Consider the following 54,711-nt stretch of genomic DNA (forward strand, 5'->3'; position numbering starts at 1 on the left):
AGGCCGCCATGGAGGAGACGTTCGCAGCGTTCGACACCACGCCGGACAACCGGTGGAAGTCGCAGACCCTGAAGCTGTCCCGTGCCCACGACGCCGCCTGGGAAGCGGCGGTGAACTGGGACAACCACGCCGAGCGCATGGCCGCACTGGCCGATGAGCACCTCGCCGGCGTCTGCGTCACCTCCGCCCTCATCCAGGAGGCCGCCGCCGAAGCCGGCGTCGACTCCACGAACTGGGTGATCGAGTACTCCGCCGAGGTGTACCGCAGCAGTTCCATGGCCGGCGTCCACGACGGCGTGCGCCGCCTGATCGACCGCCACAAGAAGGAGCTGAAGGCCGGCGGGATGCTCCGCACGGACTGACCCGGCCCACGCTTGCAGCCGACCGACCCCATCGCAAAGAGATAGAGAGGACGACCAGATGACGCACGAGGGCATGAAGGTGCCGGAGGTCACGGTGGCCCGCTACGCGGCACCGCGAGTCCACGCCTTACCGGTGACCGAAGTGATCACGGCCCAGCCGCTCGACGGCCGGCGCCCGGGGCACTACCAGCAGGTGCTGCTGGACACCCACACCGGTGAGCTGCGCTTCCACGAGATCCCGGAGCAGTGGGAGCCGTGGAACCCGGCCTGGAAGACGATCAGCGACGTACCGCGCGAGACGTACAAGCGGTGGCACCCCGGAACGTTCTTCTCCGGCGTCGGACCGCACCAGTGGTTCGAGCCGGTGCCCGAGACGCTGTCCTGGACCATCGACTCCGGGGTGGCGGAGCTCCCGTACCTCGACGTCGACGCCGCCAACGCGCTGCTTCAGGAGCTGACGCCGACCGCGCAGGCCCTGCTGGACGGCCTGTTCGACGCCGGCGGCGACCTCGACTGGTCCGCCGACTCCGGCCACGCCGGCCGCAACATCACGCGCCTGTGCAAGCGGCACCGGAAGGCCGCCGGGCCCGAGGCGGACGCCGACCTGGTCGACTACGACACGATCGTGGCCCGCTTCCCGCAGGTCTACCGGCCGAACCTGCTGCGCCGGCCGCTGGACGAACTCGCCAAGGACTGCGAGTCGATCACCCGGTACCTCGGGAGCAACGAGCACTGGCACCCGGAGGTCAACGAGGCCTTCGGCGTCCCGTACCGCGACGGGAGCGGCAAGGGCCACGACGTCCTGGGCGTCCGAGCCTGGTATCGGAGCGTCCTCATGGCCGGTGACCCCCGCCCGCTCAAGGAGTTCCCGGACTGGGACGCCGAGCACGGCCGCCTGGCTGCCGGTGACATCACGTCCACCTCCACCGACGCCGAACTCGACCGCTGGGCCGACCGCGAGGAGGAGAACGCCGCACGACAGGGGTGGCGCCTGCTGGGAGTACGGGAGGCCGCCGCCGCTCACCGGGAGCAGCTGCGCAACCGAGGCTGGGACCGGCTGGCGGTCGTAGGCGCCGACATCGCCGAGTTGGAGAACTCGACGGACGCCGTGGACAAGAAGCTGGAGACGACCCGCCAGGAGCGCCTGCATCTGGTCACGGCCGCGATCGGCTGGGGCCGCAGTGACAGCGAGATCGCCACCCGCGCCAGGGTGCCCCGTCGGGCGGTGCACGAACTCCGCGACACCGAGGCCGCAGCCCAGCAGAAGTAGAGCGTGCCCGGGACTGCCGTTAACAGCCCCGGACACTGGATCATCGTCCCATCCGGAGCCCCGCCTCGTGCGGGGCTCCGGCCGTTGACCGGTTTGTTCTCGCGAGCCGGGAACAACGCGGCAGTTGCCGAAGGCTCGTCGCAGCGTGCCGTCCTCAAGTACTCGGCAGGGTGCGGTTCAGTCGCTTCCCGAGTCGTACGACTCGGGCACGTAGTCGTCGAACGACGGCTCGTCGGGCGCATCAAGCTGGGCGTACCGTCGCGCTCGCGTCGTCACGTCCCGCAGGTTGACCAGGCCGAACGCGGCCTCGGTAAAGCCGGCATCGAACCCGAGGAAGAGTTCCTTGCCGGGCAGCTCGTCGATGGACCACTTCTTCCTCTTGTTCTTCGGATCGAGCGGGCCCCTCTGTGCGACGAGGTCAGTGAAGGATGCCTCGTCGAGGTGCTCGATGGTGTTGCGCAGCATCCTCAGTTGATCGTCCGATTGCTCGCTGCCGCCGGTGATCTGCTGGTGGGCCCGCGACCAGCGCTCCATCTGGTAGGCCGACATGACGAGCCGGTAGCCCCGGACCCAGACGTCCTCGAGCACCCGCGCGAGATCATCCTCAGTGGGTGACCATTCCTCGCCGTAGTCGATCGCCCGGTCCGTCCAAACGGCTTTGCTCGCGGCCTGGTAGTAGCTGTGCGCGTCACGCTGGACGGATCGCGCCCACAGGGCCAGCATCCGTACCACGACGCAGTCGCGTGCATCCGCGACGTCGGCCGGTGGTTCGAGCGAGGAGGGCCCCTCAGCGTCGGGCGGCCCGGGCAGCAGCACACCGTGTCCGTCAGGCGGAATACGGACGGGTCGGCGCGCGTCCGGCCTCCAACCCGTCGGCGGTGTCCAGTCGTCGGACGGTGGCGGCCACCCATCCGGTGGCGGCCACGAGGGGGGAGCTATGTAGGCCATCCGTACATCATCGGCTCACCTTCGCCCGAGGAGACCGTGTGTGCCAGACGTCGCGCCGGCCGGAATCTGCAAGGCCTGCGGGACGTGTCGGGTCAGGCGTTCGCCGCGGCGACAGCCGCGCGGAACTCCTGCGTCATCAGGGCGACCGAGCCGCGCTGGACCGGCGCCTCGCCCGGCTCACCCCACACCCTGGCCAGCGCGGCACTCATACGCTTCTCCATCGCCGCGTCGACTATCGGCCGGTACTCCTCGGGAACGTCCCGGGTGTCCTGGACGGCGACAGTCGTGCCGAAGCGAGTCCCGATCATCCCGACCGTGGTGACCTTCCAGCCGAGCTGACGGGCTGCCTTGCGCATCGCGGCCCTGATCAGTTCCACCCCGCCCAGACCGACGGCCTCCTCATCGTCCAGATTCACCTGGTACGAGCCTCCGTAGCCGCCGGCGCCCTCGGGACAGGCACGGCGCAGCAACGGGACGAGGGCCTCGGCCATGGCGGTGCAGCGAGGGTCCTTCGCGTAGGAAGCCATCTCGGCATCGTAGAACCGCGTCGGCGTCCCAGGCAGTCGTACGAGGGGACGGCTCGCTCCAAGAGGTGACTCGCCGAGCAGCGGCTCAGGCGCTGCCGTCAGGCGGGTTCCAGGAGGTCGACCACGGAGAGCCCGGTTTCCCCGTTGACGAGCCGCAGGGCTACTTCGGCCCGCGCCGCGAGGTCGAGCGGGACGAGGTCTTCGGCATAAGCGGCGTGCACGATGCGGTCCAGGCCCGCACCGACCAGCGGTGCAGCGGTACGCAGCGAGGCCTCCAGAGCAACGCCCTGGGTGGCACCGCCGTGCAAGATGATGTTCCTGGTGCGGTACAGCCTGCGCAGCGCGATACGGAAGGCGCCAGTGACGTCGCCCAGCACCGGGCGGGGGTCGTGGACCAGGTCGGCCATGCGCTGGGCCGCGGGCCGGTCGCTGTACTTCGTGGCAGCCCGAGTGAAGTCCAGAGCGGAGGCGCCGCCCGCGAGCAACGCGTCCGCGACAAGACGGGCACGCTCCTGGTTCGTGCTGCAAGCCGCGATACTCCGGCCGAGATCGTCCTGGGAGCGGGGCTTGTGCCGGTGCGCGAGGGCAGTGAGCTCGGCCCGGGGCCACGAGCAGGCGATGATGGCCGCCATGCGGTCAGCCGCCACGGCTTTCCCGGACCGCTCGTTCTCCCCCTTGGGGTCGTCCGGGTGCGTCAGCAGAGACTCGACGGCAGCCCAGGCACCGGCGACGGCCGGGGCCATCGGGCCGCGGTTGACCGCGGCCGCGAGCTCCAGGGCGTCGTCGATCCGGCTGCGGGTTCCGGCGACCTGGTAGAGGTGCCCCTCGTTGACCAGCGTCAGGACGTCAGCGCCCCGCGCCGGGGGATCGAGCGGGATAGCCCGCGGGTGCCCGGCGACCCAGATATAGGGGAGGGGCTCCACCCCTCCACGGTCCTTGCGCAAGAAGAGAGAGCGAGCGGTCATCCGCTCCACCATCTGCCGGGCCTGCTCGGCCGCGCTGAAGGCGTCCAGCGCCGTGAACCGGTAGACGAAGCCGCCTCCGGGCCGGACGCCCGCGGTGTCATGGCCATGCTCGCGCAGCCAGGCGACGACCTTGCCCTTGTCGTACCAATGCTCCAGCGGCTCGGCGAGATCCCGCCGCGGCACCTTCTCCAGCGCCACCAGCACCTCGTACGCGCGGGCCGGCGTCCGCGCGAGCGCGGCGGCACTGTCCGCTATATCCGCCGTCGTGGCGCGCGCATCGTAGAGATCTTTCGCCCAGGTCTTGAGGTGACTGGCGCTGTAGCCCAGGTCGAGAAGGTGAGAGGCCACCGTGCGGGAGAACCTCTCCGGTTTGACACGATCCTCAACCGGGACGTTGACCGCCGCCGCCCACCGCTCCAGATATCCGCCCCGGACCCGCCCGATGATCTCCTTGAGGCGGCGGCGCTCAGGACTGGGATCCGGCAGCGCGTTCTTCAGCAGACCGGTGAGCTCCCTTCGCAGGTCCCGGTCTCCGAGGCCCCGATCGGGGCCGATCAGAGCGTTGAGCTGGATGCGCTGCCAGTCGCACGCGGCCTGCGAGAGCACCCCGTGGGCCTGCCAGTAGCCGGCCTCCAACAGTTCCTCAAGGGCCAGCACCGAACCTATGTCCCACAGGCGGCGCGCCCACGGCGTGCCTTCGTCGGTGAAGAAATCCGACATGCGAGCCAGGACGTGCCGGGCGTAGGGATCAGACGCGGGAGCGGAGGCCATCGCAGCACCTTAGCCGAGGGGATCTTGTACCACGCGCGAGGCGACGATCACGTGGTACGATCCTTGCAGACTTAAAGGGGCACCCGCCGTCTAACGGCCGCTGCCCCTTTCTTCTTGCCCGAACGCGGCCGGCAGGGGCGGGGCCCGCTGTATCGTCCCTCGCGTGGATCAGACCGGACCCCAGGTGCCGCCCTTCGAGCCGGGCGAGGATGCCCGCGCCGAGGCGGCCGCCGGTAAGCCATTCCTCAAGGCCCTCAGTGAAGCCCGCGACCGCATCCCGCTGCTCACCGAGGTCTTTGCCACCCAGGACACTTCCGCAGCCGACGCCAGCCGGGGATCGTGGCCTGACCCTGCACCCATGAGCAGCCGGGACCTACACGAGTTCCAGCAGCGCGGTCAACCGCGTGACTAGGTACCTCACCCCTGATCGCTGAGCGGCCCCTCAGCCTCATCCGAGGGGCGACGTACGGAGCGGACTTGCGGAGCGACTGATGTGAGTGGCCGCTTCTCCCGTTCTCAACGGTGATCGCGCGGAAGTCTTGAGCCGAGTCGTGAAGTCGGCGGGGTACGGACACGGCATCCAGACGTCCCAGATCTCCTTCGGCGTGACCGATACGGCGCCGGCGAACGTCGAAGTAATCGCGGACGTACTTACTCGAGACGGATCTCAGGGCAAGGAACACCCTCGACGACAAGATCGGCGGATACCGGAGAACACCCAACGGCTCACAGAGATGGTTTCCACGCGAAGCCAGAGTGTTGCGAGACTGCGGTGAGAACGTACGGAGGACGTAGCGAGAAGGTACTCCGACAACGATCGCGGATGTTGGCATCGAATCCGATGACGTGAGAGATTGTCGTACGAGCTAAGTCGAGCAGACTAGAAGTAACTAGAGCTCGATGAAGTCTCGCCCCGGAAGGGGTGTAAGCACGAAGGGCCTAGCTCCGGCGGGAACCAGAACTAGGCCTTCACGCAGTTGACGAGCCCGGTCGAGTAGATGCCGACCGGGCTCGCTGCATGCAGCTGCCGGTCCGACCGGGTCCTCGGGTGGGCACTCAGAAGTACTGAGCGAACTGTCCCACCAGGGCGATGGCCGCCACCCCGAAGCTCAGCGCGGACAGGATGACCTGCCACTTCTCAGGGCCGGTCCACTTCTTCCTGCCGTGCTTGTCCAGGTCGGACATCGCACCACCACCTCACCTTTCCCTCCGTCCGGCACCCGCGGTCCGGGTCCCGGTGGTCTGTGAACTCGCTTCCCCCAACGCGGAGTTCAAGGGAGGGTCTGGTGAGGCGGGATTCATACTACTGGGGCTGCCGACAGTAGACGTCACCTCAAGTGCAAGTCGCTCGCCTTGCGTTGACGGCTGAGTGAGGGGCGGAAAGCCGTAGCACGACTGTCCGCCGGCTTATAGCACACCCGCCCGCTGCGGTGGGATCGGGCTGTACTTCCCGCATCCGACCGCGGTCGGCAGACGAGACGGTTGCCGGGACCGCCGCGGCCGCCGTCGCGGACTCATTCGTCATGGGAGAGCACTCCGCTCATCCCTCCCCGTCAGCGACCGGGTCCGGCTACCGTGGGGGCATGGCCAGGGAAATCCGCATCGAGATTGATGACGAGCAGTACGAGCAGCTGAAGCGCGAGGCGCACCAGCGGCACGAGGATCCGGATGTGTACGCCAGCCGCGTCCTGGCCGACGGCCTGAACAAGGCGCGGTTCCTTCAGGGCTGCGCCGAGTTCCTGGCCACGCCGGGAATGCGCGAGGAGTTCGCCAGCCGGTTCGGCCCGCAGCCCGGGCCCAGCGCTACCGCTGCGTGAGGGCGGACCTGCCGCAGTGGACCTGACCATTGATCTTCCGTGGCTGCTGGAGCTTGCCCGCACCCAGCTCGGCGACCCGGACGTGACGGACTGGGGAGCCCTGGAGGCCGCCCGCGCCCGGCACTGCTTCCGCGTGATGGACGACCTCATCTACGACCAGCCCCACCACCGCGCCGCCGCGCTGTTCCACTCGCTGTGCCGCGTCCCGGCGCTGGAGCACAGCAACGCCCTGTTCGGCATCACCGTCGCGGCCGGCTACCTGCACGCCAGCGGCAGGACGGTACGGTTCACCGCCAAGGAGGCGGCTGACCTAGCCGAGCAGGTGACGGCCGGGGACGTGGACATACGGGCCCTCGCCGACACGCTCAAAGAGTGGACCGAGCGAGCCTGAACCCAGGCTCGGTCCAGGAGAGACGTTGAGATCTCCGCCCGGGGGCAGGAGTCATGCCGCCGCCGGTTCGGGCAGCTGACCTGGCTCGGTCTCGACGATCTGTATGTCGCTGCAGCCAGCGTCTTCGAGTTCCTGCTTGCGTCTGCCGGCGCTCGGCTTGTCGTAGGCGACGGCGGAGGAGCGCGGGATGCCGTCCGGGTCGGTCCAGGTGAGCGCGAAGTTCTGCATCGTGATCGTCATGCGCCCCATCATCATCGTCGGCACTGACAATGCCTCCGCTCTCGTCCCCATTACGGGCCGCTGACCGAGGCCGCGACCCTGAGCCTCAGGGGATCACCTCCACAGGGCTCGGGAGTGGTCAGTCGAGCAGCCGTAGCAGCGCGGCCGCCATGGCGATCATCGTCTCCGCCTGGGTGCGGCTGTAGGTGAACGTCTTGGTGACGGCGTCCTTGTGCAGTGCGCCGCTCGCTTGGTCCTCGAGGGCGGCCCGGATCCACGCCCAGCGTTCTTCCGGGGTGCGTTCACGGGCCGGCTTGTTCCCGGGCCAGGACCAGCCGCTGTTGCCCTTGATGTACTCCAGCGCGCGACGCGCTTCGAGCATGGCGCCGTCGATGTCGTCGTCCCGCAGTCGGCGCTGTGCCTCCCGCAGGTAGCCGACGGCTTCCTGGCGCTGTTCATCGTCCGCGGGGAAGGGCACGGACATCTCGACGGCGAGGGACGGACCGAGGCCCTCGATCTGCTGGCGCCAGCGGCTCTCGGCGACGGAGATGTGCAGCGTCGCCGAGGCACCCGGGTAGGAGCTCGCCTGGGGCAGGGTGGCTCGGACCTCGATCTCCAGGCGGAGGTCGCCGGAGCGGTGTTCGTCCAGGGCCCGTACCTGTGTGCTGGTGAGCATGTAGCGCAGCTCCGGGCGCTCGACGGAGTCGGGGCGGAATGCGACGGTGGCCGTGGCGGTGCCGAGCATGCCCCGCTGCCCGTTGTCGAACGGCGCCCACAAGACGGTGTCCAGTATCAGCACGCGCCCGGCCTCGGCGGCCGCCGGGGTTTTCACCTCCAGTTGCAGGCGCAGGCTGTGCGCGCCGAGCTCCTTGAGGAGCATCAGGCTGTTGTCCCGGTGACCGATGGCCACGGTCCCGACGGGCGCGTCGAAACGCAGTTCGTCCATCGTGCGGCGCCTTCCTGGTGGTTCGCGTGCTGCGCCGATTGTGGGGCCTGGACTCGGCACAGTGCCCGGCATTTACGTATCGGGCTCCACGCTCTGTCCCATGCGAGGCCGGCCGGACCCACGCGCACACGAAGCGGAGCTTAGGCTCCGTCCGGTGGAGACGTTCTGGATCATCGTCATGGCCGTCCTGTGGGGTGCGGGCGCAGGCCTGCTCATACCGCGCGTCGCGTACCGGCTCTCCGTGCCGCCCGAGGAGCCGTGGCGGACAACGTGTCCTGCCGGACATCCCCTTGCCGGGATCGCCGGCGGTTGGCTGGGGCGGGCCCAGTGCACCGATGGCGACTCCTACGGTCCCAGCGCTCCCCTCATCGCCGCCGTCTCAGCCGTGGCCTGCGCTGTACTGGCGGCCGCGACCGGGGCCCGCCCTGAGTTGGTGGTCTGGCTGCTGCTCGCCCCGGTGGGCGTATTGCTCGCCGTCGTCGACTTGGCGGCGCACCGGCTGCCCGACGTGCTCACTCTGCCACTTGCCGCGGCGGCGCTCGTGCTGCTCGGTGTCGCCGCGTTGCTGTCCGGTGCCGGCGGCAGCTGGACGTCCGCGCTGCTCGGCTCCCTGATTCTGGGGGCCTGCTACTTCGTGCTCTTCCTCATCAGCAGGGGCTTCGGGTTCGGCGATGTGAAACTTGCCCTCGTCCTGGGCGCGGTCCTGGGCTGGTACGGCTGGGCCATCGTCCTGGTCGGGACGTTCGCCGGGTACCTGCTCGGCGCGCTGTACGGCATCGCCCTCATGCTCGCAGGCCGGGCAGGCCGGGACAGCAGGATCCCGTTCGGTCCCTTTCTTCTCGCCGGGGCGTTCGCCGGCGTGCTCCTGGGCTCCTACGCCCCTTGAACCCGGCCGCCGGGTCGGAGAGGACGCTGGGCCGGTGGCTGTGCTGATGACGCACCTGGCCAGCTTCGTGCTGGCTAGCCTGGGATTGGTGCGCCCGTCATGGGCGGCTGCACGGCGAGAGGGAGTCGATGACCGACCAGGCAACCAGGCCGCAGGCCAAGGCCGATCCCAGCACACTGTCGGTGGAGTTCCGGCATGTCCACCGTCTTATCGATCCCGCCGCCGAGGGCGTCCAGACCTGGCAGATCTCGCTTCTCGCGGACGACGAGACGGTAGGCACTCTGCGCGCCACGCGCGGCCTGTACTGGAAGGCCCACAACCTGCGCCAGCGCATGGCCGACGAGCAGTCCTTCCCCGCGGTGGTGTCGGAGCAGCTCCTCGACTCCGCTGGCCAATTCCGCCCGGAGTTCGAAGAGTTCGTCGACCTGCCGGGCAGTGTCCTCGTGGTCGACGACCTCCACATCGCCGCGCCCTGGGACGATCCCTGGGTTGTCGCCGACCTGACGTCCAGCGTCATCGACCGGCTGACGGACAACCAGTTCGCCGTGGTCCTCCCTCGTGTGTCCGGTGACACGGAGGCGGCTCTCCTCACGGAGGCGGGCGTCCTGCTGAGCGCCGAGCCGTTCTCCGACGAGTTGCTGATCATCGACACGTCGCTGGCCGCCCCCGAGGAAGCCGCGCACCGTGTGCGCGAGCACCTGCGCTCCCGCGCCCGCTATGGCGGAGCCGACCCCTGGTGCGACGACTGGGACGAGGAATACGAAGAAGAGGTCGAGGTGCTCACCGCGCGTACGCGAGCAGTGCTGCACCTGGCCCTTCGAGAGCTGTCGGACGAGGCGTGGCAGGAGGTGCCGGCGCTGGGTGACCAGCCGCTGCAGCGGGAGGCCGGCGGGGTCTTCGGCTCACTGCCGCGGGGGACGTGGCGACAAGACGGCCACTGGCGACGGCAGATGGCCCGGGCCTTCGACGATCTGGCCGGCGACTGTGCGTCCACCGTCGACGTCGAACCACGCTGCACCGGCGAGGAGATGGCCCTGCACCTCGGCATCGCCCGCGCCCAGGACCTGACGCGCAACCGGCCGCGGCTCGTGTCCGAAGCCGTGGCGGCCCTGCCCGAAGACCGCCGGGATTTCGACTGGGATGCCTGCTCCGATGACCTTTTCCAGGATCACGACGTGCTGATGCTGTTCGACAACACCCTCGACGGGATCGAGGACCCGAGCAACGGCATCCATCAGGCCATGGGCATGGTCAACCTCGCCCCGAACGAGTGGTTCGCCCCGTTCGACCCCGACCAGGGTCGCGGCCCCGATCGCGGCTTCCGGAACCCGTGACCGCAGCCCGCTGCCGAGTGGGCCGTACGTCGTGCCGTCGGCCGGGACCGGAACCAGGGGTGGCCGCAGGTCACTCCGTGGAATGCCACCAGTTGCGCAGGGGCGCGGCACCCGCGCCTTTGGCGAGGGAACCGTCTGGATTGCGGTCGGGCATGCCGACGAGCTGCCGCTCGATCGGGCTGAGGGTGGGATCGGCGAACAGGTCGGTGGCTGGGTCGTCGACCGGGTGGAGCCACCGGTAGCCGTACTGGAGCATCAGGGCGATGCGGGGACGGCCCGAGAGGTTGATGCCGCTGGCGTGCCAGGTGCGGTTCTCGAACAGCACGGCGTCGCCGTCCTTGAGGTCGGGCGTGAGCGCCCCGACGGGATCGGCCGCGCCGTCGGGGATGCCGGGTTCCTCGGTGAGGAGGTGGCTGCCCGGCAGGAACATGGTGAGCCCGCAGTCGCCGGTGATGGGGGTGAGGTAGTGGGCGACCTTGATGGCCATGCGTGGCGTGTGGGCGAAGCCGAGGTCTGCGGTCACGCCGTACATGTCGCGGTGCCATCCGGGTCGTTCGGGGGTGCGGATGGTGCGCGGAGGGCCGGAGGGCAGGGCGATCAGGTGGGCGGAGAGCAGGTGCAGGTTGGGGCTCAGCAGGCCGACGACGGTCGGGAGGGTGCGGGGGTTGGCCAGCAGGGGCAGGAAGGCGCGATCGAGGTTGAGACAGCCGCGGAAGCCGTCTTTGCCGTCGCCTCCTCGGTCGCGGCCGCGGGTGATGTCGCCGGCGAGGAGCCGTTCGGCGGCGGTCAGCAGACTGGCGCGCAGGGCAGGGTCGATGGCCTGGCGGATGACGGCGTAGCCGTCGCGGTCGAAGGCGTTGAGGATGGCCGGGTCGGGCTGGCGGGGCGGGGTGAGGGCGGTGGTCATGATGCGGTGGCCTCCGTCGGAAGCTGGGCGGTGTGGGTGGCGAGCCGCCACAGGCTGTCGTCGTCGAGGCGGCAGTGGGCCAGGAGTTGTGCCTGGGTGAGTGGGCGGCCGGGGTCTCGGTAGCCGAGCACGGTGAGGCGGGCGCCGGGATGGCGGGCGCCGAGCAGGGCGTGGACGTCGGCCGGGTAGCCGGTGGTGGCGAGGATGACGGGCGCGCGGGCGCCGAAGTGTTCGGTGAAGGCCTTCTCGGTCAGGGCGAGGGGGCGGGTGCCCGGTTCGGCCAGAACGGTGAGGTCGTGCACGTGGACGTAGCGCAGCCGCAGGTGCGGGTGTTCGGTACGCAGGCGGCGGGCCAGGGTGGTGAGCCGTTCGGCGGGCAGGTCGCCGGCGGATGCCAGGACGAGGTCGGGCTCGCCGGGGTCGGGGTGGCTCAGGTGCGGCCAGCGGGCGATGCCGTGGCGCAGTTCCTCATCCAGGGTTTCCAAGGGGTGCTGGGGTGTGGGGTGTTTGCCGGCGATGACGACGGTGCAGCGCTCCAGCTTGCGCAGGGCGAAGGTGAGGGCCGCGGCCGTGCGGGCGGGGTCGGCGGGGGTGAGGACGTGGACGGTGGGGTCGCCAGTGGCCAGCAGGGCGGAGGTGAGGGCGGGGTTTTGGTGGGTGTAGGTGTTGTGCCAGCCGAGGCTGGTGAGAAGGTGCACGATGCTGGGCAGGGGGCCGAGCTGGGCGTGGCGGCGCAGGGCCCGGTGCTTGAGCTGCTGCTGGATGAGGCTCGCCGTGATGGGTGCGAACGCCTCGTAGCCGACGATGAGGGCGTGGCGGCCGGTCTCGGTGTAGCCCTGAGCCCAGGCGTGGCAGATCTCCTCGCTGAGGATCTCGACCATCCACGGCAGGGGGCGACCGTGTTCGTCGGTCAGGTCGATCCGGTTGGAGGCGAGCTCGTCGGGGCTGAACACGCGGAACGGGCCCTGGCCGGCGCGGGCGCGAAGCACCGCCGGGATGGCCTGCGGGAACGTTGCGCCCGTCGCGGCTTCGGCGACGTGGGTGCTGGCGGCGATGCAGCCGCGCGGCGGTTCGAGCGCCGTCTGGGGGCGGGGGGCGGTCGGCAGGGCGGGCAGCAGCATGGGGCGCGGGCGGCCGTCGCGGGTCAGCAGGCGCGCAGGCTGATAGGAGGTGAGCCACCGCTCCAGAGCGGTGAACTCCTCCTGGCATTGCGCCGGTCGCGGCAGCGGCGTCTTGTGAACGGCCGGGGTCCCGGCGATCGGGCGGCCCGCGACGCGGCCGGGAGCGCCATGGCCCTTGTCGAGAGTCAGGACGAGAACGCTGCCCGGGCCGGGCATGCCGAGCGGGCGGGCGGCCTCGAGGGCGTCGGCGAGGGCACGGCGCAGGTCGGCGATGCTGTGGCCGTCGCTGTAGACGGGCCGGTGGCCCAAGCCGGTGAAGTGCGCGTCGAGTTCGGGGCGGGTGAGCGTGGACAGCAGGCTCGGGCCGCCCATCTTCTGGCCGTTGAGGAGGACGACGGGCAGGACCGTGCCGTGGCGGCCGGTGCCGGCCAGGGCCCGGGTGGCGAGCCAGGCGGCGGCGGTCGTGCCGGTCTCGCATTCACCGTCGCCGATCAACGCCACGGCCAGGCGGTGGGGGGCGTCCAGGACGCTGCCCTGGGCGATAGCGAGAGCGGGGCCGAGCTGCCCGCCGGTGTGCGGTTGGCCGGGGATGAGCGGGGTGATCTCCCCGCCGAAGTGATGGGGGAAGCCGGTCACGAGCGTGTGCAGGCCTGCGGCGCTGTGGGTGAGATCGGGGTGAGCGTCCCCGAGGCGGCCGGTGAGATAGGCGTGGGCCAGGGCGGACGGTCCGGCGTGGCCGGCGCCGTGCAGGACCAGGACGTCGTGGGTGTCGGGCACCGTCTTCTGCAGGGGGCCCAGGGCAGCGAGGACGCGGTTGACGGGCGGGCACACGCCCCAGTGCCCGGCCGGGCGGGGCTTGATGTCGGCCGGGGTCAGGGGACGCTCGAGGAGCGGGTTGTTCCGCAGGTAGAGCTGGGCGAGGCACAGATAGTCCAGGGCGTCGGCGACAGCGGCCACCGCAGAATCGGGCACGGACTGTGCCGTGGCACGGGCCAGGTCAGCCCACATCGGATGCTCCCTCGGTCAGGGCCGCGGCGACGGCCCGGGGATGAACGGTTCCTTCGCGGTGCAGGCGGGCGGGCTGGCTGTGGGGGCAGTCGACGACCGTCATGTGCCGGCCCTGCGGGCAGATCCCTCCGTCGACGACGGCGGCGATCCGCGCCCCGGTCTGTGCGTTGAACGCGGCGACGTGGCCGGCGGTGAGCGCGGGGTGGTCCTCAGCCGTCGCGGCCGGGGTGGAGATGCTGCACGCGGCCGCGGACAGCGGCTCGCCGGTCAGGCGGAGCAGCTGTCCGAGGATGCCGTCGGGGCAGCCGACGAGTGCGGGGTCGCCGATGGCGGGCAGCCGGGCCGCGTCCGCCCGCCACGGCAGGCGCAGTGCCACCTCTCCCGGCCACAGGTGCTGGGAGAGGGCGCACGCATCGGTGCTGAGCTTGAAGTGCGCCTGGGCGGTGGGCAGGGCATCGATGAGGAGCAGCAGCGGCTTGCGCTCGGGGCGCTGCTTGATGCGCAGGATGGTCGCAGCCGCTGCCGGATCGGTGGCGCGGGCGGCCAGCATGTACCAGCGCGGTGTGGGCACGGCCACCACGGCGCCGCCGGTGAGGAGTTCGGCTGCCCTGTCGAGCTGGGTGGTGGTCAGGATGTCCATCAGGGCTCCCGCTCGGCTCTCGGCGTCAGGAGCCGGAGTGGGCTTCGGCTGCCGGGCCGGCGAGGCCGGGATACTCCAGCCATGGATCGGTGAGCGCGGCCTCGGCGAGGCGGGCGTGGTCGGCGTGCCGGATGCGGAAGTAGGCCATCACCCGGGGCACCGGGCTGGTGTTGATGCCGACGCGGTGCGGCACGAGGTGGTGCATCACGATGACGTCGCCGGGGCGGGCGGTCAGCGCGGTGCCGTCCTGGTGGGCGATGTCGTCAGGGGTCTGTGCTGCCTGCCCGCGTGTCCATTCCTCGGCGAAGTAGCGGGCCATGCGCTGGTGGCCGCCGGGCAGATAGTGCAGGGCGCCGGCGTCGCCGGTGGCGCTGCCGGACAGGACGACGCCGGCGATGAGGGTGAAGGTGTTGAGGTCTTCGGGGTGCAGGTGGGGGCAGGACACTCCGTCGACGTGCATCGCTTTGACCGGCTGCTCGGCGCCGTCCGGTAACCGGATCTGGATCTGGGCCGTGGTGACGGGGGCGGTGGGTGCGGGGTGCAGGAGCTGGGTGACGAGCTCGTGCAGCCCGCTGTCGTGAAACAGGCCGAGCAGGTCCGGATGGCTGGCAAGGTCGGGGGCGAAGGTCTGGTTGGTGTACGCGGTCAGCCGGGCGGGGTCGTAGTGCTCGCGCATCCAGGCGTCGACGAGCTGGGCGGCGGGCTGCAGGAGCCGGTCGGGGATCATGCCGCGGCGTATCAGGACGCCGTCGGCGACGAATGCGTGCAGGTCGTTCATGGTGAGCGGGCCGGGAATCGGCATGGCGAACCTCCAGGATCCGAGTCGAGGCGGGCGGGGACACGGTGGGGTCCCCGCCCGCAGGGCGTCGTGAGGGGTCAGGGGCGGCGGGCGATCAGGACGTCGAAGCGCGCGTGCTCGATCAGGCCGTCCGCGTCGGCGTGTTCGGTCAGCAGGGTGTGAGCCCGCTCCTCGAACTCCTGCAGCCGGTCCCCGAACAGGGGACGGGAGGCGAAGGACGTCGAGTACAGGTAGCCGATGACCGTCTGCGGGGTCCAGGGCCGCTCGACGTCGATGGTGTGTTCCTCGACGTCGGCGAAGGGGGACTCGGCGAGGATCTCGCGGTAGGGGCGGTCGTGCGCCGCGTAGGTCTTATCCTTGCCCGCCCGGCGTTCGCTGCCGGTGTATTCCTGGATCAGGGACCGCAGGGCGTCCGTCCATGCCGAGCGGGCCGTCCAGAGGCTGCCGTCTCCCATGACGACGACGGCGGCGTCCTTGGCCGTGCAGCCGTCGAGGAGTGACAGTACGGCCGGCTGGTCCATCCAGTGGAACGCGCGGCAGACGGTGACCATGTCGGCCGCCCAGTCGGCGTGGGGCGGGACGAACTGCTCGGCCGGTTTGTTGTGCAGACGGATCGTCGTGTCGGGCAGGCCGGCCAGCGCTTTGTCGGCTTCCGCGAGCATGCCGGGGTCCCGTTCGACGACGTCGATCTCGGCGAAGGCCTCGTGCAGGGCAGCGGGTACTTGCCCCGTTCCCGATCCGAGGTCGAGGAGGACCGGGTGCTGCTTGCCGGCGACTGTCTGGCTGAGGAGGCGGACGGCAGCCTCGGGGATGCCGGGCCGGTAGGTGGCGTAGTAGGGGGCGGTGTCAGCGAACTCGCTCATGATGTTCCCTCTCTGGTGGTGGGCGAGGCCTTGGTGGCCTGCTCGATGTGGGTAACCGCGGTGTCCAGGTCGGGCACGGTGTGCACCCGTCCGGGGTGGGAGGCCAGCAGCCGCCGGGCCTCGGGGCCCGGGGCGGCTGAGGTGATCCACAGCGCTTGTGCGCCGGCGGCGAGAGCGCCGTGCACGTCGCAGGCGAAGTTGTCGCCTACGTGCAGGACCTCGGTTGCCGGCACGCCGTGGAGGGCGGCCACCGTTAGTACAGCCTGCGGATCGGGTTTGGCGAACCCGAGTCGCCAGGACGGGTAGTGGCCGGCGAGATGCGGCGCCAGCAGCGCCGCCAGGTCGCAATCGTGTTCGTCCCAGTACGTGACGTTCGACAGGGTGACCACGGGCACGTGGCGAGCGATCCGGGCGACTGCATCGCGGGCGCCGGGCCACAGGGTGAAGGGCTCAGGCCGGTGCTCGTATGGGAACGCGGCCGGATCCACCTGCAGGGCCCGGCAGAGCGTCCGGATCGCGGCGGTGTCCTCGGGCGGGACGTGGTGCAGGTGCTGCTGGACCAGCTGTTTCGCCTGCGCTTGGGGCAGTGGGGAGAGCGCGGCCAGTCGCTGGGTGATCGTTGTCCCGGTGGGTTCGCCGAGGGTGTAGCCGACGTCCAGGCTCACCAGCCGCACGCGGTTCGTGTTCACCGCGCCTCCGCCAGGGCTGTGATGATCGCCTTGATCCGCTGCGCTCGCACCGGGCTGCCCTCTCGGGCCTCCCCGAGAAAGGTCAGCAGCTGGCGTGCCTCCGGCTCGCTCCACGCGCCGGTGTCGATGCCCGCCGCCGCGGCTGCCCGGGCGAAGTCCTCGGGGACCAGCGGCGGCCGCCATCCGTGCGGCAGCATCAGCGTGCCGGTGAAGGCCTGCCCGTCGTGGGCTGCAGGCAGGTCCTGGCCGGGCAGCGGGGACAGGACGGTGACGTCGTCGAAGGTGAGGATCCGTACCTGCAGTCGGCACGGCGCCGGGGCGTCGCCGAGGACAAGCGTCGCGGTGAGGAAAGTGGCGTGGCCCGTCAGCCGCTCATCGAGGACGAACAGATGCGTGCGGCCCCGGCGTTCTTGCTGCGTGCCGTGGACCGGCAGGTCGCCGGTGCTGGCCGGTGCCATCAGCAGCGCACCTCCAACCCCAGCCCCGGCCGGTCGGGCAGGGCAGCCCGGCCGTCTTCCGGGACGACCGTGCCCGACAGGGCTCGCTGCCGCTTCGGCTCCCACACCACCTGGTACTCGACGGGCCCGGCCACGTGCAGGAAGGCCGCGGCCACGTGCAGGGCGGGCAGGAACGCCCGGCCGTGCAGGAGGACCGGCACGCCGGCCTGCTCAGCCAGCGCCATCCAGGTGCAGGCCTCCGTGATCCCGCCGCACCACGCCACATCGAACGTGAACGCGACTGGCCCCAGCTCCAGTAGTTCCCGGGCGCTGCTCGCGTCGCTGAGGCGTTCACCGAAGGCGACCGGAAGCGAGCACTGTGCGCGCAGTTCGCGGTAGGCGGTTCGCTCGGTCCGCGGCAGCGGATCCTCGACCCACCGCACGGCGCCAGGCGGCAGCAGAGACGCCAGGCCGGCCGCGGTCTCCGTGTCCCAGGTGCCCAGCGCGTCCAGCGCGACAGGGGCCTTCGCCCAGGAGGCGGCGCGCCCGGCCAGCGCGGCCATCTGCTGCACGTTCTGGCTGCGGCGCATCGACCATTTAGTGAACGCGAATCCCTGGGTGGCGGTGTTGCGTACGGCATCGGCGGCGCCGTCCTGCTCGAGGTCCAGGGAGAGCCATGATCCGTACACCGGCACACGGGATGCCGGGGTGTCGGTCAGCAGGGCGGCCACGGGCAGGCCGGTGAGCTTTCCGTGCAGATCCCACACCGCGCAGTCCAACGTGCCCGCCGCCCAGCGGCCCAGGCCCGCCCCGTGCGGACCGAGCCGGACCAGCAGCCGAGCAAGGAGCCCGGCGTGGTCCGACACCCGGCAGCCGATGGCCGTTTGGCCCAGGCCGGCGGCGACCAGCGCGGCGGGCAGCTCATCCACCGGCCCGAAGACGCCGACCGTGCCGGCCGCCGCGACGACCACCGCGTACCGGCTGTCGCCCTCCTGGAACGGGCCGGTCACCGACTCAGGCAGAGACACGACGCGCACGTCGTCGATGACGACGTCAGCCGCGTGCATCGAGCAGTTCCTGGCCCGCGTAGGTGAAGTACCACAGCGGCCGGTAGCACTCCCAGCCCACCGGCCGCAGCCCGGTCGGCGCCATGGCCTGCTCAATCGCCTGGCGGGCGGCCAGGTAGTAGTCGAGGGTCTCGGCTCCCGCCACCCTCAGGCCGGCCATCAACGGGGTGTGGGCCTGGAACACCTGGAAGTTCGGGAAGCAGGTCGACACCTCCGCCATCGCCCCGATGCCCTCGACCATGCGGTCCATGGGATCCAGGCCGACGATGTACGTGTAGGACGTGTCCAGTCCGCGGGCCAGCGCCCGGGACAGCAGATCCGGCATCTGCTCCGGCAGCAGGCTCGCCTTGGTGTCCTTGAGCATCACCGGACGGCGGGTGAAGCACTCGGCCGTCAGCCGGAGCACGAACGGGGTGACCTGCTCGGCCAGGGCGTCGAAGGCGGCGTCCGTGCGCAGCACGGAAGTCAAAAACCCGATCCTGGCCTTCACACCTGCGCGGGTCAGCGCGGCGCGCAGGGAGACCAGGTGGGAAAGCGCGGCCTCCTCCCGCTCGAAGCAGCCGGTCGAGACGGTGACTTCCGTCAGTTCGGAAAGGTCGTGGCGGGGGTGCTGCTCGACGAGGGCGAGCAACAGTTCGTCCAGGCCCTGGTCCTCACCCATCCGCGGATCGGCGGCTGCCTCCAGCGTGTTGGGGCAAAAGGCGCACCCCACACAGCGGCTGCGCGCGTTGGGGTTGAGGGTCGCCGCACGGCCGCCGTTGCGGAAGTAGCCGCCAACGGCCTCGTCGGCATCGATCCGCTCGACGTGAGCGATCACCTTCCCTTCGAGCACCAGGTCCTCACCGCGCAGCCGGAAAGGCGAGGCAGGCTGGTTCAGAGGCACGATCACCTGCCACGCCACGGCCGGCTGCCGCACCAGCCGCAGATTGATCCGGGCCCGGTGGCGCTCCTGGTGCTCGGAGGTGATGCCGAAGAGGTTCACCGCGATCAGCAGAGCATCCTCCACCGGCACGCCGTACTGCAGGGCGCTCGGCTCCAGGTCCCGGAGCCTGTTGTCGCCCGATAAGGGTTCGTGCAGCATGTGTGCTCCCGTCATCCAGACTGTGGGTCGAGCAGGCCGGAGCTCCGCGCCACGCGGAACCAGACCTGCTTGCCGACCGGGGTGTACTCGACGCCCATGGCGTCGGTCAGGGCACGGACGAGGCTGACGCCGCGTCCGCATTCGTCGTCCTGCGCTGCCTGCGGGAAGACCACCGGTTCCTGCGAGAAGTCCGTGACGACGACCAGCAGGCCGTCGCCCAGGTCCCGCATCAGCAGCTCGCATTCGCCGGATGCGTGCTGGACCACGTTGGTCAGCAGCTCTGTCGCGCTCGTTACGGCAGCTTCTGCCAGGCCGGTCATGTGCCACAGGTCGAGGTACGCGGTCACGATCCGGCGCAACGCGCCGATCTGCTGGGCACGCAGGTCGGGGAGGGCGGTCCTGACCTGGCGGACTGCTCGGGGCATCACCACGGTCACCGACCCTTCGTCCTCAGCAGTTCACACCTGTCACATCCTGTGATCAGGTGCGCGCGGTGCGTACATCGCGATGATGGACCGTCACTTCTCAGGCAGGCAAGGTTTCTTGCAGGAAAATTTTCCGATCGGATATCTGGCATATTCGCGAACCGTCCTGACCGCTACGATTCGCAGAAACGGAAGGCGGAGGCGTGGTCGAACCGACACCGCGGCGGCGGCAACTCGGAGTTGTCCTGCGACAGCTCCGCGAAGAACGGGGCTGGACCGGGGAGGAAGCCGCCCGCAGGCTCGGATACAAGTCCCCGGGCACGGTCAGCAAGATCGAAAAAGGGACGCAGGGCGTCACCATCCAGCAGCTGCCCAACATCTTCCAGGTCTACGGGATCGAGAGCCCGGACCTGCAGGACAGCCTCCGCAACCTCGTCCGACGGGCAAGAGAGCCGGACTGGTGGCAGCGCTACGAAGGAGTGGTCGATGACCCTCTCGGCGACTACCTGATGCAGGTAGAACTCGCCAGCGCGCTGTTCTCCTGGAACCCCAACGCCGTACCCGGGCTACTGCAGACCCGGTCCTACGCCCGAGCAGTCGTCGAAGCGAGCCGGGCCTGGAAAACCACCAAAGACATCGACCACTTCGTCGACCTGCGTATGGAGCACCAGGCGAAGATGGCCGCCCGCACGCCGCCGCTCAGGTTCTGGGCCGTCATCCCCGAAGGCGTGTTGCGGCAAGAGGTCGGGGGGCGTCCCGTCATGCGGGAACAGCTCCAGCACCTGGCCGCGCTGGCCGCAGACGAGCCGAACGTCACCGTTCAGGTCCTGCCGTTCAGCGCCGGCGCCCACGCCGGGATGGACGGCCCGTTCCTCCACCTCACCTTCCCGGCCGGCCCCGACGTCATCGTCATCGAATCCATGCGGGCCTCGCTCCACATGAACCAGGCCGACAGCGTCGAGCAGTACCGCACCACGGGCGACCTTCTGAAAACCGAAGCCCAGACCCGCCAAGCCTCCGTCAGCCTGCTCACTTCAATCGCCAAGGACCTCGCATGAACGGCAAGACCCGCATCGACCACGCAGGGCTTCTGGAGCAGATCAACACCGCAACCTGGGTCAAGAGCAGCCGCAGCAGCGGCGGCACCAACTGCGTGGAGATTGCCTTCCTGCCGCAACTCGTCTGCTTCCGCGACTCCAAGAACCTCGACCAGCAACCGCTGCTCTTCACCACCAGCGCCTACGACGCCTTCATCGGCGGCCTTGAGCAGTCGGAACTGCCCCTCTGAACCACAGAACGGCATGACGACTCCACCGCGCGGCCTGCACCCGCGGCAGGCCCTGGCGGGCCTGTCGTGCGGTCGCGGAGGGCCCGGCCTGTGGCTCGCCGATCAGACGCGCTCGCCCCTGATCGGCACGTGTGCCGTGCGCTGCCAGACTGACGGCGTGAATGCGTCCTTGCCACTACGGGAAGCCGCCCGCGCCGTCCTCCTCGACGCCGACCATCGCGTCCTGCTGCTGCGCTACGCCGAGCACGGGGGTTACTGGGCCACACCCGGCGGATCTCTCGAGGAAGGCGAAACCCATGCCGCCGCGACGCTGCGCGAACTGAGCGAAGAACTCGGCATCAGCCCGACGTCTGTCCAACTGGGCATGCAACTCGCTCAACGCAGCACGGAACAGCTGGTCGGGGAACGCGAAGTCCGACAAGTGGAGAGGTACTTCCTCGCCCACGCCTCCCCGGCCGACGTCCACGTGGACCAAGCCACTCAACGCGACAACATCCAGACTCACCGCTGGTGGACGCTGGGCGAGCTCCGCAGCACGCGAGAGACCGTCTACCCCGCGGGGCTTGCCGACCTGATCGCCGCAGTGGCGGACGGCCGGCACCCGGAGCGTCCCGTCATCCTGGCAGGCTGAGAGCGAAGGGCGCAGCAGAGTTCCCCCGCCTGCCGAACTCGTGGCCCATGGAAGATGCGATTCCTTGGTCGCGTGGGGCAGCATCGCCTCATGGTCGACTTTGTGCCCTCCCCAGACGAGGTGGCCGCAGCGCAGACACCCGACGGGGGCTGGACGAGAAAGCAGCTTGCGGAGTGGGGGGTTCCCTGGCCTCCACCACCGGGCTGGCGCAAGCATTTGGAGGCGAAGTGGAGGGGCGAGGATGTCGGACCGCTGCCCCACCAGGAGCCGGACCAAGACACCCTGTTCTGACGCATCTGCTGATTCGGCTCCCTCGCCAACCGTTGCTGTCGCGTTGCTGCAGGTGGGCGGCCCGTCTCCGCGTGATGGCCGGAGCACGCTTGAGTGATCGGCTGAAGGCGTCCTGTCGGTTCAATGAGGCTGCCCGGCATACTCCTAGGACTCTGATCAGGTGTTACTAGGAGGGGACGCTCGTGCTCAAGGCATGGCTGGAGGAGTTCAAGGCCAATCAGGAACTCAAACGGCGCATCGAGCTGGAGAAGTGGGAGCAGGAGAAGCGGTGGCGCGAGGAAGACCGCGCAGCCACCCAGAAGGCGATCGCCGCCAACGCGGTGGGAGCCGACGAACACGGCGCGGCGATGAAAGCCGCCGCAGGTGTCTCGTATCTGACCCTGGTCTGCCACGAGGACACGTGGACGTTCGTCGCCACCGAGGCATTCGGCCGGTGGAAGCCGTGCTGGATCACGAGCACCCACGACCAGAACGACACGCGCGGCCCGAACACCGCGTGGGTCGGACACCGGTGGATCGTGGCCCCGAACCTGCCCGAGGGCCGCATCACCAAGGACAAAGACGGGTCCGGAATGCAGAAGGTGGTCCTGTCTGGGCACAACCTGGTGCGCATCCTGGAGGCGCTGCGCGAGGGGGCATCGACGGCGCAGTCCCTGCCGCGCGCGGCCCGGTGCCGCACCCTGTACAGCAAGTTCGCTGACTTCGCTGCCCGGGTCGACCCCGATGCCCCGGCCGGTCAGACCACTGGCGTCGAGTTCCGCATCGACGACACCGTGGACCTCACCGACCGGTCATAGAGCTGCACCGACCCAGACGCGGCATCGGGCGCACCGGGTATCTCCTCCCCAGGCCAGTCGCCGGGACCCTTTGGCGCCTGGCCGCCAATGACGAGCCTCCGCAGGGCCCCACCTGCGAAGTCAATCCGTCGGCAAGAGCCGTCCGCCACGCAGTGGCCACGTGTGGTGGGCACAGACGTCCCAGAAGCACGACGTGGCGCGCATCACAGCTGCACGTTCAAGATTTATTGCCGGTTCGGGTGTCCCAGGCAGCCATTAACAGGCGAACGCTTCGACAGCGACCTGAGGAGACACGCCACCCTGCCCAACGCCTTACCGCCACAGAGAACCCAGCCTCGTCGGCCCATCCGCGCGCACGACGACTTGGAGGCCGAGTTCGCCAGGTTCTCTGACCACCGGATCGCCGCGGTGCTGCGTGGCTTGCAGCCGGCGGAGGCCGCTCTTGCCCTGGATTGGGCCTATGCCGGAGGGAGTTGGGCGGAGAGTGCGGCCGCGTTGGGCCTGGCGCCGGAGGCGGGGCAGCGCGTGCGACGCAAGCTCAAGCGGCTCGGCACCCGGTACACCGAACGGTGCTCTGCCGCACGCGCGTTCACCGCTGTACACCGTCCAGCCGTAGTCGGGGCGCAGGAGGTGCTGGGGTGAGCCTGCTCTCCAACGCAGTGCCGGAGTTCCTCGGGAGCATCGCCGCCACCGTCGCGGTCACGGTCGTCCGCTGGGGTGCGAGCGCACTGCGGGCCCGCGCGTCCAGGGCGCGGCAGGCCGGGACAACCCGGGAACCCGGTCCGACTGAGCCGTGATCTCCGTACGCAGGACCGACGGCAGCGATCGCCGCTCTGAGGCCTGGTGGCGGACGGTCAGCCGGACTGGGGCGGATCGACGGCGAACTCGTAGGCCACTTCCCAGCTGCGGTCAGGGACGACGATGTCGGCGGTTTCCACGGCGCGGCCGTCGCTGGCGAAGTACGTCCGCTCGATCGCCAGGACCAGGTCGCCGGCGTTAAGACCGAGCAAGTCGGCCTGCTCGGGGGTAGCGCGGGCGGGCCGCGGGATCTCCAGCCAGGTTTCGATGTCGACGCCGATGGAGCGCATCCGCTCGACCACGCCCTTGCCGGCGAGGGGGCCCATCTCGGGAAGCAGGATGGGTGTGTCGCCGGTGATGGCCATGGGCTCCCAACTGACGGAGAGCTGGGCGGGCTTGCCGTCGGCGAGGAACTCGTACGCCGTGCGCACGGTCGGGTCACCGGGCTCGATGCCAAGGCGCCGGGCGATGCGCTCCGGGGCGGGCGCGCGGGCCTCGGAGGCTGACTCCCAGGTTCCGTTGCTGCCGACCTCGTACATGTCGGCGCGGAAGGGGCTGCCGCCGCGGCGTTCGCGGTGCCGGGAGCGGATCATCCGGCGCCGCTCGCGTGGCGGGGCCACGTAGGTTCCTGACCCCGCACGGCCCTCAAGGAGCCCTTCGACAATGAGGCGCTCCATGGCCTTCTGCAGCACGTTGGGGCCCACGCCGTAGTGCTGGGCGAGCTGTGCGCGGGAGGGCAGCCTCGCGCCCACCTCCCACTCGCCCTGCGCGAGTCGACGCCGCAGGTCGCTTGCGACCACCTGGTGCGGCGGCGGCTCGGCGTTGCCCATGCGCGGACTCCGTACTGGTCGGCGGCTGCTCTCGGTGCCGGTTCACGGCTCTCGATTGACAAGTTAATGCATCAGGTTCAAGCTAATGCATCAGATATACGTTACGTGATCACGCGTGTACAGGGGAGATCCGTGAGCTCGCCGACGACCAGGGCCACCGCGATCGCCTCCATGCTCAGCACCGCGCTCGGCATACCTCTGGACGACGACGATCCCGAGGCCGTCCGGACCGAAGCCACCGACACCGGTCTCCGTATCTCGGCACCGGTCCCCGCCGCGCTCAGCGAAGCGGTCCACGTCCACGTGCTCGCCTTCCTGACGCGAACCGCCGACCGCTTCGGACACACCCAGCACGACGGCACTTCCGTCATCTGGGCCGAGATCGAGACGGCCGGCGCCGGAAGGGAAGCCCCGTGAGCTTCCCCGCCTACACGGCGCCCCGCCTCCGTCAGCTGCATCGCGCCGAACGATCACCTCGAAGGCCCTGGAGCTGACGGCATGACCCATCCGACACCCATCACTGCCGGCCCGCCCCGCACACCGGCTGCGGACGCCCCGGCCGGTGCGGACGTCGTGCTGTACACGACCAGCATCAACTCCCGGATCGCCGTTCAGACGCTCGCGACCCTGCGCAACTTCGCCGAACAGCAGGGGTGGACCGTCGCGCACGAGGCATACGACCTGGCACCCCTGCACATCCCGGCCCGACAGCGCACCGGTTGGCGCACCGTCGAATGGCTCCTGGCCACCGGCGAGGCAGCCGGCCTGGTCGTACCGGCCGAGCACGAGGTAGCCACCACCCCTGCAGAGCAGCGAGAACTTCGCGAGTGGCTGCTGAGCCTCCCGGCGTTCGCCGCCTACCCCCACGCCGGACACCACGAAACGCTCCCGCCCGTCACCGAGGCCTCCGGCGGCCCGGAGGTCGTCCTCACCGCGCCTGTCGACCGGGAATGGTCCCGTTCCTACGCCATGGCCCCGGCGAGCCTGCGCCAACTCCGGGACCATGCCCGCATGTTCCTTACGCTGCTGGGATGGCCCGGTGACATCGCCACCGCGATCGAGGTGCTGTCCCGGCTCGCGCACAACGCCGTCGTGCACGCCCAGCCCGACGAGGCGCCGACGCGCATGGCCGTACGCCTGGCCGTGGCCGAGGACGATGCGCTGGTGATCGACGTGCAGGACCCGCGCCCGGACGTCCCGCTCAGCGACGCCGCCCGCGATGGCGAGAAGGGAAGGGGGCTGAAGTACGCACGCCTCCTGGGCGCGAGGCTCAGCTGCTTCATGTCCGAGGACGCCCGCTTCAAGACGGTCCGGGCTCAGCTGCTGCCGGGCGAGGTGTCACTGTGACCCGCTCGCAGTCCTCCGCCGATGCGGCAGGACATGAAACCGGCAGCCCAAACGGAGTGCGCCTGTCGCCCGAGCAGTGGGACCACTGGTACCAGACCGGCTGGCCCACCATGGTCAGCCACAAGGAAGCCCAGCTCTTCTACAACCACGTCGCCCCGAGCCCCGGAACGTCAGCCGTGGACCTCGCGTGCGGCAACGGCCAGTGGACTCGGCAGCTCGCCGCCTGGGGGCTGAACACACACGGCTTCGACTTCTCCGCCGAAGCCCTCCGCCAGGCCGCAGCGGCCGGGGCGCCCAACGTTGCGTACACGTACTGGGATATCGACGGCGATCCCATTCACCACAACCTGCGTCCGGGCAGCGTCGACCTCGTGACTTGCCGCTACGCGCTCCCGTATCTCCAGTACGAGCGGCTGCTGACGGACGTCGGACGCTGGCTGCTTCCCTCCGGCACCTTCTACGCGCTCGTGTACGTCGACCAGCCCGGCGTAAGCAGGAAGCCGGACGCCGATCCCTTCCACCGGGGCTTCACCGAAGACGAAATCCAGGCTCTGAGTTCCGGATGGGCATTCCGCCGGACGTACTCGCTGAGCCGGAGCCAGAAGGCGGTTGTACTGCGCGGCTACAGCTGAACACGCCCTGCCGTCCGGCCAGCGGCACAGCGGGAAACCAGCTCCCGGCGCCGGGCCATGCCCCTTCCCCCGAGGGCGGACCCGGCGCCGGGTCTTGCACAGGGCAAAGCAGAGTTCAGCGGCGGACGTGGATACGGACCTGGACCGTTCCGCCAGTGGCGGCCGCCGCGGCTCCGAGTCCGATCACGGGTGCTAGGTAGTCGCTGTTGCCGCTGAGAGTGAGCACGATGACGGCGATGATCGTGCCCAGCACGGATAACGCGCTGATCCAGGTGAGCGCCTTCGCCATGGTCGATGAAGGCGCCGAGGCGCTACGGTCGGTCTGAGTCACGGGGATGTACTCCTCCAGTTCCGGGGTTCTTCTGTGACCCGGGGAGAAGCCGGCCGGACCGGCGTGACGGGCTGTCCAGCCCGGCTTCCCCTCGGGAGATCGTGTGGTGCAGTTCGGACCGGTGCGCGCGCCGGCATTTCTCCGATCGAAGCCGAGCGCGCTGCGCGCCAACACCCCCCTTCGGGCGTCGGACTCCGCTAACGCCGTTAAAGATCGTTAAGCGCGCCGTCATCGAAGCACGGTCGTTTCGCGTGCGGGGCAGCTCTCTGAACGTGGCCGCGAAGTGGCCACGCTTCGCCGAGATGGCCATGAAGTGGCCAAGCAACGGCCGCGGTTCGGCGTTGACATACGCCCCGGCACCATGGTCGTCCGGAGCGCCCAGGACCTCTGTCCTCCCTTCTGTGCCGGTACTCCGATGGAACGCCGACACCGCCTCGGTCACGAGCCCCGTCGGGCATGAACCTTGTGAACGGTGCACGCGATGCGCGAGAACCCGCGTTTCGTCTACGTGAAGTGATCGAAGCACCTGGGGCTGCGCGAGCAGAGGCCTCTGCCGTAAGTGGGGTGAAGTGGGGAACAGCCCGCCGGAGCCCCGGATTGGGGTGCTTTACGCCTTCGGCCCCCAGCCCCGGAAGTCCGGTACGCCCCGCTTAGTGGCCCTGGGCTGCGCTCATGGAAGTGGGGCGAAGTGGGGGACCGCTGCCCCTTGACGCGTCGGGTCGGTGTGTCGAGCTGGAGATGCTCGAAGCGCAGACCTGCACCTTCTTCTCCGAGGACGTCGTAAACAGTGTTCCTTTTACGAGGGATGGCGGGTTATGGTCGCGCTCTGCGAGATCTTGTACGGAGGTGCCCCGGATGGAGAACGCCGCGCCCGCACGCCGAGGTCGTCCTCCGGGTATCCGGACTGCCGAGGGGGAGCTGACGAGCCGCCAGGCGGCGATCGTCCGCTGTATCACGGAGGCGGTCCGCCGACAGGGCTACCCGCCGTCAATGCGGGAGATCGGCCAGACCGTGCATCTCGCGAGCACATCCTCGGTTGCCCACCAGCTGATGGCGCTGGAACGCAAGGGTGTCCTCTACCGTGATCCGCACCGTCCCCGTGCCTACCGGGTGCGGCCCTCGTGGGCGCCCGATCTGGGAGACCGGAGCGAGACGCCCGTCGACGTGCCGCTCGTCGGCCGGATCGCCGCCGGCGCACCCCTGCTCGCCACGGAGATGGTCGAGGACGTCTACTCCCTGCCCCGCCAGGTCGTGGGCGACGGCGACCTGTTCGCCCTCACTGTGTCCGGCGACTCCATGATTGACGCGGCGATCTGCGACGGCGACATCGTCACCGTCAAGCGGCAGGACAGCGCCGACCACGGCGACATCGTCGCCGCGCTCCTGGACGACGAAGCCACGGTGAAAGTGCTGCGCCGACAGGACGGGCGGGTGTGGCTCATGCCGCGCAATGCGTCGTATCAGCCGATCCCCGGCGACGAGGCGCGGATCCTCGGCAAGGTTGTCGGCGTCCTCCGCCTTCTCTGAACAGCCCGGCCCGGCCTGCCACGACGCCGAGCGGGGTACGGACGAACCGATAGCCTTTTCCGACTCGGCAGCCCGGACGACCCGCTGGTGCAGGAGGTCGCCAAGCAGGCACGGCTGCTGCAGGCCAGCCGGGTGGGCTACCGCAAACGGGACAGCCTGTACGAGGCGTACATCCCCGACGGCACGGCCTTCGGAGGGCGATCGCTGCCACCGATCCGCGGCCTGTCCTTGGCCGCGGCAGCGGCATGCGCGTCCAGCCCGGCCGGGACGAAGAGTTCGACCAACTGCACACCGACTACTTCGCCGTCTGGGACCGATCCCGCGCGTACACGGCCGCCGTCCTCGCCCTACTGAAGGCCCGCACGTAACGACCCCCGCTCGCCCGACGTCGAGTTGACCCGCGGCGACTTCACCCGGAGACCCCGCGCACCTGGGACTGGTGTGGCACCGTGGACCCGGGCGGGTCCGTCACTCCCCCCGTGGTGACGGACCACGCCTCACTATGTCCCCGCCGACACCCGCTCGGGCGGGGAAGCCTCCTCGAGGACCTGCCGCAGATCGGTGTACATCCGCAGCCGCACACCCGGCTGGCCGGCATCTCGGGTGGTGCATTCGGCGGGCGCGGTTCCCCAGGTCCGGGCGATCGCGGCCTGGAAGGCGAGGACGGTAGCGTCGTCGATACCCGCCACGTCGATGACGAGCAGGCCGGGTTCGGACAGGTGCACTTCTTGGATCGGTTCCACGCCTGTCAGTACGTCTTCGTGCCCGCCGGGGTTCTCTGCAGGCTCCGGATTCACCCGACCGGGCGAGTGTCAGTGCCGACGTCTACCGTCCCTTACATGACCACTTCGCCGAACTTCCGTGACAACGCATGGGTGTTGGAGGCCACCATCCAGACAGCGCCGGCCGCCGATGCCCAGTGGCAGAAGCAACTCGACAAGCTCCGCGAGATCGCCGCGTACGAGCCGGAGACGCAGACGTGGCACGCCCGGCTTGGCGCGCTCGACCTGGCGGGCGTGCAGATGCTGCAGACCCTCTTCGACGCCGCACGCGTCCACGGCACCACGGTGGACCTCGCGCCCGTGGCGGTCCCGGCACACTGGAACGGCCCCGTCTTCACGAGGACTCCGGACGTGGCCGCTCTGCTGGAGGCTCAGACCGAGCGCGGTCGGCCGCTCGGTAAGCTGCCTCTGGCTTGAGGAGCCCGCGCCGGCTGAGGATCTCGAGCGCGTTGTCCGCCGCCTGGAGGTAGCCCGCGCGGGTGCGACGCTCGTCCGCGATCGCGTCGAAGGCATAGATCAGCCGGGCGACTTCCTCGCGTACCGGCCGTCCGCTGTCATCCGGGACAAGCAGGTCCCGATAGCTGTCCTGAGTCATCGCCGCTCCTCGGCAGGGGGGTGCCTACCGTTGCCTGACGCTGTCGCGCTTATGTCGCACGCGGTCCTTCGGGACGACTGCCTTGGGCCCGGTGCCGAGCTGAGGAGCGACGTGAGCCGATGGCGAGGGCGGCGGGGTAGAGCACTTGGTGCCCGAAGCGGGCGCGGGCGCGATCGGAGACGGCTTCGATCGCGAGGGGCTTGTCGTCACTCGCGTCGAGGGTGAGCTGCCGGGTGGCCAGGTCGACGGGCCGAAGGGCGTCTGCGCGCAGCGCGATGCTGCGGACCCGGGCGCGCTGGAGCCCGAGGGATTCGTAGACCGCGTACGCCGCGCGGGCCAGGAGCACGGTGTGCTGAGTCGCTTCGGACAGGACACGGCTGCGGCGGGTGGAGCTCTGGTCGGCGTAGTGGATGGTGCAGGTCAGGCCGCTCGCGATCTGGCCGGAGGTGCGGAGGCGGGCGCCGAGGTCGTCGGCGAGGGCGAGCAGGGCGCGACGGTGCTGGGTCGGGTCGAGTTCGTCGCGGACGAAGCGGTGCTCGGTGCTGATGCTCGCCGGGGCCGGGGTGGGGTCGACGATGGCGGTGTCGCGGCCCTGGGCGTGCTCGTGGAGGGCACGGCCAGCCCGGGCGCCGAGCAGACGTTGCAGCGTGAGCTGGGGGACTTGGACAACATCGCCGACTGTGTGCAGGCCGTACTCGCCGAGCGTCGCGGCGGTCCGCACGCCCACACCGGGCAGCTCCCGGACCGGGCGCGGGCGCAGGAAGTCGGCGATCGCTTCGGGGGAGTCGTCGATGACGGTGCGCTGCCCAGGTGGGGTGAGGGCGCAGGCCATGGCGGCGAGCATCCGGTTGGGGGCGCAACCCGCCGAGCTGTGTAGACCGAAGTGGGCGAGCGCGCGCAGCTGGACCAGCTCGGTCAGGCCGCGGGCGTCCCGTTTCCAGTACGGAATCGCCCCGGTCAGGTCCAGCACAGCCATGTCCGGCTCGATCATCTGCACACGCGGTGTGATGTCCTCCAAGAGGCGGCGGAGCCGCTCGGGGAGTTCGGCGTCGTAGCCGGCCGGGAGGCCGAACCGCAGGTGAAGGATGCGACGACCCATAGCGATCACCCGGCACTTCCCTGACTCCGGTGGCCGAGGCGGCGCAGGTCTGCCGAGCGGGTGCCGGCGGGCTGGAGGTCGGCGTACGGGTGCAGGCGGGCCCCGGCGGTGCCGTCGGCGAGCGTGCGCTGCGGGGCGGCGGGCTGGGCTGGGGTGGGGGCTGGGCTGGTGCGGCCGAGGAGGTCGAGGGCGGCCTGGGGGCCGTGGTCGCGGCGGGCAGCGGCCACCTCGTCCAGGTCCCAGGCCATCTCGCCGACGACGGTGCGGCGCGGGCCGCGGGCCTCAACTGTGCCGCGGACCAGCAGCAGACCGGAGTGGAACACGGTGTGCGCGACGTGCTCGTGGGAGTCCTCGAAGAAGGCGATGTCGACCAGTCCGGAGCCGTCCTCCAGCGTGCAGAAGATGATCCGCTTGCCAGACGGGATGGGCGGCGTCTGCGTGGAGGCCCGCACTCCGGCAACGAGGACCTTCTGCCCGGGCACCATGCCGCGCAGGTGGGCGGCGTCGGTCGCGCCGAGCTCGCGCAGCAGCCGGTGGTGGTGCTCCATCAGATGCTGGCTCACGTCGATGGAGAGGGTGTCGAGTTCGGCGCCGAGCTTGTCGCGGCTGGTCATCTCCGGCAGGCCGCTCGGGGCGGCGGTCACCAGTTCGCCGCCCAGCGGCAGCTGCCCGTCGGTGGCCGTGCGGTTGCGGGACTGTCGGTGCAGTTCGGTGGCCTGCAGCAGCAGGTCCCGGCGGGTCAGGCCGGGGGAGAGGGCGTCGAGGGCGCCGATGCGGATCAGGCGCTGGGCGAGCGGCAGGGACGGGCGGGCGCGCAGCCACAGATCCTGCAGGCCGGTGTAGGGCTGGCCGGCCACCAAGCGGGCGGTCTCCGCCTCGGTGATGCCCTTGACCGTGGAGAACGCCAGGCGTACCCCCCAGCCCTGCCCGGTCTCCTCCACGCTGTGCTGGGCGCGGGAGTGGTTGACGTCGACGGGCAGCACCGGGACGCCGTGGCGTCGGGCGTCGGCGACGATGACCCGGCGCGGCCACATGCCCGGATCGTGCTCCAGCAGGCCCGCGTACAGATACGCCGGGAAGTGTGCCTTCAAATAGGCGGACTGCAGCGCGGGGACGGCGAAGGCCACCGCGTGGGCGCGGCAGAAGCCGTAGGCGCCGAAGGAGGAGACGGTCTCCCACACCTCGTCGAGCACGTCCTTGGGGTAGCCGCGCTGCCCGGCGGTGCGACGGAACCATTCCTCGACCTTCGGCAGCCGGTCGGGGTCGGCCAGGGCGCGGCGGGCGACGTCGCCGGCGGCACGGTCGCAGCCGGTCATCGTCGTGAGGATGACGATGATCTGCTCGTGCCAGATGACCACGCCGTAGGTGTCGTTGAGCACCGGCTCCAGGTCGGGGTGTGGGTACGTGGGGGCGGCGCCGTGCCGGGCGGCGATGTACAAGGCGGGCATGCCCCCGGATACGGGGCCGGGGCGGAAGAGGCTGATGTCGGCGACGACGTCCTGCATGTGCCGGGGCTGCAGGCGGCCCACCAGGTCCTGCTGACCAGGGCTTTCGAGCTGGAAGAGCCCGACGGTGTCCGAGGCCCGGATCATCTCGAAGGCCTGCTGGTCGTTGAGGTCGACGTGGTCGGGGTTGTCGAGATCGAGGAGGCGTCCGGTCGTGCGGCGGATCTCGGCGACCGCGTAGGCCATCGCGGACTGCATGCGCACGCCCAGGACATCGAGCTTCAAAAGGCCGAGATCTTCGACGTCCTCCTTGTCGGCCTGCACCATCGGGTAGCCGGCCGGGGTCGGCTGCACCGGCAGCCGGTCCAGCAGCGACGCGTTCGACAGGATCACTCCGCACGGGTGCATCGCGTAGCCGCGGGGCAGCGCGTCCAGCCCTTCGGCGAGCTCCCACAGCGGCCCGAACTTGCCCGCCTGGGAGGCGAGTTGCCGCAGCTCTGGCAGCTCGGCCAGGGCGCCGCGGATGTCCCGGGCCCGAACGTGCGGAAAGCTCTTGGCGATCTCGCCGACGACCTGCGGCGGAATCCCCAGGGCAAGGCCGGTATCCCGCAGGGCGTGCCGGGCCCGGTAGGTCTCGGGCATGCCGGTGACCGCGGTCCGCTCCCGCCCGAACCGCTCGATGATCGCGTCGTACACCTCCAGGCGCCGCTCGGACTCCACATCGAGGTCGATGTCCGGCAACGACGTACGCCGCTCGCTGAGGAACCGCTCGAACAGCAGCCGGTGCTCAAGAGGGTTGGCCGTGGCGACGAACAGCGCGTGGTTGACCATGGAGCCGGCGCCGGAGCCACGCGCGGCGACCCGGATCCCCAGCGCCCGAGTGTCCGCGACCACCTGGGCCACAGCCAGGAAGTACCCCTCAAAGCCCAACCGTCCGATGACCTCCAGCTCGTAGCGGAGCTGCCGTACGGCAGGCTCGTCCCTGCCCAGGCCCCGGGCGACCATCCCGGTCTCACACCGCTGCCGCAGCAGCCGCATGGCCGAGCCGCGCTCGGGGCCGGCGCCGACAACGGAGGGTTCGGGGAAGTGGGGCCGCCCGAGCCCGAGATCGGCCGGGGTGAGGGTGCAGGACTGGCCGGTGGCCTCGGTCTCGGCCAGCAGACGGATCGCCCGGGCGGGGCCGTTGCCGACGGCCTGGGCGATGCGGTCGGCGGCCGCCGCCATGGCGTCCGGGGCCTTCAACCAGCGTTCGCCGCCATCCAGGTGCCGTCGGTCGACGGGCCGCAGCAACCGGGCCGCGTCGAGAACGTCTGCCAGCCGGTGCTGGTCGGGGTCGGCGTAGCGGACCGCGTTCGTCAGCACCGTACGGACGCCGAGCTGGTCGGCCAGTCCCACGGTGCGCGCGGCCAACCGCAGCGAGCCCGCGCCAGTACCCTGCCGTCCCAGGTACACGGCTTCCATCCGCAGCCGCTCTCCGGCCAGCTCCCGCCACGGCGCGAGCAGCTGCTCGGCGACGTCGGGGCGGCCGGCGGACAGGGCCCGCACCGGTTCGGAGGCCGGGCCGAGCAACACCACCAGGTCCTGGTCGGCATACGCGCGCAGGGTGAGCCAGGACACGACCGGCGCCGCGCCGTCGACCTCGGCGTGTGCAGCGGAGACCAGGCGACACAGCCGCGCCCACCCGGCCGCGTTCTGCGCGAGCAGCGTGATCCGCAACGGCGGCTCGATCACATGCGCGCCGCCGCGCACAGGCGTACGCAACCGGCCGGCGGTCGGGTCCTGCGGGGCGAGGGAGGCGACGGCGACATCGACACCGAAGACGGGCCGGATACCGGCGGCCGCGGCGGCGGTAGCGAAGCGGACCGTGCCCGCGACGGTGTCCCGGTCGGTCAGCGCGAGCGTCGTCATCCCGCGCTCGGCAGCGCGCTGCACGAGAGCGCCGGGGAGGGAGGCGCCGTAGCGAGCGCTGTAGCCGGAGGCGACTCGCAGATGAGTAAATCCACGGCTTGCACCTCCTGTCGTTCGCTGCCCCTCCCTGACCTGCGTCCTCTCCAGGTATCCACCATAACTCGAAATCGCACAAGCGTGCGAAAGAGTGTTTCGATGCTGTCCCAGCCGTACGGCGGCCGCAAGAAGCGGGACGGCCTTGATTCAGTGGGCCCGAGATACGCGCCTGTGATGTGCGTCTCACTTCGGGTTCGTCCATCGGCAGATGGCGACTGTTGGCCCGGAAGGGGTGAGGTCGGCGACCGTCCGGCCCGGAAAGGCGCGCATGCCACACCTCGCCTCGTGCCGCTCGCGGCGCTCGTCGCGCTCGCGGTGATCGCCCTCACCGCGCTCGCGGTCGACGCCGGCGACGAGCTCACCGCGCACTAAGCCCGCGTTCTGCGCGCCGCGGTGAAGGCCGTCGAGCACGTCGCGATCGCCTACGGCGGTGCGCTGGCCGCCCAGGAGACCGCCCTCACGCTGGCGGTGAAGGCGGTGGTGCCGCTGTTCAGGTAGCGATCGTCCGCATGCACGGGCAGCGCGGCGGCCGGAGTCTGATGATGTGGACTTCCCCGTCGACGTCGCCCTCGCCGAGCTCGTCCCGACCTTGCCGGTCGGGGCGGGCTGGCGGTACGAGATGAAGCTCGACGGCCACCGAACCGTCATCTGGCGCGAGGAAGAGACCGTCCGGCTCCAGGCCCGCTCCGGGCGCGACGTCACCGCGAACTGGATGGACCTGGCCCTCGCGGCCTTCGAGATGCTCCCGCCAGGCGTGGTCCTCGACGGCGAAGCCGTGATCTACACCCACGAGCGGATCGACTTCGCGGCCGCGCAGTCACGCGCCCTGTCGACCCCGGCCCGGGCGCGCCGTCTCGCCGAGGGCCTGCCCGCCCACTTCGTGTCTTGGGACATCCTGCTCCACCCCGAACACGGAGACGTCCGAGCACGCCGGTACGACGACCGCCGTGCTCTACTCGCCGAGTTGCTTCGGGAGTACGACGTTCAGCCGCCGATCCAGCTGGTACCGATGACCGACGACCCCTCGGTCGCCATGACCTGGTACCAGCAACTCCCGGAGCAGGGCATCGAGGGCATCGTCGCCAAACGGGCCACCTCCGTCTACAAGGCGGGCCGGATCTGGAAGAAGGTCCGGCATGCCGAAACCGTGGAGGCCGACGTCGTCGGCTACACCGGGCCGGCCGCGCGGCCACGGGCACTCGCGGTCCGCCTCCCGGACGGACGAATCGCGCTCACCCAGTCCCTGAAGGCGCCGCTCGCCGCACAGGTCGCGGTTCACTTCGCTGCCAGCGGACCGCCCCGCAGTTCACGCACCCGAGCGGGGGAGACCTACACCACTACCGCTCCCGGACTGGTGGTCGAGGTCCTCGCCGGGACGACCCGGCACGCCGTGGTGACGGTCACCAGGCTGCGCAGCGCGTGAGGCGACCCGAACCCCAAGAGGGCTCCTCCAGCGCGAACATCTCCGTCTTGGTCACCCCCATGTCCTGCTGAGTAGCCGAGGTGCCGGGGCCGGCGGTGGTATGACCGCCGGCCCCGCCCCAAGGGGATCTGCAGGGTGCTCTTCACGACCTGTGGGAGAGGGACGAACACGTAGGTACGGAGCCGCCATCGGGCGGGTCCGTCAAAGCCGACGGCACGGCCGCCCAGCCGATCGACACCAAGACCGCCGCGATAGCCGCGGCCGCCATAATCGCTGTGCCCATGCGCCCATGGGCGGACCTGCGGTGCTGCGCTCCTTCGTGTGGAGGTACACGGAGGCCCCGACGCCCCCGACACTGATGGACGCGGGCACGGTGGGCATGCGGAATGGCCGTGCTGCCTGAGCACGGGGAAAGTTCTGCAGTCTTTTGTTGATTCACTCCTCGTCTGAAATATGAACCGGCAATTGTGTGTGGCCAATTCATTCCCGGCACGGCAATTTAAGTCTCTCCGGCAATCTTTGGTGCAGCGTCGAGTGCCAGTAGGCCCGCAAGTCAGGCAGATGGTCCCGCACCGGGGAGAGGCGTTCCGGCACGGCCAGGAACGCCGCGTCCGCGCTGCCTTCGAACCACTTCGACTCCTCCCGTTGCGCCACACACAGCACGGCAGCCGGGACCGGCAACCGGATGTTCCCCTCCGCACCGGTGTCGCCGCCCAGCGGCGGGGGACTGCTCCATGCGAGAGCGGGATGTGCCGTCGCGGGGAACGTCAGGGAGCAGGGCGGCAGCATGACGACGAAGAGGAGTTCCGGCTCGGGGGCGCGCATCTGGCGAGTCCTCTTCAGCTTCCGCAACCAGCTTCGCGTGACCCTGTCCTCGTCCCAGGAAGTCTCGGCCACCGTCACGGTGGTTGTGCACTTGAGCTGCAGGAACCAATGATGCCGCGCCGCTTTTCCTGCCCGAGGCGCCCGCGCTTCCAGAACTGCCGCACTGGATCCGTCGGCCGTCATAAGGTCCAGCTCGAACCGCTCGTGCCAGGTCTCCTGGTGCTGCTGCCAACCGGTGTCATCGCGGGGGACGAACCAGACTTCGTGCACGTCGCCGACCAATACCCCGTCGGGCTCCCGCCCGTCAGCAGTGGCCCGCTCAGGCTGGGCGTCCCCGGATTCCACGTCCTCCGGTACCTCACGGGCCTCGCCCTCCGGCGGCTCGTCGGCCCCGGGCGGTTCTTCTCCGTGCGCGCCCTCGATCACCGAAGCAACCTGAGTCCACCGCTCCTCCAGCTCCTCATCGGAGTACGAGGGGAACGGATTGCAACCCTCACGGAAGGCGCGATACTCCCTGAGGACAGCGAGACCGCAGTCAGTCTCCTCGGGCCGGGAACCGTCGCCGAAGTAAAGCTCCGCCATGGTCATGCTCTCGGCTGCGTCCGGGTGCTCGTTCGTCATCGCTGCTCCTCTCTGTCCAGCTGGACGATCTGGGTGACCCGGCTCATCCATCTATGCCGGCGTACCCGTTCGTTGACCTCCGTGAGGCCGAGTTCGAGTGCGCACTCCTGCGGCGTGAGCCCGTCGAGAACGAGGGAGGCGTGCTTCCGGTCCCGCGGACTCAACTGCTGGATCACGAGGTGGACCCGTTTGAGGTCTTCCTGCTCAGCGAACGACTGTTCCGGTTGTACGAGTCCGCTGTCCGGCAGGTCCTGGGTGACGGCGGTATCGCAGGCGACTTCGTGCTGCAGGCGCCGCGCCTCCGACTTCAAGTGGTCTTTCGCACGCCACTGCACGCGGGCCCCTATGAAGGCACCCAGCCGGTCCAGCGCATCCTCGCCCTCCCCCCACTCCTGTGCGGCGGCCTCGCGAAACGCCGTCATGACGACGTCTTCGCTGTCCCCTCGGGGAAGGGAGAAGCGGCGCTGCACGAAGCCCACCCACGGGCCGAAGTTCTCCCGGAAGTAGCTCTTGAGGAGCTGACTCGAACTCTGCGGCGCCTGGTCCTGCGGCTTCGCGCTCGACCCCTCATAGCTCACGTCTCCGGCTCCCGTAGTCGTTCTCGGCCCGTTCAGCGACCAGGCCTTCGCGGCTGGGCGCGATTCGCCCGGTACCTCGACGACGCCCGCCGGCGTTCCGTTACATCCGGCGCCGAAATTCTTCATCGGGGAGAAGGAGGTGACGGGAAGGCGGCTCCGGAGCAGTGCACGGGCCGACGAGCCGAGTCCCCTCACCTGCACCAACAGCGCCGTCTGTAACGAACGCCGCACGGGCAACGTCGGCACCGTGCCGGTCCGCGTGGCTCAGACAGACGTAAGGAAGAACATGAAGCTGGTGGTGCTGTTCGCGCTCGTGTTGGTCTGGGGCGTGTCATGGATGGGCATCCGCCGGGCCCGTGCGGAGGACTTGATGCCGCTGGTCCGCACATCAGTGGTCACCCTGTCGGTACTGACACTGGGAGCCGTTGCCGTACTCGCATCCGACCCCGCGGACGTTCCCTCAGTGGTGCGAACCGTATTCGGCGCGCTGCGCTGAGGTCTCGGGCCCGGCCGGACAGGCCCGGGCCCGGGGGATTGTCAGGCGGCCCGCTCGACGTCCTCTTGGTCGAGGGCGGGTACGTTCTCCTTTGGCGCGGGGACGGCGCCTTCGGCGTTCTTGAGGGCCTGCCGGGTGGCGACCAGATCGGCGCCCGCGACTCCATGCTGCTTGCAGCGGCTCCAGTGGTCGTGTCCCTGCACGGCCGCGGCCGCCTTGCGGAGGTCCTCCCATAGCTGGTCGTACGTCTCGGCGTCGGCTGCCTCCCAGCCGGTCGTCTCCGGGCGCCCGCGACGGTGCCACCGCTCCGCCTCGTCCGGCCATCCGTCGTCCGCCTCACGGGACCAGGGAAGTCGGGCCTGGTGGGCGTGGAGCGCGGCGTACAGCTCGGCGAGCCTGAGCTGAGCGGCGAGCAGGTCCTTCGGGAAGTCCTTCGGATCGAACGGCTTGTCCTCGGCTGAGGGGGAGGGAGTGCTCATGCCCTGGATGCTAGTTCGACCCGCTGACAGTGTTGTGCACCCATGGCCTCCGTGACGGCCTCGGCCGTCGGCGTCGGCGCGCAGCCACTTCGGAGTCTGGCTTCAATCCGGCGCGGCACCTCCCCGAGCACCCACCCAACGTCAGTGGCGTCCATTACCGTATGAGGCGGCGGTCGATAGACCGTGGGCCCGGCTCGAAGGCCCGGAACTCGTTCGGCCCGTGACCGGACGTTCCTCCGAAGGTGCACCGCGCCGAGCCTCTCTTCGCAGTTTCTTCGGCCGACGCTTCCTGCGCGGCGAGTCACGGGATCGCCGCGGCGCTGGAGGGGTTAACGCCATGCCGAAGCACCACGCCCGCAAGAAGGAACTCGCCAACCTCAAAGAGACGTTCGGCGTCCGACACCACGACGCGGTCGCCATCCTGGACGATCCCCGCCGGGACGAGCTCTGCCAGGTCCTCACCGAGTACGCCGACGTGACGACGTACGCGGCGGCCGTCGAGGCCCTCCAACTACCGGTCTACATGTACGAGTTGGGCATCGACGAACCGGACGAGCCCCGGGAGTACAGCTGTGAGGAGTGCGGGTTTTTCGGCACCGGATTCCACTGCTGCGAGTGCGGCGCCACCCACGAGTACCACTGTGTGTGCTGAGCCGCCCTCGACCACGGCCGCGGCCGTCGATCTGGTCCGGCGTGGGCTGGCGGTGTTCCCGCTCTCGCCCGGCGGTCGGCGGCCGGCCGGGAGCGGGTGGCATGTCCGCTGTCTGACGGAGCTCTCCCGCGTCCGTGCCGTGTGGCGCGAGGGCGACAACATCGGCGTCGGCTGCCGCGCCTCCCGCGTGGTCGGACTGGACCTGGACGTCGAGGGCGACGGCCAGGCGGGGCTGGCAGCACTCGCCGCCCGGATCGGCCAGGACTGGCCCGACACCTTGACGGTGCGGACCCCGAGCGGGGGCTTGCACCTGTACTTCCGCGCCCCAGCCGACTGCACCATTGCCAGCCTCTCCGGGGGCCGGACGGGGCTGGGGCAGGGCATCGACGTCCGCGGTCCCGGCCGGCGCAGCGGCGGGTATCTCATCGGCCCCGGATCCGTCGTGAACGGCACGCCCTACGTCATCAGCCGGGACGTCCCGATCCTGGAACTCCCAGGCTGGATCGCGGACCGGCTCACCGTCCTCCCGGTGTGAAAGGCCTGCTCAACACTGTCGCACCCGGGTTGTCAGTGGCACCCACTACGGTAGATCCCGTAGTAAACGGCATGCCGCGAACCGCCGTTTCCGCTGCTGCCCCCGCGCCCACGCCGCACCGGGGCAGCGCCGCCGGACAAGGACCGAGGTCGGGTCCCGCGCAGCACCACCCGAAGAACCCGTCTGTCCGGCTGCGCCCCTATTCACGCGACGTCCGGCGGGAACGCGTGGGGTCCCGCTGTGGAGACGACCGTGACCAAATCCGGCACCGACCACCTCAAGCGCCAAGCCCGCCAGATCGCCCGCACCACAGGCCGGCGCTTCCCCGACGTCCTCGCCGAGCTGCGCCGTGCGCCCCGCCCGTCGACGCCGCATCCCTCGACGGAACTCGTCCTGCTCTGCAACGGCCTCGCGCACCCCATCGACGGCGGCCGCTGCGCCCGCCCCGCCGGCCATCACCTGCTCGACGGCACCTGGTCCTGGTGTTCCCCCGAGCCCGGCCTTGCCGCGCACATCTGGCAGGCCTACCACCAGGCCGCCGACGAGGCCCGCCAGACGCAGCACGAAGCCTGGCTGGCCTCCCTGACCCCGGCCGAGCGCGCCGACTGGGAAGCCGAGCAGGAGGCGGCGTACTGGGCGGACATGGCGGCCGAGGCCCGTGAGCCGTACGACCCCTACGACGACAAGCACGACGAACTGGTCCTGGACGCCCTGGACGACGAGCGCCGGGCCGACGAGACGGACTTCGACGAGTACGACGACGGTGCGTGGGCCGACGAGGAGATGTGGGACGGGGCCTACCGGTGAACCACGACCGGATCAGCCCCAACGCCCCCGACGCAGCCCCGAACCATCCGCCTACCCCCAGCCCCTCGGACGGAGGCCCCGCCATGACCACCACCGCGCCGCTCACGTCGTACGGCCCTCTGCAGTTCCCCGACCGCGTCGGCCTGACACTGTGGCAGTTCGCCCGCGCCCAGCGCCTCGGACTCATTCCCGGCCCCGACGTCGCCGGCGGCCGCTGGTCCGCCGCCGTCTTCGACGACGCCCTCAACCACATCGACGCCATCCGGCAGGCCGTCGGGGCGATGCCCGACGTCGGCGCCGTCCGCGCCGAGGAACACCTCGCCGAACGCTTCAACATGACCGTGCACTCCGGCACCGCCGCCGAACTCGCCCGCCGCGGCCACCTCCCCGTGGTCGGCGACCACAAGGGCCACCCCCTGTACTGCGGGCTCTCCTTGGAGAACCTCACGGACCGCCGGAAGGTCGAACGCGCCTCTGCCGCCGGGCAACTCCACATGCGCGACGCCGCCGCCAAGATCCTCGGCGTCCGGGAGCCGGACCTCGACCACCTTGTCCGCGCCGGGCTCCTCACCCACGCAGCCACCGCCCGCTCCTCGTGGAACAAGCACGACGTCGTCCTGCTCTACCGCCAGGCCGACCTGGACCGCGTCACTCGAAGCCGCCGGATCGACTGGACAGCCGTCCGCGCGACGCCCAAGGGCCGCCGGTCCCCGCTCGCAGCGCTCCCCACCCAGAAGAGGCAGACAGCCAGACGGTGACGACGACGAACCGGGCACCGTGACGGCCAAGCAGGACGACCAGCCGCCACGCCGGCCCACACGGCGACGACCGACACCGTGACACCCATCCACCGGAGGCTCGCGATGACTGAGACCACCATCCGACCCGAACCGCGCACCACGGCCTTCTCGCTGATCAGGACGGCCGCGCTCGACCACGCCACCCGCCGCGACCACCGCGAAGACGAACCGCCACCGCCCAACCGGGAGATGTACAACGACCTGACGTCCGTGCTGCAGAACTGGCACGCGGCCCACACCCTGCGGGAGGACTCACTGCTGCTGGCCGAATGGCTCGCGGTCGAACTGTGCGGCTACCTCTACGGCCAGCTCAACCAGGACAGAGACCGGCTCGACCAGTGGCTGCGCGAATTCGGCGACCAGGTGTGCCACAGCCAGATGCACGCGCACCCGGCCGGCCCCACGGCCGTGGAGATCATGTCGGTCGTCGCGGATGAGCTGGCTACTCGACCGGACGGGCCCGCCGGGCAGCGCCTGATCCGGATCGGCGTACCGTACCTGCACTACGTCCGGCAGGACCACGCCGTCGAGGACGCCCGGGAGATCGCCTTGACGTTCGCACTGTGGGCAGGCCCGCAACTGGCGGAACTGATGCGCCATGAGGTCGCGCGGATCAATGGCTACCTGGACTCTCGCATCCGCTGACCCCCAATGGGCGGGAACGAGACGCTGTGTGCTGCTTGGGCCATTGCTTCCCCGCCCCGATCGCGCAGCGGTAGGGTGCGGGCAGCGGCCGACGCATCGGCCCAAGCCCGCACCCTGGCCCATGACCAGGGCGCACCACGGCAAAGGTGCCCGCGGCCCCTCATACGAGGGTCCGGTCTGTGCAGCATCAGTGCGAGGTGTACGTCAACATCTGACGGCTGTACGGCCGTTGAGCCTTCCGCATGCTGCTCTTCGTCGCGCGCATCGGATCATGGGGCCGGGCGCGGGAAATGAGAGAGCCATGTCCAAGAGCCACGGTCGCAAGAGCCGGGCGCGGAACACGAGCCGGTCCCGGGGCGCCGCGTACGCCGCCGCCAACGCCGGCACCCTCCACCAGCACGACAGCGGGCCGTCGAACCAGGACCTCCAGCCTGGCAACCCCGGCGGCTGGGGAGTCGACACCGCGCCGGACATGCGGACCGCGTCCGCGCTGATCGGCGCGTGCCTCGAGCGCTGCGCGCCGTGCCAGCAGTCCCTGGCGGCGAAGCTCCTCGCCGAGGACCCGATCGTGCTCGCAGTGACGGCCGGATCCGTCTACAGCCTGCTCGCCGCCGACGAGCCGGATGCGGGTTCCCTTGCCTCCGAAGGCGCCCAGGTGTTCTTCCAGGCCGTGAAGTCGTCGCCTCCGGGCGACGGCCGCAGCATGGTCCGCTGCGTCGAGACGCTGAACCGCGAGGCGCGTTCGGCGCTCCTGGAAGACGCGCTGGACCTGTGGACGTTCTTCGGGCACAAGCACCCCGGACTCATGCGCAGCCAGACCACCGGCCAGCGGAACGCGTCGCCCTTCACCTTCACCACCTCGGACAATGACCCCGGGGACGCCAACCCCGGCACGGTGCTCGACCTCTCGGGGCTCGCTCACCCCGCCCGGTACGGCGTCCGGGCCGACATGACGCTGACCGGGTCCGGCAACGTCGCCTCGGTCGCGCTGGTCCCGGACCCGGAGAGTCCCGAGGCCGGCTACGCCGACCTGCACGAGCGCCTGGCGTGGGAGCCCTACATTCCCGAAGGACTGCCCGCGGAAGATCCGGCGTGGGTGCTGAAGATCCACGAGACGAACGGCACCCTGCTGGGCATCGTCCGGCTCCTGGACGCCACCCTCGTGCCCGACAAGCCGCGTGAATGGCGCCCCGATGCGTACGACGTCATCCTCTGGAGCGCCTCGGAGCCGAAGCCGGTGTCGGCCGCGTGGCTGGAGTGCGCCCGCGATCGGGGATCGGCCCTGCTGTACGGGCCGCTCGACCTGACCCCTGCAGCGCCCCTTGCCTCTTCCCGCCTGCTCGCCGTGCACGCGCGCTGCGCGTTCACCGACCGACTGTGACGAGGAAGGGAGAAGACCCAATGGCGCAGAGGTTCGAGAATGCCGGCCTGGTGCTGGGTCCGGTCGACGGCCGGTCGGCGGCGCTGTGCCGGTTCGCCGGCCGGCCCGGCGCCGAGCGGAACACGGCCGCCCTCGCCGTCGTCGACGCGGCCCTGGACATCGCCGAGCAGGTAGAGGGCGTGGACGACGTCCGGCAGCTGATGAGGCTGTGGAAGGCAGCCCACGTGTGGGGGCATCCGGCGGCGGTTGACGTTCCCGGGCTGCGTGTCGAGCTGCCCCAGTTGGGCGAGGCGAACACGGTGGTGGCAGGCCGCCTGCAGAATCTCCTGGAGCAATTGGCGCCAGAGCAGTTGCGGGAGTTGGGGATCGCGCTGTCGGTGAGCCGCGAAACGGTCGCCCTGGCACTGGATCTGGTAGAGGAGACGGCGGCCGGGGGCCGTGAATCCCGGGCGGAGTCGATGGAGGAGTTTCTGCGTGAGGAACTGCTCAACGAGGACCGAATCGGCGACGCCGTGGACGTACTGTTGCTGGAAGCCCCCGGTGGCTGGCCGCCGCTGCAGCGTGCCGCGCTGACGCTGGCTCTGGTGTGGGATCTCGCCGACCTGATCGCGTGGGCGGCACAGCTGTCGGCGGAGGACTCGCTGCCCGCCGCTCTGTTGTGGCAGGCCTCCGGAGCCGACCACATCTGTGCCAGCGCGCGGGTTCCTCTGCCGGGGACCGACCTGTTGGTGTGGGCCAAGGTTGACTCGGAGCCGTTCGACGGGCGCACGTTGTGGAGCCCGGCTGCGCCCGTCGGTCCGTGGCGATGGTCGCTCGACTGGGAACGCGAGGACGGCTCGAAGGTGTACTACAAGGGCGGTCGTTCTCCGAGCCAGACCGCCGCACGCTGGGAAGCGCAGTGGGCGACACAGAAACTGCTCACCGACCCGGATCGGGCCAAGAGCCCCATGACGGGCGAGCCTCTGATCCTTCCACGCTGACCATGAGGCCCGCGGATTGGGCGTCGTGCACTAGTCGGCAGAGTCGTACCGGTCGGCTGGTCCATCTCATGATGCACATCGCCGAAACCTTGCCCATTCTCGTCAGGCTCTCCTGACGATGTTGATATCGTCAGGGATCCCTGACGGCATTCTGTCGTGGTCGAGTCGAGGAGTGGTGTATGGGCTGGCTGCACACGGACGATGACGGCTCCCATGAAGCCTGGGTCGTTGCCGTACTTGCAGGCGGAGAGGAGGCACCTCACGACACCATCGAGGACTCGGAAGAGACCTGGAAGCGGCGCGTGTCCTGGTCGTGGTCCTTCAAGTACGACGGCAATGAAGGGCGGCGGCGCGCCCAGGCGCTCCGGGTTGTCTGCGCTTGCGGCTGGCGCGGGCCTCGCCGCCCGGTGGACTTCGCAGACCCCGATGCCTGCGATGAGGGGCTGCAGCGGGAGTGGGTCCGGCACGCCGAGGTCAGCCTGTCCCGCACGCTGCCGGAGCGGCTCCGGCGATTGCTCGATGAGGTGGAGGAGACGGTCCAGGCGCTCAGCGTCCCCGTGCGGGAGGGCGGGGAACTCGACGAGCAGCGGCCCCTCCTCGCCATCTACGCGGCTACCCGGCTCCAGATGCATGCCGGGGAATGGCAGAAGGAGGCCGTGCGCGCAGCCAGGGCGGCGGACTACTCCTGGGACGAAATCGCGCAGCCGCTCATGACGAGCAAGCAGTCCGCACACGAGAGGTTCCGGAAACACGTGCCTGACAGCCCGTGACGTACCCCGGTTCTCCCATCGCTGTCAGCGCCTTCGGATACCGTGATCCCATAGGCGAACTGAACGCCCATCCCGCTGTCGCGTGCCCACGCCGCGTGAGTTCCGGGAGAAGGTCCTTCGGGATCCAGATCACCAGAACAGGCCGATCCTCTTCTCCACCGGCCGACGGCGTGGGCGCAAAGGCCGGTCTCATGGAGACGATCGTGACCAAGCGCAACACTGCCCAGCAGCGGGCACGGGAGCTGCAGCAGGCCGAGGGAATCGGCTACCACGACGCGCTCAATCGCGTGCGCGAGAACGCGCGAGCTGAGCCGGAAGACGACTCAAGCATCGTCTTGACCGAATCCGCCCTCATCGTCATCGAGCCGGCCTACAACAGCCGCTGCATGACATGCCACAAGACCATCGCCTACGAGCAGTGGCAGCTGCACCTGGCCGACGTGAGCACGTACGGCCGCCTTGACCCCGTCCTCTGCGTCTCCTGCGTCAAAGCGATCGGCGCTGCCGTCGCCCACATCCCGTCGACCCCTGCACCGGACCCGCACGAAATCCACGTCCGCGCAGCGTCTGGACCTGACGAGGCCGTGGGCTACCTCTCGCAGGACTCCGTCCATCTCCTGTGCCGACGACACATCCCCCGGCCCCCGACCGACTATCGGCCCGTCACCATCGAAGATCTGGAGGACCTTTTCCGCCCTGGTGGAGGCGGGCGCCGCTGCAGCGTCTGTGATCTCGACGTGCTGATCGACTGACCTGCTCTCCGCTTGACGACGACGGCCGGCGGATCGCCGACCGTCGAGACCGGCCATCCGTACCGCGAAAACGGACGCCTCAGCACCTGGGTCGGACGCCCGTGTTCGACCCAGGCTCGGCGAGTGGGCCACCAGATCCTCGAACCACCCACTCCGCCAGCGGACACGTCGCGTACAAGGACGAGCCCGGGGAGCAGGAGTCGGTGACGGGGGCCGAGTCCGCCGGTTCGGCGGGTGTGATCGTCTGCGGTTGGTGCGGAGCGGAGGCCGGGGCCGGTGGTCCCGGCCTTCCTGCTGTCCGCTTCTGATCGGCTGCGGCACCCCGACTCGTCAACCCACACACCAAAGAGTCACCAATAGTGAGTGAGATTCTTAAGGAACATAGTGACTTTGCCAGTTCACGGGGTGGATTCTGCTACGATGATGGGTAGTTGAGATCTCAGGGAGGGTGAGTGAGCCAGTCGCCACAGGAAGAGGGCGCGATCAACGCGACCACGGCGCGGAACAAGCTGTACTCGCTGGTGAAGCTCGTCGAAGAAGAGGGGCGCACCACCGTGATCACCAAGCACAAGGTGCGCGCTCTGCTGGCGCCACTGGACCGGTTCCCGGCAGCCAGGAAGACCGATGCCTTCCCGGCTCACGTGCTGAGTACGGCGCAGAGGGACTTCGGTGACCTCGTCACGCTGGCGGCCCAGGGCCAACCGCAGGTGCTCCTGCGAAACACCACCCCGGTCGCGGTGCTGCTCCCCGCCGACTCCTCTTCTGATGCCCTCTCGTCCGACACGGCCGCGCACCCGCGCGCGGCGACCGCAGGAGGTGCGGTGAACAGCCAAGGCAACCAGGACCGCGGCAGCACGCCCCGCAGGCTCGCCACGCTCGGCGACGCCATCGGTTCCGTACTCACCGACGGCCCTGCCGGCGGTCCCACCTTCGGGCTGCCGGGCCTGGACACCGCGACAGGCGGTCTGCAGCGGGGCAAGCTGACGCTCGTGGCAGCTCGTCCAAGCGTCGGCGGAAGCCTGCTGGGTCTGGCGGCCGCACGGAAGACCGCGCTTGTCGACCACGCCATGGTCCTGTACGCGGCCTCGGGACCGAACCGGGACGACATCTTCCGCCGGATCATCTCCGCCGAGACTGGCGGCGAATATGCGCGTCTGAAGCAGGGCCGCCTTACCGAGCATGAGCAGAACGTCGCCCGCCAGCTCGTCCAGGCCGGCGACCTCCTGATGATCGATGACGGCAGTGACCTGACCGCCGAGGACATCAGGGAGACCGCCCCGCACATGGAGGGCCTGGCCCTCGTGGTCGTGGACCGCCTGCAGGCAGCCCACAGCGCCCGCCTGCCGCTGTCCGGGGACCGTCTCCCGGACGCCTCCCAGGTTCTGGCCACTCTCGCGCGCACGCTGCACGTACCAGTGCTCGCCATCGTGGACAGCGACGATCCCGCAGTCCTGGATCTCCTGGACGCCGACGTCACATTGACGCTCGCGCCGACCGAGGACCCTGCCAGGGTCCAGGTGACGGTCGCGGAGCGCGACTTCGGCACGATCGGCTCGGCGTACCTGCAGCCCGACCTAATCCACGCCCGCTTCCTCGACGCCGGAGCCGCCCCCCTCGAACGCGCCGACAGCCCGGCGGGCCCGGGGCCCTCGGGGGCCGCTGGCGGAACAGCGGCGCTGGAACTGGCTGAAGCCGCCCTTCCCTACACGTCCGGCGGCCAGCAGGGGATCCCCGCCGCCCTCACCCACGAGCTCGCGGCATGGCGGACCGCAGTTGCCAACGGCGACCAGGAGGCCCTGAAGGGGATCCTGCCGTCGCTGCTCCAGGCCGCCGCAGCGGTATCGGAGTGGCCGGACACGCATGAGGGGCACCGCCTCGCCGCCGCGCTGCGCCCCTACGGCACGCCCGTGTCCGCCGACACCGTCTCAAGCGCCGGCCCGGCCGCTGCTGCCGGTGCCTCTGTCCACGCCCCTGCGGACAGCGGACAGGACCAGGACGACGCGGCGGAGGACGAGGAAGAGAACCAGGTCGAGCTGGCGCCGGGGGATGAGGAGGACGAGCCCGAGGGCCACGTCTTCCCCGCCCTGAAGATCCTCAAGGACGCGGTCGGCCGCTCGAAGATGCACCCGGTCCCGGTCATCCGCAAAGAGCAGCGCGACAGCGGCCCGTGGCCGCTGATCAGCGAGCACATGGACGGCGAGCCCCGCTGGGTCCACCCCGACGTCACCCTCACCCGCATTCCCCACATCAACGCGAACGGAAAGCGCGTGAGGCGCGACAAGCTCGACGTTCCCGACTCCTTCGGCGAGGGCGTGCTGTGCCTGATCGACCGCAACGGGTCCTTCCCCTCCGCCTGTTCGGCCGTTCCCCTCGCTCCGAACGAGCTGAAGCACACCGGCCCGCTGGAGACGTTCGACAAGACCAAGGCCGGCATCTACCTCATCGACATCCCGGTCTGGACGCGCACGGACATGCCGCATCCTCTGGGGCGCATCATCGACCGGCCCGACGAGCAGGGCCGTGTGTGGGTCACCACCCCCCACATCAAGCAGCTGGAGAAGCTCGTCCGCGAAAACCACCTCGGTGCCGCGCCGACCATTCACGACTCCTGGACCGGGAAGGCCAACGAGTCCCTGTTCAAGCCCTTCTACGAGGCCACCCGCAAGGCCCGCACCGAGCTCATCCAGGTCGGCGGCGACCCCTACAAGGCGTACAAGACCCGGCTGTCCATCGCGCTGCGCCTGCTCTGGCCCAAGCGCGAGGGGCAGCGGTCCCCGTTCTGGCGGCCGGACTGGCGCATGAGCATGGTCGCCGAGGCGTCCGTGCGTCACTGGTCGGTGGCCTTCAAGGCCGTCCAGGAAGGCAGCAGGCTCGTCGGGCTGTTCAACGTCGACGCGGCCGCCTTCTGGACGCCCGATGGCACAGCGCCCGCCACGTACCGGATCGGGACCGGCTTCGGCGAAGTGAAGGCCAAGTTCATCGAGCCCGGCGGGATCATCCCCAAGGGTGACGACTGATGGCCGGCCCCACAGGCCGCGGTGACTCCCTGGGCGCCGCCCTCAACGACCTCCTGCGCTCCCAGGTCACCCCCCGCCACCGGCTGTCGTCGTACACCGCCAAGCACTGGCACGCTCAGCTCAGCCAGCTCACCGCGACCCATCGCGGGCAGCAGGCCCTGGCGGACGCAGGACTCCACGTGACGACCAAGACCCTCATCAACTGGCTGTCCGACTCCGAGTACAACGTCCGCCGCAGTTACCAGGACCTCATCCACACCGCGTACGAGAACACGGCCATCGTCCCCGCCGACCCGCTCCCCGACCACATCACGCGGGGCCAGTACGAGATCAGCGGCGTCGTCAAAACCGGGGACGACGAGCGCACGCGCGGCACCGTGGACGCCGCGCCCCTGCGCATCGACGGCAGCCGGGGCCACTGGGACGAGATCGAGGAACTCTGGCTCGCCGGCGAGCTCACCGACGACGAGTTCGAGGACCACTTCATCGACGACGTCATCGTGGAGGACATCGGCGAAGGCACCGACGGATGGGAATTCCCCGGCGCCTCGTACTCCGTCGAAGTCAGGTAGCAGCGCGCACGAAGCCGTCGAACCATCCTCCGAAGCAAGGGAATCCACATCATGAGCCACCGCCCAGAACGGCGGCAGTTACCGCTGATCGCCGTGTACGGAGAGACGGCCGCGAACGCCGAGCAGCGTGTAGCCGAGCTCCTCGACGCCGCGGGCGCGAGCCCGGCCGAGGTACACACCCTCATCGCGGCCATCCAGGCCGGCGCCGTGGAAGGCGCTCATGGCGAAGTCATTGAGATGGACACGCAGGCCCCCTCCGGCAGCGACCCGGTCCACGAAGGCTGGCTCCGCGCTGTCGAGGCGATCGCTGGCAGGCTCACCCACATCGCCGACCGCACCGTCCGCCAGGCCCAAGCCAAGGCCGCCGCCCTCGAGACGCAGCCGACCGCGCCGAGCCTTACGCCGCCTCCCTTGCCCACTCCAGTCGACAGCGTGGGGGAGGAACAGGTGCACCACGTGCTCGAGGCGGCCGAGAGGGCCTTCGTGTCCCTGACCAGCTACACGGGCTTCGACCGCGCCCTCTCGGAAGAGATCCTCATGGTCGTCCTGAAGTCCGTCAGCGCCGAGCAGCAGGAGGGCTACATACGGCAGTTGGAGGCCTTCATCGAAGCCAACCGTGAACGCCTCGGGCAGCTGTACGGGAAGTACGGGCCGGGCGGGAAGTTCGCGGACGAGAGCCGCTGCTACCTGACCCACCAGCCCGAGAGCATCGTGGTCTGCGAGCGCCTGGACACGGTCCCGATGTGGCTCGAAGCAGTGTGGAACAGGGAACTCGACGCAGAGCTGACGCTGGAGCGCTTCACCAAGTACTGGCGGTTCGGCCTGTGACCCGCATGAGCGGAACCGGCGATCGCTGTGGTGACGGCCGTCGACTCGACGTCCGTCATCGAGGAGAGGTCGAGGCACTGTGGCTCAGCTGAAGATCCGGGACCTGCACGACCTTCTGCGTCAGGCCCCACGGCGACGAGACCTCGCCCAGGACGGGATCCGGCTTGTCTACGACGGCACCGTCCTGCACATGTCCACTGCCGACGCCCCGGACACCGTGATCGCCCGCGCCGACACCTGCGGGTTCACCACCGAGCCGTGGGACGTGACCGCATACCGCGCCAGCATCACCAGCACGGAGGTGTGGCTGCGCATCCTCGACAGCGAGTACGGCGATCACCTCATCGACGTCGCCCCCTTCTGGGCCCAGCGACCCGCCGCGATCACGTTCACCGCGGGCGGGCACACGGCCGCGTTCCCGGCGATCGCCTGCCCGACCGCACCAGCCGACCGGCGCCCGTAGCGCGGCCGGCCACCGAGGGAAGGACCGAGAGGTGAACGGACGCTGCCCGCGCTGCACGCAGACGCACCATGTCCGCATCCGGCGGAGCGACAAGATCGGCAATCATGACTGCCCCACGTGCGGCGTCCCTCTGCAGGGTGTGACGTCCGGCCGCAGCCGCGGCCGGTACCTCTGTCCCATTGACGGGTACGTCGTCACCCTCGGCCAGACCGCCGTCCAGCTCGACCGTCCCATGCGGCTGATCTTTCGGCCCGGCGAGTTCGGGCGCTGGCAGGTCACCGCGCCGGGCGTGGTCGACGCGGAGCGCCTGGAGCGTGTGGCCGGACGCGTCCTCGGGCCCGGCTGCGTGGTGTCCGACTGCTACGACCCCGACCGCGACCGACCGGATGGCTGGGACGGGCAGGCCGGTCTGGTCCTGGTCGACGCCGATGAAGCGGGAGATCCTGCGGCCTGGGTGGTCAACGAGCGGCTGACGTACCGCCAGTGCGCAGCCTGCGCCAGTCGTATCCCCGACCTTCCCGAGCGCCACGTCCCGACCGAATGGACTCCGAGCAGGGCCTGGGCGACCAAGGGACGCAGTCAGTACCGCCGCAGCCAGGTCCCCGTGGATCAAGGCCCCCACCCGGCGGACAGCCTGGCCTGCACCGACTGCGACCCCCGCTCGGCGACTGCGCGCCGGTGACCTCCGAACGGCACCGGCCCTCGCCTCACTCTGGGCGAGTTCACCGAGCAGGTGACCGGAGTCCCAAGCGGTGCGGCCGAGGCCGCGCGGCAGGCCTCGACCCGCGTCGCAAGGCCTGAACAACTGCCGTGACCTGCACGTTTTTTGATGCCCTCTCAACTCGCAACGTGAGGTCCATCACACACCGGCGTGGCGTATGGGGTACTAGGGGGTGGGGGTGGCTAGGTTCGCCCTCATCCAACGGATGAGGGCGAACCTAGCCACCCCCACCCCCTTAGAAGGCTCCGCGACCTGCCAAAACGCGGTTTGCGATCTTGTTTTCCGTGTCGTGATTCTTGAGCCGTGCCGAGGCGCCCGGCGCACTCACCTCACGACAACGGGAAGAAGACTCCACCGTGTTGACGCATCTCGCGAAGCTCGACCAGATCGTTCCCGCCTTGCTCGGGCTCCTCTGGCTCGTCGCTCTCGCGTCCAATCCGATCGCCCCGTGCGGCCCCTCGGCCAAGCACCCCGCGAAGACCATCACCGACCACCTGCGCGCCATGGCCAACCACGCCCGGGCGGTGGCGGTGCTGATCGCCCGGAAGTCCGGCGCGGGCGGCGACAAGTAGATCGTGCCCCGGCGGCAGGCGCCGTCCGTCGGGGCACCTCGCATCGGCCGTCGACGTAGGCAGTTGACGCGCAGATCTACCGCGCCGACGCACTTTTGGCGAACAGCTACAGAAACGCTGTTCTCCGGTCAGTGCACCCCGGTTAGCGTTGTTCTCGCTCGTTCCAAGAACGGCGATTCCTGCTCCTTGGCGTGCGGTTGGGCCCTGGGCGCCCGGGTCCGGCACGTAGCCGTCCGGGAGGAGGGAGACGTCTGTGGGCGAGCGCACCAGGCCGAGGAGGGCCGGCAGGATCGCGCGGCGTGTGCGGTTGTGGCTGGGGCCGATCTCGGCCGCCGCGTACTGGGCGGGCAGGATCATCCGGGATCTCGTGTTCCCGAGGTGCTGACGGCCGCCCCGGCTCCCGATAGCTGAGCCGGGACAGTCGCCTCCTACGCGGTGCGGGCCCTGGCCGTGGCTGCGGTCGGGGCCCGCTGGCGTACGGCAACGATGGCACGGCTCCCGCCGGCGGCGCCATGCTGATGGCCGCGGGGCTCGATGGCTTCTCCGACGTCGCGTTCAGCCTCGTCCGCGCGGTGTGAGGCCGGGCGGGGCGGGGGGACTGAATGGAGCCTCGGGTTCCTGAGCGCGGGCCCAACCGTGCGCGTGCATGGTCTCGCTCTCCCAGTCCTCGAACAGCTGGGGGAGCGCCTTCGGGTCGCGGTCGGCGTCGCGGTGCCAGCGGATGAAGGCACGGGCTGCGGGGCGGTGAGCGTCGCAGGCGGCGCAGAGCTCCATCCACACACCAGTCCCGAGTGGGCCGTGCCAGTGCAGCAGGAGGTCGCTTCCGCAGCGGGAGCAGGGCCGAGCCGGCTGTTCCTCGTCGTCGCGATCCGCAGGGCGCATGCGGGCCAGCTCTTCGTCACTGACGTCGTCGAGGCTGCCGTTGAGGTTGCCGATCCGGCTGAACGACCCGTCCGGGCGTACCAGGTATCGCCAGGTGAAGGACATACAAGTCCCCTTCCCGTGGAGCAAGACGCGAACGGTCACGATCTGCCCCATTCGCAACCTAAGTCAAGGGCGGAGACACACGTGAATAGGGATCGACCAGAGCGCTCTCAGTACCTGGCCGCCGGCCGTGTGCTCTGGCCCGAGGCAGGCAAACAGGAACATCCCCACGTTCAGGTGCCCAAGACGACTCACAGCGGCGGGTGTTGGGGGAAGATCAAGAGAGAGCACGGAAGGATGAGTCGCTGACGGGGAGAGGCGTGTGGCGAAGAAGCAGCGCGGGGTGCGCATCCCGTGGGTCAAGGACGCGCTGGGCAACGAGTACGACCGGTCGGAGATCGACCGCCAGCCGCACCCGCGCTACGTGATGCCCCTCAAGTGCGGCGGGTGCGGCACCAGGGTGAGCGCCCGGCATGGCAACGCCGACGATCCAGACGGCCGGACCTCCCACTACTTCAGGCTCGACCCGCACACGCCGACCTGCACGTACGACCTCGACCAGCGTGGCAAGCAGCTCACCGGCGGCTCGGCGGGCACGGTGGTGCGGCGCGCCGGTCAGTGGCGGCTGATCTGCCCGCCACTGGACCATCTCGGGACCGGCGGCCACACTAAACGGCCACCGGCCGGGACGGTCCGCCCCGGCAGTACGGGCGGGGCGGGCCCCGGGCGACCAGCAAACAGGCAGGACAGGCGATCGCCTCGGCACGCCGCATCGTGCAGATCCTCCAGGACTTCGACCAGGACCCAGAGGTGGCCGAGGAGTTCGCCGCGGTCGCCCCTGACGGGACACGCAACATCCCATGGACGCAGTTCTGCCGCGGCCGCGCCGACGCCGACCAACTGGCTCAGGCACTCGTCGACGGCACCGCCGATACGATCCCGCGCGCGGTGTGGGGGCCCGTCAGCACCGCCGATGCCGTCGGCCGCGACCGCGACTCGTACGTGGTCATGTACGTGGCCCGCAACCCCGTCCACATCGAGGACAGGCCCGTACGGCTGCGGGTCGCGGTGCGCTGCGACCGCCCCGACTGGATCGGGGCCACCACACGGTCGGGGCAGGTACTCGCCTACGGCTACTGGAAGCTCTTCCCCGACGACCTGGCACGCGCGCAAAGCCAGGGCTGGATCGAACTGCAGCTGTGGGTGAAACAGCCCTGGCAGGTGACCCGTTGGGACACCGACGGCACCACCGTGGACCTCCCCAAGCCCGTCGTCCGCCCACGCCAGCCGAAGCCGGCACCCGGCCGCGCGGCCACCAGCCCGGCCCCGTCACCGACACGGGACGTGCCGCAGCCGGAACCTCCCGCAACACCGCCTCCCGCCGCCCTAACGCCGCCCCCGCCACAGGAGCGCCAGGAACCGGTGCCGTCGGGCCCTGAACCACCCGCTGGCCCGACAGAAGAATCCGGGCCGCCTGCGGAGCCCCCGCGCCCGTCACGGCCTCCGCTGCCCTCGACGCCCCCGCTTCCGCCGTTCCCGCCGCCGGGACCAGGAGAGGACGGCCGGCGTTCGGCCCTGGGCCGGTGGCTGCGCAACGTCCGCCGCCGCCGTAACTGACCTCGGCCGACTGGGTTGTTGTCGCCGAGGAACCGTCTCGCCGGTCCGGAGCGGCCCTTGCAGAGGCATTGATCAACCACATCACGAGTCATTACGGTGTGTGAGTGGATGATGACGAGGGGGACAGCTTCTCCGATGCGATTCGGCTTCTGCTGCTCATCGCGGCGGTGTGCGATCCGTTGAACGAAGCCGAGCAGCAGGCCGCGCCGAAGGGTGCGGTGGCTGTCCTGCGCGCCGAGGGCCGGCTGCAGAAACTGGACTTCTGGCTGCGCAACCCGGATTACCTGGCCGATGAGCTTCTCAACGACTACGAGCGCGAACATGAGCCCATCAACCTGGAGCTGGCCGGCGACATCCTGGATTCGGACGAGCCGGAGATCTGC

63 protein-coding genes (2 of these 63 only partly in view) are annotated in these 54,711 nt (G+C 69.9%); 38 read left to right on the forward strand and 25 right to left on the reverse strand.

Annotation, left to right across the window (positions count from 1 at the left end; genetic code table 11):
• A protein-coding gene (locus ACFY30_RS34180; protein WP_390849023.1) for a hypothetical protein crosses the window boundary here: on the forward strand, positions 1-362 show its 3' portion. Its footprint begins 493 nt before the window's first position; 362 of the gene's 855 nt are visible here — the last part of the coding sequence; the start codon falls outside the window, past its left edge; the stop codon is at positions 360-362.
• A gap of 58 nt (positions 363-420) precedes the next feature.
• Positions 421-1,632: a hypothetical protein gene (locus tag ACFY30_RS34185; RefSeq protein ID WP_390849024.1), complete on the forward strand. Its 1,212-nt coding sequence runs from the start codon at positions 421-423 to the stop codon at positions 1,630-1,632.
• Between the two features lie 177 nt (positions 1,633-1,809).
• Here the strand turns inward: ACFY30_RS34185 and ACFY30_RS34190 are convergent, their stop codons facing one another.
• The 3 genes from ACFY30_RS34190 to ACFY30_RS34200 all read right to left on the reverse strand — a co-directional run bounded on the left by ACFY30_RS34190 (position 1,810) and on the right by ACFY30_RS34200 (position 4,843).
• Complete coding sequence (locus tag ACFY30_RS34190; RefSeq protein ID WP_390849025.1) at positions 1,810-2,448, reverse strand: hypothetical protein; 639 nt, start codon at positions 2,446-2,448, stop codon at positions 1,810-1,812.
• A gap of 224 nt (positions 2,449-2,672) precedes the next feature.
• Complete coding sequence (locus ACFY30_RS34195; RefSeq protein ID WP_390849026.1) at positions 2,673-3,107, reverse strand: hypothetical protein; 435 nt, start codon at positions 3,105-3,107, stop codon at positions 2,673-2,675.
• Positions 3,108-3,205: 98 nt separating this feature from the next.
• Positions 3,206-4,843 (reverse strand): integrase, encoded by a 1,638-nt coding sequence (locus ACFY30_RS34200; RefSeq protein ID WP_390849027.1) that lies wholly within the window; start codon positions 4,841-4,843, stop codon positions 3,206-3,208.
• A 163-nt stretch (positions 4,844-5,006) separates the two neighbouring features.
• On the opposite strand from ACFY30_RS34200, the gene ACFY30_RS34205 reads away from it, so the two are divergent.
• Positions 5,007-5,255 carry a hypothetical protein gene (locus ACFY30_RS34205; protein WP_390849028.1) on the forward strand — a complete coding sequence of 83 codons (249 nt, stop codon included), beginning with the start codon at positions 5,007-5,009 and terminating at the stop codon, positions 5,253-5,255.
• Positions 5,256-5,899: 644 nt separating this feature from the next.
• Here the strand turns inward: ACFY30_RS34205 and ACFY30_RS34210 are convergent.
• Complete coding sequence (locus ACFY30_RS34210; RefSeq protein WP_275297652.1) at positions 5,900-6,028, reverse strand: hypothetical protein; 129 nt, start codon at positions 6,026-6,028, stop codon at positions 5,900-5,902.
• 398 nt (positions 6,029-6,426) lie between these two features.
• Between ACFY30_RS34210 and ACFY30_RS34215 the strand changes: the two genes are divergently transcribed.
• Both ACFY30_RS34215 and ACFY30_RS34220 read left to right on the forward strand, forming a co-directional pair.
• A complete protein-coding gene (locus ACFY30_RS34215) occupies positions 6,427-6,660 on the forward strand; it encodes a hypothetical protein (RefSeq protein WP_366016033.1) in 234 nt (77 codons plus the stop codon).
• 16 nt (positions 6,661-6,676) lie between these two features.
• Complete coding sequence (locus ACFY30_RS34220) at positions 6,677-7,051, forward strand: fic family toxin-antitoxin system, toxin component (protein WP_390849029.1); 375 nt, start codon at positions 6,677-6,679, stop codon at positions 7,049-7,051.
• A gap of 51 nt (positions 7,052-7,102) precedes the next feature.
• Here the strand turns inward: ACFY30_RS34220 and ACFY30_RS34225 are convergent, their stop codons facing one another.
• Positions 7,103-7,291, reverse strand: a complete 189-nt coding sequence (locus ACFY30_RS34225; protein ID WP_390849030.1) for a hypothetical protein — start codon at positions 7,289-7,291, stop codon at positions 7,103-7,105.
• Positions 7,292-7,409: 118 nt separating this feature from the next.
• Entirely contained in the window at positions 7,410-8,216 is an 807-nt protein-coding gene (locus ACFY30_RS34230; RefSeq protein ID WP_390849031.1) for a hypothetical protein, read from the reverse strand.
• 178 nt (positions 8,217-8,394) lie between these two features.
• Between ACFY30_RS34230 and ACFY30_RS34235 the strand changes: the two genes are divergently transcribed.
• Both ACFY30_RS34235 and ACFY30_RS34240 read left to right on the forward strand, forming a co-directional pair.
• Positions 8,395-9,102, forward strand: coding sequence for a prepilin peptidase (locus tag ACFY30_RS34235; RefSeq protein WP_390849090.1), 708 nt, complete (start codon positions 8,395-8,397; stop codon positions 9,100-9,102).
• Between the two features lie 128 nt (positions 9,103-9,230).
• The gene (locus tag ACFY30_RS34240) at positions 9,231-10,436 is read left to right on the forward strand and encodes a hypothetical protein (RefSeq protein ID WP_390849033.1); all 1,206 of its coding nucleotides are present in this window, start codon (positions 9,231-9,233) and stop codon (positions 10,434-10,436) included.
• Positions 10,437-10,506: 70 nt separating this feature from the next.
• Here ACFY30_RS34240 and ACFY30_RS34245 read toward each other — a convergent pair whose 3' ends face one another.
• The 10 genes from ACFY30_RS34245 to ACFY30_RS34290 form a co-directional block, all read right to left on the reverse strand.
• Positions 10,507-11,343, reverse strand: coding sequence for a phytanoyl-CoA dioxygenase family protein (locus ACFY30_RS34245; RefSeq protein WP_390849034.1), 837 nt, complete (start codon positions 11,341-11,343; stop codon positions 10,507-10,509).
• Positions 11,340-13,421: a phosphoketolase gene (locus ACFY30_RS34250; protein WP_390849036.1), complete on the reverse strand. Its 2,082-nt coding sequence runs from the start codon at positions 13,419-13,421 to the stop codon at positions 11,340-11,342. Before ACFY30_RS34250 ends, ACFY30_RS34245 begins: the two co-directional genes overlap by 4 nt.
• A 40-nt stretch (positions 13,422-13,461) precedes the next feature.
• Positions 13,462-14,112, reverse strand: coding sequence for an L-threonylcarbamoyladenylate synthase (locus tag ACFY30_RS34255; RefSeq protein WP_390849037.1), 651 nt, complete (start codon positions 14,110-14,112; stop codon positions 13,462-13,464).
• Positions 14,113-14,137: 25 nt separating this feature from the next.
• Entirely contained in the window at positions 14,138-14,914 is a 777-nt protein-coding gene (locus ACFY30_RS34260; protein ID WP_390849038.1) for a phytanoyl-CoA dioxygenase family protein, read from the reverse strand.
• A 74-nt stretch (positions 14,915-14,988) separates the two neighbouring features.
• A complete protein-coding gene (locus ACFY30_RS34265) occupies positions 14,989-15,774 on the reverse strand; it encodes a class I SAM-dependent methyltransferase (RefSeq protein ID WP_390849039.1) in 786 nt (261 codons plus the stop codon).
• Positions 15,771-16,463, reverse strand: a complete 693-nt coding sequence (locus tag ACFY30_RS34270; protein WP_390849040.1) for an HAD family hydrolase — start codon at positions 16,461-16,463, stop codon at positions 15,771-15,773. The genes ACFY30_RS34265 and ACFY30_RS34270 overlap by 4 nt, the downstream gene beginning before the upstream one ends.
• A complete protein-coding gene (locus ACFY30_RS34275) occupies positions 16,460-16,921 on the reverse strand; it encodes a hypothetical protein (RefSeq protein WP_390849041.1) in 462 nt (153 codons plus the stop codon). Before ACFY30_RS34275 ends, ACFY30_RS34270 begins: the two co-directional genes overlap by 4 nt.
• Entirely contained in the window at positions 16,921-17,967 is a 1,047-nt protein-coding gene (locus tag ACFY30_RS34280; RefSeq protein WP_390849042.1) for an enolase C-terminal domain-like protein, read from the reverse strand. Before ACFY30_RS34280 ends, ACFY30_RS34275 begins: the two co-directional genes overlap by 1 nt.
• On the reverse strand, positions 17,954-19,048 hold the full coding sequence (locus ACFY30_RS34285) for a hypothetical protein (RefSeq protein WP_390849043.1): 1,095 nt from the start codon (positions 19,046-19,048) through the stop codon (positions 17,954-17,956). Before ACFY30_RS34285 ends, ACFY30_RS34280 begins: the two co-directional genes overlap by 14 nt.
• Positions 19,049-19,059: 11 nt before the next feature.
• Entirely contained in the window at positions 19,060-19,473 is a 414-nt protein-coding gene (locus ACFY30_RS34290; RefSeq protein WP_390849044.1) for an ATP-binding protein, read from the reverse strand.
• Positions 19,474-19,676: 203 nt separating this feature from the next.
• On the opposite strand from ACFY30_RS34290, the gene ACFY30_RS34295 reads away from it, so the two are divergent.
• The 5 genes from ACFY30_RS34295 (at position 19,677) to ACFY30_RS34315 (ending at position 23,277) form a co-directional block, all read left to right on the forward strand.
• Positions 19,677-20,531 (forward strand): helix-turn-helix domain-containing protein, encoded by an 855-nt coding sequence (locus tag ACFY30_RS34295; RefSeq protein WP_390849045.1) that lies wholly within the window; start codon positions 19,677-19,679, stop codon positions 20,529-20,531.
• Positions 20,528-20,761 (forward strand): DUF397 domain-containing protein, encoded by a 234-nt coding sequence (locus ACFY30_RS34300; protein WP_390849046.1) that lies wholly within the window; start codon positions 20,528-20,530, stop codon positions 20,759-20,761. The genes ACFY30_RS34295 and ACFY30_RS34300 overlap by 4 nt, the downstream gene beginning before the upstream one ends.
• A gap of 13 nt (positions 20,762-20,774) precedes the next feature.
• On the forward strand, positions 20,775-21,392 hold the full coding sequence (locus ACFY30_RS34305) for an NUDIX hydrolase (protein ID WP_390849047.1): 618 nt from the start codon (positions 20,775-20,777) through the stop codon (positions 21,390-21,392).
• 473 nt (positions 21,393-21,865) lie between these two features.
• Positions 21,866-22,480, forward strand: a complete 615-nt coding sequence (locus ACFY30_RS34310) for a hypothetical protein (RefSeq protein WP_390849048.1) — start codon at positions 21,866-21,868, stop codon at positions 22,478-22,480.
• A 638-nt stretch (positions 22,481-23,118) separates the two neighbouring features.
• Positions 23,119-23,277 carry a hypothetical protein gene (locus ACFY30_RS34315; protein WP_390849049.1) on the forward strand — a complete coding sequence of 53 codons (159 nt, stop codon included), beginning with the start codon at positions 23,119-23,121 and terminating at the stop codon, positions 23,275-23,277.
• A 57-nt stretch (positions 23,278-23,334) separates the two neighbouring features.
• Here ACFY30_RS34315 and ACFY30_RS34320 read toward each other — a convergent pair whose 3' ends face one another.
• Complete coding sequence (locus ACFY30_RS34320; RefSeq protein WP_390849050.1) at positions 23,335-24,108, reverse strand: GntR family transcriptional regulator; 774 nt, start codon at positions 24,106-24,108, stop codon at positions 23,335-23,337.
• A 132-nt stretch (positions 24,109-24,240) separates the two neighbouring features.
• Between ACFY30_RS34320 and ACFY30_RS34325 the strand changes: the two genes are divergently transcribed.
• From ACFY30_RS34325 to ACFY30_RS34335, 3 genes are all read left to right on the forward strand, one after another.
• Positions 24,241-24,525, forward strand: a complete 285-nt coding sequence (locus ACFY30_RS34325) for a hypothetical protein (RefSeq protein ID WP_390849051.1) — start codon at positions 24,241-24,243, stop codon at positions 24,523-24,525.
• Between the two features lie 81 nt (positions 24,526-24,606).
• Positions 24,607-25,455 carry an ATP-binding protein gene (locus ACFY30_RS34330; protein ID WP_390849052.1) on the forward strand — a complete coding sequence of 283 codons (849 nt, stop codon included), beginning with the start codon at positions 24,607-24,609 and terminating at the stop codon, positions 25,453-25,455.
• On the forward strand, positions 25,452-26,087 hold the full coding sequence (locus tag ACFY30_RS34335; protein ID WP_390849053.1) for a class I SAM-dependent methyltransferase: 636 nt from the start codon (positions 25,452-25,454) through the stop codon (positions 26,085-26,087). The genes ACFY30_RS34330 and ACFY30_RS34335 overlap by 4 nt, the downstream gene beginning before the upstream one ends.
• Positions 26,088-26,202: 115 nt before the next feature.
• Here the strand turns inward: ACFY30_RS34335 and ACFY30_RS34340 are convergent, their stop codons facing one another.
• Positions 26,203-26,418, reverse strand: coding sequence for a hypothetical protein (locus tag ACFY30_RS34340; RefSeq protein WP_390849054.1), 216 nt, complete (start codon positions 26,416-26,418; stop codon positions 26,203-26,205).
• An 855-nt stretch (positions 26,419-27,273) separates the two neighbouring features.
• Between ACFY30_RS34340 and lexA the strand changes: the two genes are divergently transcribed.
• Positions 27,274-27,945: a transcriptional repressor LexA gene (lexA, locus tag ACFY30_RS34345; RefSeq protein WP_390849055.1), complete on the forward strand. Its 672-nt coding sequence runs from the start codon at positions 27,274-27,276 to the stop codon at positions 27,943-27,945.
• Positions 27,946-28,190: 245 nt separating this feature from the next.
• Entirely contained in the window at positions 28,191-28,313 is a 123-nt protein-coding gene (locus tag ACFY30_RS34350; RefSeq protein WP_390849056.1) for a hypothetical protein, read from the forward strand.
• A gap of 132 nt (positions 28,314-28,445) precedes the next feature.
• Here the strand turns inward: ACFY30_RS34350 and ACFY30_RS34355 are convergent, their stop codons facing one another.
• Positions 28,446-28,688 (reverse strand): DUF6207 family protein, encoded by a 243-nt coding sequence (locus ACFY30_RS34355; protein WP_390849057.1) that lies wholly within the window; start codon positions 28,686-28,688, stop codon positions 28,446-28,448.
• A gap of 96 nt (positions 28,689-28,784) precedes the next feature.
• On the opposite strand from ACFY30_RS34355, the gene ACFY30_RS34360 reads away from it, so the two are divergent.
• Complete coding sequence (locus ACFY30_RS34360; protein WP_390849058.1) at positions 28,785-29,144, forward strand: hypothetical protein; 360 nt, start codon at positions 28,785-28,787, stop codon at positions 29,142-29,144.
• 227 nt (positions 29,145-29,371) lie between these two features.
• Here the strand turns inward: ACFY30_RS34360 and ACFY30_RS34365 are convergent, their stop codons facing one another.
• Positions 29,372-30,421, reverse strand: coding sequence for a hypothetical protein (locus ACFY30_RS34365; RefSeq protein ID WP_390849059.1), 1,050 nt, complete (start codon positions 30,419-30,421; stop codon positions 29,372-29,374).
• A gap of 5 nt (positions 30,422-30,426) precedes the next feature.
• Entirely contained in the window at positions 30,427-33,855 is a 3,429-nt protein-coding gene (locus ACFY30_RS34370; RefSeq protein WP_390849091.1) for a DNA polymerase III subunit alpha, read from the reverse strand.
• 114 nt (positions 33,856-33,969) lie between these two features.
• Here ACFY30_RS34370 and ACFY30_RS34375 point away from each other — a divergent pair, with 114 nt between their 5' ends.
• Both ACFY30_RS34375 and ACFY30_RS34380 read left to right on the forward strand, forming a co-directional pair.
• The gene (locus ACFY30_RS34375; RefSeq protein ID WP_390849060.1) at positions 33,970-34,242 is read left to right on the forward strand and encodes a hypothetical protein; all 273 of its coding nucleotides are present in this window, start codon (positions 33,970-33,972) and stop codon (positions 34,240-34,242) included.
• 172 nt (positions 34,243-34,414) lie between these two features.
• On the forward strand, positions 34,415-35,293 hold the full coding sequence (locus ACFY30_RS34380) for a DNA ligase (RefSeq protein WP_390849061.1): 879 nt from the start codon (positions 34,415-34,417) through the stop codon (positions 35,291-35,293).
• A 480-nt stretch (positions 35,294-35,773) separates the two neighbouring features.
• Here ACFY30_RS34380 and ACFY30_RS34385 read toward each other — a convergent pair whose 3' ends face one another.
• Positions 35,774-36,739, reverse strand: a complete 966-nt coding sequence (locus tag ACFY30_RS34385) for a hypothetical protein (RefSeq protein ID WP_390849062.1) — start codon at positions 36,737-36,739, stop codon at positions 35,774-35,776.
• On the reverse strand, positions 36,736-37,443 hold the full coding sequence (locus tag ACFY30_RS34390; protein WP_390849063.1) for an RNA polymerase sigma factor: 708 nt from the start codon (positions 37,441-37,443) through the stop codon (positions 36,736-36,738). The genes ACFY30_RS34385 and ACFY30_RS34390 overlap by 4 nt, the downstream gene beginning before the upstream one ends.
• 160 nt (positions 37,444-37,603) lie before the next feature.
• Here ACFY30_RS34390 and ACFY30_RS34395 point away from each other — a divergent pair, with 160 nt between their 5' ends.
• The gene (locus tag ACFY30_RS34395; RefSeq protein ID WP_319274948.1) at positions 37,604-37,813 is read left to right on the forward strand and encodes a hypothetical protein; all 210 of its coding nucleotides are present in this window, start codon (positions 37,604-37,606) and stop codon (positions 37,811-37,813) included.
• Between the two features lie 41 nt (positions 37,814-37,854).
• On the opposite strand, the gene ACFY30_RS34400 is transcribed toward ACFY30_RS34395, so the two are convergent.
• The gene (locus tag ACFY30_RS34400; RefSeq protein WP_390849064.1) at positions 37,855-38,292 is read right to left on the reverse strand and encodes a hypothetical protein; all 438 of its coding nucleotides are present in this window, start codon (positions 38,290-38,292) and stop codon (positions 37,855-37,857) included.
• Between the two features lie 337 nt (positions 38,293-38,629).
• Here ACFY30_RS34400 and ACFY30_RS34405 point away from each other — a divergent pair, with 337 nt between their 5' ends.
• From ACFY30_RS34405 to ACFY30_RS34475, 15 genes are all read left to right on the forward strand, one after another.
• A complete protein-coding gene (locus ACFY30_RS34405) occupies positions 38,630-38,944 on the forward strand; it encodes a hypothetical protein (RefSeq protein WP_390849065.1) in 315 nt (104 codons plus the stop codon).
• Complete coding sequence (locus tag ACFY30_RS34410) at positions 38,934-39,479, forward strand: bifunctional DNA primase/polymerase (RefSeq protein WP_390849066.1); 546 nt, start codon at positions 38,934-38,936, stop codon at positions 39,477-39,479. The genes ACFY30_RS34405 and ACFY30_RS34410 overlap by 11 nt, the downstream gene beginning before the upstream one ends.
• Positions 39,480-39,731: 252 nt before the next feature.
• A complete protein-coding gene (locus tag ACFY30_RS34415; RefSeq protein WP_390849067.1) occupies positions 39,732-40,286 on the forward strand; it encodes a hypothetical protein in 555 nt (184 codons plus the stop codon).
• Between the two features lie 83 nt (positions 40,287-40,369).
• Complete coding sequence (locus ACFY30_RS34420) at positions 40,370-41,044, forward strand: hypothetical protein (protein WP_390849068.1); 675 nt, start codon at positions 40,370-40,372, stop codon at positions 41,042-41,044.
• Positions 41,045-41,149: 105 nt separating this feature from the next.
• Positions 41,150-41,731, forward strand: a complete 582-nt coding sequence (locus ACFY30_RS34425; RefSeq protein ID WP_390849069.1) for a hypothetical protein — start codon at positions 41,150-41,152, stop codon at positions 41,729-41,731.
• Between the two features lie 301 nt (positions 41,732-42,032).
• Positions 42,033-43,112 carry a hypothetical protein gene (locus ACFY30_RS34430; protein ID WP_390849070.1) on the forward strand — a complete coding sequence of 360 codons (1,080 nt, stop codon included), beginning with the start codon at positions 42,033-42,035 and terminating at the stop codon, positions 43,110-43,112.
• Between the two features lie 20 nt (positions 43,113-43,132).
• Entirely contained in the window at positions 43,133-44,092 is a 960-nt protein-coding gene (locus ACFY30_RS34435) for a hypothetical protein (RefSeq protein ID WP_390849071.1), read from the forward strand.
• 179 nt (positions 44,093-44,271) lie between these two features.
• Positions 44,272-44,862 carry a hypothetical protein gene (locus ACFY30_RS34440; protein ID WP_390849072.1) on the forward strand — a complete coding sequence of 197 codons (591 nt, stop codon included), beginning with the start codon at positions 44,272-44,274 and terminating at the stop codon, positions 44,860-44,862.
• A 203-nt stretch (positions 44,863-45,065) separates the two neighbouring features.
• Positions 45,066-45,614: a hypothetical protein gene (locus ACFY30_RS34445; RefSeq protein ID WP_390849073.1), complete on the forward strand. Its 549-nt coding sequence runs from the start codon at positions 45,066-45,068 to the stop codon at positions 45,612-45,614.
• A gap of 452 nt (positions 45,615-46,066) precedes the next feature.
• The gene (locus ACFY30_RS34450) at positions 46,067-48,631 is read left to right on the forward strand and encodes a type II toxin-antitoxin system prevent-host-death family antitoxin (RefSeq protein ID WP_390849074.1); all 2,565 of its coding nucleotides are present in this window, start codon (positions 46,067-46,069) and stop codon (positions 48,629-48,631) included.
• A complete protein-coding gene (locus ACFY30_RS34455) occupies positions 48,631-49,203 on the forward strand; it encodes a hypothetical protein (protein WP_390849075.1) in 573 nt (190 codons plus the stop codon). Before ACFY30_RS34450 ends, ACFY30_RS34455 begins: the two co-directional genes overlap by 1 nt.
• Positions 49,204-49,254: 51 nt before the next feature.
• A complete protein-coding gene (locus ACFY30_RS34460; protein ID WP_390849076.1) occupies positions 49,255-50,031 on the forward strand; it encodes a hypothetical protein in 777 nt (258 codons plus the stop codon).
• 79 nt (positions 50,032-50,110) lie between these two features.
• A complete protein-coding gene (locus ACFY30_RS34465; RefSeq protein ID WP_390849077.1) occupies positions 50,111-50,494 on the forward strand; it encodes a hypothetical protein in 384 nt (127 codons plus the stop codon).
• Between the two features lie 31 nt (positions 50,495-50,525).
• Positions 50,526-51,176, forward strand: a complete 651-nt coding sequence (locus ACFY30_RS34470; protein WP_390849078.1) for a hypothetical protein — start codon at positions 50,526-50,528, stop codon at positions 51,174-51,176.
• A 395-nt stretch (positions 51,177-51,571) separates the two neighbouring features.
• Complete coding sequence (locus tag ACFY30_RS34475) at positions 51,572-51,787, forward strand: hypothetical protein (protein WP_390849079.1); 216 nt, start codon at positions 51,572-51,574, stop codon at positions 51,785-51,787.
• Positions 51,788-52,342: 555 nt separating this feature from the next.
• Here the strand turns inward: ACFY30_RS34475 and ACFY30_RS34480 are convergent.
• On the reverse strand, positions 52,343-52,774 hold the full coding sequence (locus ACFY30_RS34480; protein ID WP_390849080.1) for a DUF6300 family protein: 432 nt from the start codon (positions 52,772-52,774) through the stop codon (positions 52,343-52,345).
• A gap of 711 nt (positions 52,775-53,485) precedes the next feature.
• On the opposite strand from ACFY30_RS34480, the gene ACFY30_RS34485 reads away from it, so the two are divergent.
• Both ACFY30_RS34485 and ACFY30_RS34490 read left to right on the forward strand, forming a co-directional pair.
• The gene (locus ACFY30_RS34485; RefSeq protein WP_390849081.1) at positions 53,486-54,328 is read left to right on the forward strand and encodes a hypothetical protein; all 843 of its coding nucleotides are present in this window, start codon (positions 53,486-53,488) and stop codon (positions 54,326-54,328) included.
• Positions 54,329-54,432: 104 nt separating this feature from the next.
• A protein-coding gene (locus tag ACFY30_RS34490; protein WP_366017386.1) for a hypothetical protein crosses the window boundary here: on the forward strand, positions 54,433-54,711 show its 5' portion. Its footprint extends 396 nt past the window's final position; only the first 279 of its 675 coding nucleotides appear in the window; its start codon is at positions 54,433-54,435; the stop codon falls past the right edge of the window.

Source organism: Streptomyces sp. NPDC000345 (assembly GCF_042898825.1).
GTDB lineage: Bacteria > Actinomycetota > Actinomycetes > Streptomycetales > Streptomycetaceae > Streptomyces.

What these genes read in the sequence shown, in the direction of transcription:
- ACFY30_RS34420 (WP_390849068.1), top strand. Translation starts at nt 40,370, where the DNA reads ATGACCACCACCGCGCCGCTCACGTCGTACGGCCCTCTGCAGTTCCCC.
- ACFY30_RS34185 (WP_390849024.1), top strand. Translation starts at nt 421, where the DNA reads ATGACGCACGAGGGCATGAAGGTGCCGGAGGTCACGGTGGCCCGCTAC.
- ACFY30_RS34280 (WP_390849042.1), bottom strand. Translation starts at nt 17,967, where the DNA reads ATGCACGCGGCTGACGTCGTCATCGACGACGTGCGCGTCGTGTCTCTG.
- ACFY30_RS34425 (WP_390849069.1), top strand. Translation starts at nt 41,150, where the DNA reads ATGACTGAGACCACCATCCGACCCGAACCGCGCACCACGGCCTTCTCG.
- ACFY30_RS34230 (WP_390849031.1), bottom strand. Translation starts at nt 8,216, where the DNA reads ATGGACGAACTGCGTTTCGACGCGCCCGTCGGGACCGTGGCCATCGGT.
- ACFY30_RS34245 (WP_390849034.1), bottom strand. Translation starts at nt 11,343, where the DNA reads ATGACCACCGCCCTCACCCCGCCCCGCCAGCCCGACCCGGCCATCCTC.
- ACFY30_RS34395 (WP_319274948.1), top strand. Translation starts at nt 37,604, where the DNA reads ATGAAGCTGGTGGTGCTGTTCGCGCTCGTGTTGGTCTGGGGCGTGTCA.
- ACFY30_RS34480 (WP_390849080.1), bottom strand. Translation starts at nt 52,774, where the DNA reads ATGTCCTTCACCTGGCGATACCTGGTACGCCCGGACGGGTCGTTCAGC.
- ACFY30_RS34430 (WP_390849070.1), top strand. Translation starts at nt 42,033, where the DNA reads ATGTCCAAGAGCCACGGTCGCAAGAGCCGGGCGCGGAACACGAGCCGG.
- ACFY30_RS34330 (WP_390849052.1), top strand. Translation starts at nt 24,607, where the DNA reads ATGACCCATCCGACACCCATCACTGCCGGCCCGCCCCGCACACCGGCT.
- ACFY30_RS34435 (WP_390849071.1), top strand. Translation starts at nt 43,133, where the DNA reads ATGGCGCAGAGGTTCGAGAATGCCGGCCTGGTGCTGGGTCCGGTCGAC.
- ACFY30_RS34405 (WP_390849065.1), top strand. Translation starts at nt 38,630, where the DNA reads ATGCCGAAGCACCACGCCCGCAAGAAGGAACTCGCCAACCTCAAAGAG.
- ACFY30_RS34460 (WP_390849076.1), top strand. Translation starts at nt 49,255, where the DNA reads ATGAGCCACCGCCCAGAACGGCGGCAGTTACCGCTGATCGCCGTGTAC.
- ACFY30_RS34440 (WP_390849072.1), top strand. Translation starts at nt 44,272, where the DNA reads ATGGGCTGGCTGCACACGGACGATGACGGCTCCCATGAAGCCTGGGTC.
- ACFY30_RS34265 (WP_390849039.1), bottom strand. Translation starts at nt 15,774, where the DNA reads ATGAGCGAGTTCGCTGACACCGCCCCCTACTACGCCACCTACCGGCCC.
- ACFY30_RS34360 (WP_390849058.1), top strand. Translation starts at nt 28,785, where the DNA reads ATGACCACTTCGCCGAACTTCCGTGACAACGCATGGGTGTTGGAGGCC.
- ACFY30_RS34275 (WP_390849041.1), bottom strand. Translation starts at nt 16,921, where the DNA reads ATGGCACCGGCCAGCACCGGCGACCTGCCGGTCCACGGCACGCAGCAA.
- ACFY30_RS34210 (WP_275297652.1), bottom strand. Translation starts at nt 6,028, where the DNA reads ATGTCCGACCTGGACAAGCACGGCAGGAAGAAGTGGACCGGCCCTGAG.
- ACFY30_RS34375 (WP_390849060.1), top strand. Translation starts at nt 33,970, where the DNA reads ATGCTGTCCCAGCCGTACGGCGGCCGCAAGAAGCGGGACGGCCTTGAT.
- ACFY30_RS34300 (WP_390849046.1), top strand. Translation starts at nt 20,528, where the DNA reads ATGAACGGCAAGACCCGCATCGACCACGCAGGGCTTCTGGAGCAGATC.
- ACFY30_RS34225 (WP_390849030.1), bottom strand. Translation starts at nt 7,291, where the DNA reads ATGACGATCACGATGCAGAACTTCGCGCTCACCTGGACCGACCCGGAC.
- ACFY30_RS34255 (WP_390849037.1), bottom strand. Translation starts at nt 14,112, where the DNA reads ATGGACATCCTGACCACCACCCAGCTCGACAGGGCAGCCGAACTCCTC.
- ACFY30_RS34240 (WP_390849033.1), top strand. Translation starts at nt 9,231, where the DNA reads ATGACCGACCAGGCAACCAGGCCGCAGGCCAAGGCCGATCCCAGCACA.
- ACFY30_RS34390 (WP_390849063.1), bottom strand. Translation starts at nt 37,443, where the DNA reads ATGAAGAATTTCGGCGCCGGATGTAACGGAACGCCGGCGGGCGTCGTC.
- ACFY30_RS34285 (WP_390849043.1), bottom strand. Translation starts at nt 19,048, where the DNA reads ATGCTGCACGAACCCTTATCGGGCGACAACAGGCTCCGGGACCTGGAG.
- ACFY30_RS34400 (WP_390849064.1), bottom strand. Translation starts at nt 38,292, where the DNA reads ATGAGCACTCCCTCCCCCTCAGCCGAGGACAAGCCGTTCGATCCGAAG.
- ACFY30_RS34260 (WP_390849038.1), bottom strand. Translation starts at nt 14,914, where the DNA reads ATGCCGATTCCCGGCCCGCTCACCATGAACGACCTGCACGCATTCGTC.
- ACFY30_RS34365 (WP_390849059.1), bottom strand. Translation starts at nt 30,421, where the DNA reads ATGGGTCGTCGCATCCTTCACCTGCGGTTCGGCCTCCCGGCCGGCTAC.
- ACFY30_RS34200 (WP_390849027.1), bottom strand. Translation starts at nt 4,843, where the DNA reads ATGGCCTCCGCTCCCGCGTCTGATCCCTACGCCCGGCACGTCCTGGCT.
- ACFY30_RS34455 (WP_390849075.1), top strand. Translation starts at nt 48,631, where the DNA reads ATGGCCGGCCCCACAGGCCGCGGTGACTCCCTGGGCGCCGCCCTCAAC.
- ACFY30_RS34235 (WP_390849090.1), top strand. Translation starts at nt 8,395, where the DNA reads ATGGCCGTCCTGTGGGGTGCGGGCGCAGGCCTGCTCATACCGCGCGTC.
- lexA (WP_390849055.1), top strand. Translation starts at nt 27,274, where the DNA reads ATGGAGAACGCCGCGCCCGCACGCCGAGGTCGTCCTCCGGGTATCCGG.
- ACFY30_RS34350 (WP_390849056.1), top strand. Translation starts at nt 28,191, where the DNA reads ATGCGCGTCCAGCCCGGCCGGGACGAAGAGTTCGACCAACTGCACACC.
- ACFY30_RS34215 (WP_366016033.1), top strand. Translation starts at nt 6,427, where the DNA reads ATGGCCAGGGAAATCCGCATCGAGATTGATGACGAGCAGTACGAGCAG.
- ACFY30_RS34320 (WP_390849050.1), bottom strand. Translation starts at nt 24,108, where the DNA reads ATGGGCAACGCCGAGCCGCCGCCGCACCAGGTGGTCGCAAGCGACCTG.
- ACFY30_RS34290 (WP_390849044.1), bottom strand. Translation starts at nt 19,473, where the DNA reads ATGCCCCGAGCAGTCCGCCAGGTCAGGACCGCCCTCCCCGACCTGCGT.
- ACFY30_RS34385 (WP_390849062.1), bottom strand. Translation starts at nt 36,739, where the DNA reads ATGACGAACGAGCACCCGGACGCAGCCGAGAGCATGACCATGGCGGAG.
- ACFY30_RS34195 (WP_390849026.1), bottom strand. Translation starts at nt 3,107, where the DNA reads ATGGCTTCCTACGCGAAGGACCCTCGCTGCACCGCCATGGCCGAGGCC.
- ACFY30_RS34305 (WP_390849047.1), top strand. Translation starts at nt 20,775, where the DNA reads ATGACGACTCCACCGCGCGGCCTGCACCCGCGGCAGGCCCTGGCGGGC.